Genomic DNA, 57,671 nt, shown 5'->3' with positions numbered 1-57,671 from the left:
AATCCGATCACCAGACGTGGCCCCCCTTCTCCCGAAGTTACGGGGGCATTTTGCCGAGTTCCTTAACCATAGTTCACCCGAACGCCTCGGTATTCTCTACCTGACCACCTGAGTCGGTTTAGGGTACGGGCCGCCATGAAACTCGCTAGAGGCTTTTCTCGACAGCATAGGATCATCCACTTCACCACAATCGGCTCGGCATCAGGTCTCAGGCTATGTGCTGTCCGGATTTACCTGGACAACGCCCTACACCCTTACCCCGGGACTACCACCGCCCGGGCTGGACTACCTTCCTGCGTCACCCCATCGCTTACCTACTACCACCTTGGGTCAGCGGCTCCACCACTTTCCTTTCCCCGAAGGGTCCGGAACGGCTTCACGGCCTTAGCATTAATGGGCTCGATATTGGGCGTTTCAAAGCGGGTACCGGAATATCAACCGGTTGTCCATCGACTACGCCTGTCGGCCTCGCCTTAGGTCCCGACTTACCCTGGGCAGATCAGCTTGACCCAGGAACCCTTAGTCAATCGGCGCACACGTTTCTCACGTGTGTATCGCTACTCATGCCTGCATTCTCACTCGTGAACCGTCCACAACTCGCTTCCGCGGCTGCTTCACCCGGCACACGACGCTCCCCTACCCATCACAGCACCCGTTGGGGCTTATTGCTGCAATGACACGACTTCGGCGGTACGCTTGAGCCCCGCTACATTGTCGGCGCGGAATCACTTGACCAGTGAGCTATTACGCACTCTTTCAAGGGTGGCTGCTTCTAAGCCAACCTCCTGGTTGTCTCTGCGACTCCACATCCTTTCCCACTTAGCGTACGCTTAGGGGCCTTAGTCGATGCTCTGGGCTGTTTCCCTCTCGACCATGGAGCTTATCCCCCACAGTCTCACTGCCGTGCTCTCACTTACCGGCATTCGGAGTTTGGCTAAGGTCAGTAACCCGGTAGGGCCCATCGCCTATCCAGTGCTCTACCTCCGGCAAGAAACACACGACGCTGCACCTAAATGCATTTCGGGGAGAACCAGCTATCACGGAGTTTGATTGGCCTTTCACCCCTAACCACAGGTCATCCCCCAGGTTTTCAACCCTGGTGGGTTCGGTCCTCCACGAAGTCTTACCTCCGCTTCAACCTGCCCATGGCTAGATCACTCCGCTTCGGGTCTTGAGCGCGCTACTGAATCGCCCTATTCGGACTCGCTTTCGCTACGGCTTCCCCACACGGGTTAACCTCGCAACGCACCGCAAACTCGCAGGCTCATTCTTCAAAAGGCACGCAGTCACGAGATACAGCAAGCTGTATCCGACGCTCCCACGGCTTGTAGGCACACGGTTTCAGGTACTATTTCACTCCGCTCCCGCGGTACTTTTCACCATTCCCTCACGGTACTATCCGCTATCGGTCACCAGGGAATATTTAGGCTTAGCGGGTGGTCCCGCCAGATTCACACGGGATTTCTCGGGCCCCGTGCTACTTGGGTGTCTCTCAAACGAGCCGTCAATGTTTCAGCTACGGGGGTCTTACCCTCTACGCCGGACCTTTCGCATGTCCTTCGCCTACATCAACGGTTTCTGACTCGTCTCACAGCCGGCAGACTGTGAAAGAGAGATCCCACAACCCCGCATGCGCAACCCCTGCCGGGTATCACACGCATACGGTTTGGCCTCATCCGGTTTCGCTCGCCACTACTCCCGGAATCACGGTTGTTTTCTCTTCCTGAGGGTACTGAGATGTTTCACTTCCCCTCGTTCCCTCCACATGCCCTATGTGTTCAGGCATGGGTGACAGCCCATGACGACTGCCGGGTTTCCCCATTCGGAAACCCCCGGATCAAAGCCTGGTTGACGGCTCCCCGGGGACTATCGTGGCCTCCCACGTCCTTCATCGGTTCCTGGTGCCAAGGCATCCACCGTGCGCCCTTAAAAACTTGGCCACAGATGCTCGCGTCCACTGTGTAGTTCTCAAGCAACGACCAGCCACCCATCACCCCACCCGACAAGCAGGTGAGTTCACTGGGGCCGGCATCGCGAAGATACAAACCTTACGGCCGTACCCTCAGACACCCAACAACGTGCCAAGCGTGAGCCACCGTCCGTGTTCTTCTTTCCACGCCGAAGCAGTACTCGAAGAACCATCAGGTTCACTCACGCCAACTAATCAACGTTCCACCCATGAGCTGACCGTGCAGAACGTTTGTCTGCAATCGGTACTGTGCTCCTTAGAAAGGAGGTGATCCAGCCGCACCTTCCGGTACGGCTACCTTGTTACGACTTCGTCCCAATCGCCAGTCCCACCTTCGACAGCTCCCTCCCACAAGGGGTTGGGCCACCGGCTTCGGGTGTTACCGACTTTCGTGACGTGACGGGCGGTGTGTACAAGGCCCGGGAACGTATTCACCGCAGCAATGCTGATCTGCGATTACTAGCAACTCCGACTTCATGGGGTCGAGTTGCAGACCCCAATCCGAACTGAGACCGGCTTTTTGAGATTCGCTCCGCCTCACGGCATCGCAGCTCTTTGTACCGGCCATTGTAGCACGTGTGCAGCCCAAGACATAAGGGGCATGATGACTTGACGTCGTCCCCACCTTCCTCCGAGTTGACCCCGGCGGTCTCCTGTGAGTCCCCATCACCCCGAAGGGCATGCTGGCAACACAGGACAAGGGTTGCGCTCGTTGCGGGACTTAACCCAACATCTCACGACACGAGCTGACGACAGCCATGCACCACCTGTATACCGACCACAAGGGGGGCACTATCTCTAATGCTTTCCGGTATATGTCAAGCCTTGGTAAGGTTCTTCGCGTTGCGTCGAATTAAGCCACATGCTCCGCTGCTTGTGCGGGCCCCCGTCAATTCCTTTGAGTTTTAGCCTTGCGGCCGTACTCCCCAGGCGGGGAACTTAATGCGTTAGCTGCGGCACCGACGACGTGGAATGTCGCCAACACCTAGTTCCCAACGTTTACGGCGTGGACTACCAGGGTATCTAATCCTGTTCGCTCCCCACGCTTTCGCTCCTCAGCGTCAGTAATGGCCCAGAGATCCGCCTTCGCCACCGGTGTTCCTCCTGATATCTGCGCATTTCACCGCTACACCAGGAATTCCGATCTCCCCTACCACACTCTAGCCTGCCCGTATCGGATGCAGACCCGGGGTTAAGCCCCGGGCTTTCACACCCGACGTGACAAGCCGCCTACGAGCTCTTTACGCCCAATAATTCCGGACAACGCTTGCGCCCTACGTATTACCGCGGCTGCTGGCACGTAGTTAGCCGGCGCTTCTTCTGCAGGTACCGTCACTTTCGCTTCTTCCCTGCTGAAAGAGGTTTACAACCCGAAGGCCGTCATCCCTCACGCGGCGTCGCTGCATCAGGCTTTCGCCCATTGTGCAATATTCCCCACTGCTGCCTCCCGTAGGAGTCTGGGCCGTGTCTCAGTCCCAGTGTGGCCGGTCGCCCTCTCAGGCCGGCTACCCGTCGTCGCCTTGGTAGGCCATTACCCCACCAACAAGCTGATAGGCCGCGGGCTCATCCTTCACCGCCGGAGCTTTCAACCAGCTCCCATGCGGAAGCCGGTGTTATCCGGTATTAGACCCCGTTTCCAGGGCTTGTCCCAGAGTGAAGGGCAGATTGCCCACGTGTTACTCACCCGTTCGCCACTAATCCACCCCGAAGGGCTTCATCGTTCGACTTGCATGTGTTAAGCACGCCGCCAGCGTTCGTCCTGAGCCAGGATCAAACTCTCCGTGAATGTTTACCGGATATCCGGTTGCACACTCGCGTTGAGCGGGACAGTCAGGCCGGAATAAGGCCGACTGTCCACAGCGTCCTCGCTGTGTATGTTGCCTACCCGCCACAAGGGCCGGCAGGACTTTCAAAGGAACCTCGCCATCCGAAGATGGACGGGGTATCAACTAATCTGGCGTTGATTTTTGGCACGCTGTTGAGTTCTCAAGGAACGGACGCTTCCTTTGTACTCACCCTCTCGGGCTTTCCTCCGGGCTTCCCTTCGGTATTTCGTGTTTCCAGCCTAGCAGATCCGATTTTCCGTTTCTGCCACCCGCTGGAGCGGGTTTGCGGGGCAGGAATTCACTTTCGTGTTTCCGTTCCCGGCGGGGTCAAACATTACCAGGCTTTCTCGGTCCCCCTGACCACGTCCCTGCGAGCATGCAGAGGTGTAGACCACTGGGGTTAGGATCTGGCTTGATAGGTGCTGCCGACCCGCGACTCAAGGCCGCGTTGGGGTCAGGCAGGAGTACGACAGTACATCCCACCGTCAGTAGAGGCAAATCGTTTCCGGTAGTCCCTAGCTCCGCCCAACTGGTACGTCTCGTGCGGAACTGGGACTTCTTATGACTTACGCTTCAGAACAGTACGCCGTCCAGGACAGGTAGTGACGGCGCCACACAATCTCCGCCCCTGGGAGGCTTCCCATGACAACCGTGACGTCGCCGCTTGCCGGACGCGCCATCGGTCTCGCCGCAGTTCCCGACCCGGTCTTCTCCGGTGCGATGGTCGGGCCCGGCACCGCCATCGATCCCGTACGTGAGCCCTCGGAGGCCGTCTCCCCCATCGATGGGGTCATCGTCTCCATGCACCCGCACGCTTTCGTCGTCGTCGACGGCGAGGGCCACGGTGTGCTGACCCACCTCGGCATCGACACCGTTCAGCTCAACGGCGAGGGCTTCGAGCTCCTCGTGAACAAGGGCGACACCGTCGCGCGCGGCCAGGCCGTCGTGCGCTGGGACCCCGCCGCAGTCGAGGCCGCCGGCAAGTCCCCCATCTGTCCCATCGTGGCCCTCGAGGCCACTGCGGACTCGCTCTCCCACGTCGTCGAGGACGGCGACGTGAAGGCCGGCGACCAGCTCTTCGGCTGGAGCTGAGCCGGATCGTCCCCGTGACGACCGCGAGTTCGACATTCAACGCGGCGGCAGGTGCCGCCGCTCTATCGGAGACGGGTGAGATGGAGACAACGCTGCGAGGCGTCGGCGTCAGCCACGGTGTGGCGATCGGCGAGGTCCGGCACATGGGCACGGCGGTTCTCGAGCCGCCGGCCAAGCAGATTCCGGCGGACGAGGCGGAGCGCGAACAGGGGCGCGCCCGTCAGGCCGTCGAGGCTGTCGCCGCCGACCTCAATGCACGCGGCAACCTGGCCGGCGGCGAGGCTCAGCACGTGCTCGAGGCCCAGGCGATGATCGCCCAGGACCCGGAGCTCATCGCCGATGTGGACCGCCGAATCGCCGTGGGCAGCACGGCCGAGCGCGGTATCTACGACGCCTTCTCGCACTATCGCGAACTGCTCGCCGGTGCCGGCGAGTACATGGCCGGGCGGGTCGCCGACCTGGACGACGTGCGGAACCGGATCGTGGCGCGCCTGCTCGGTGTGCCGATGCCGGGTGTGCCGGACAGTGACGAGCCGTATGTGCTGATCGCGCGGGACCTGGCGCCCGCCGACACGGCGCTGCTCGACCCCGCGCTGGTGCTCGGCTTCGTGACCGAGGAGGGCGGGCCGACCAGCCACAGCGCGATTCTCGCGCGGGCGCTGGGTGTGCCGGCCATCGTCGCGCTGCCGGGCGCCGGTGAGCTCGCCGAAGGAACGATGATCGCGGTCGACGGTTCGACCGGTGAGATCTTCGTGGACCCGAGCGAGGAGAAGAAGGCGGAGCTGACCAAGGCCGCCGCCGCGCGCAAGGCCGCGCTGGCGACGTCCAGCGGTCCGGGCGCCACCTCGGACGGGCACAAGGTGCCGCTGCTCGCCAACGTCGGTGGTCCGGCGGATGTGCCGGCGGCGGTGGAGGCCGGTGCCGAGGGTGTCGGTCTGTTCCGTACGGAGTTCCTCTTCCTGGACGACAGCGAGAAGGCTCCGTCCGAGGAGAAGCAGATCGAGGCCTATCGCAAGGTGCTCGAGGCGTTCCCCGAGGGCCGTGTGGTCGTGCGGGTGCTCGACGCCGGTGCGGACAAGCCGCTGGACTTCCTGACGCCGGCGGACGAGCCGAACCCGGCGCTCGGTGTCCGGGGTCTGCGGTCGCTCCTGGAGCACCCGGAGGTCCTGCGGACCCAGCTGACCGCGCTGGCGAAGGCGGTCGAGGGGCTGCCGGTGTACCTCGAGGTCATGGCGCCGATGGTGGCCGACCGTACGGACGCGAAGGCCTTCGCCGACGCGTGCCGTGAGGCGGGGCTGCGGGCGAAGTTCGGTGCGATGGTCGAGATTCCCTCGGCCGCGCTGCGGGCGCGCTCGATCCTCCAGGAGGTCGAGTTCCTCTCGCTCGGCACCAACGACCTGGCGCAGTACACCTTCGCGGCCGACCGTCAGGTCGGTGCGGTGTCGCGGCTCCAGGACCCGTGGCAGCCGGCGCTGCTCGACCTGGTGGCGCTGTCCGCCGAGGCGGCGAAGGCCGAGGGCAAGAGCTGTGGTGTCTGTGGCGAGGCCGCGGCCGACCCGTTGCTCGCCTGTGTGCTGACGGGTCTGGGTGTCACCTCCCTTTCCATGGGTGCTGCCTCGATTCCGTATGTGCGGGCGACGCTGGCCAAGTACACGCTGGCGCAGTGCGAGCGTGCCGCCGCCGCGGCGCGTGCGGCGGACACCGCGCACGAGGCGCGCGTGGCCGCGCAGGCGGTGCTGTCCGGGGAGTGATTCCCGGGGGTGCTTGACGAAGGGGCTTTCCGTCACCGAGGTGGCGGAGAGCCCCTTCGGCGTGGGTGGGCTCAGTGGTGGGTGGTCCAGTCGTCGTCGGGGTCGGGGGCGAGGGGGAAGCCGGCGCGGTGGTCCACCCCCGGTTCCGGGGAGAGGGGTTCTCCGGTGCGGGCGTCGGTGCAGTAGGCGGCGAAGACCTCGGCCTCGGTGAGGGGAACGAGGGTGCCGCCGGTGAGGCGCCAGCCGTGGAGCCGGTCGCGGCCGCCGGGGGTGGTGGTGCGCAGGACGAGTCCGCCGGGTGCCCCGAGGACGATGCCCGCCGCGAGGACCGCGGTGAACTCGGCGGCCGCGACGTCCTCGACGTCTGTGGGTGGTGTGGTGCCGTCGGCGTGGAGGACGGCGAGGAGTTGGTCGTCGGCGGCCGGGACGCTGCAGACGAGGTGGTGGATGCCGGGGCCGGCGGCTTCCAGGAGGCGGGCGAGGAGCCGGGCGGCGCGCTCGAAGGCGGCCCTGCCGATGTCCTTGCCGCAGGTGGCGCAGTCGCCCGCGGCGGCGAGGACGGTGGTGGCGTACTCCCAGGTGGCGTGGCGGACGGCGGTGTCGACCAGCTCGGGGAGGAGGGTGCTGAGGGGCTGCCCGGTGTAGGTGACCTGGGCGCCGGTGGCGGCGAGGTGGGCGGTGAAGCGGCTGCGGCTGGTGGGGTGGTCGGGGTCGAGGGCGGTTTCGGCGCAGTAGGCCGCGTACTCCTCGGGGTCGAAGAGCGTGACGGTGGTGTGGCCGCCCTGGGTGGCGAGGGTCCTGAGGAGGGCCTCGACCTGGCGGAGGTAGGTGGTGTGGTCGTCGAAGGCGAAGGTGCGGTACTGGCGCATGGCCGTGAAGTCGTGCTCGTCGGCGAGGAGGCCGACGGTGCTGGGGACTTCGCGGCGCAGGGCGCGGCGGAGGTTCGCTGGGGTGGTGCCGGTCCGTGTCATGTCTCCCCCTGGGTTGCGGTCCGATCAGTGCTCACTCAACGTAACCTTCGCCACTGACAGTGACGGTGTGGGGAGACGTCGGCGGACCAGGCGGCTCTGCGCGGCGGTCGTGGCGACGAGGGCGGCGCCGAGGAAGGGCCAGGCCAGGGGGCCGGCGGAGACGAGTCCGGTCATGAGGACGGGACCGAAGAAGCGCTGGGCGGACTGGGCAAGACCGTGGACGCCGAGGTAGGCGCCCTGCGCGTCGTCGGGGGCGAGGGCCACGGAGATCTCCCAGGACGCGATGGTGTGGATCATCTCGGCGAAGGTGAGGGCGACGGCCGCGGTGATCAGGGCGGCGATCGAGAGGGCCCGGCCGCCGAGGGCGGAGACGGCCAGGGCGAGCGTTCCGACGGCGAAGAGGACCGCGAGGGGCGCGAGCAGACGGCGGGCGGCTTCGGTGGAGGAGCCGAAGCGCGAGAGCGGGACCTGGAAGATCACCACGAGGGCGCTGTTGGCGACCATCAGGAGCGGGGCGAGGCCGACGGGGGCGTCGGTGGCGTGGACGATCCAGAGCGGCAGGGCGACCTGGAGGATCGAGTCGTGGAGGAAGAAGACCGAGTCCGCGGCGGTGAAGCCGAGGAAGCCCCGGTCGCGCCAGGGGTTGGAGGGCTTGGCCGTGGGGGTGGCGTCGGTGGAGGCGGCTGCCGTCCGGGAGGGGGCCGGGGGTTCGGCGCAGCGGAGGGTGAGCGCCGCCATCACGAGGTACGAGAGGGCGTCTCCGATGAGGAGGAGGTGGAAGGCGGTGGTGCTGCCGACGGCGAGGGCGGCCGCGGCGCCGAGGCCGCCGAGGGTCCAGCCGATGTTGGAGGTGGTGCGGTTGATGGCCTGGTAGCGGACACGGTCGGGGCCGGCGACCCGGGCGGCATAGAGCTTGGTGAGGACGTTGGTGGCGCGGTCGGGGAGGGCGCCCGCGGCGGAGAAGAGGACGAGCAGCAGGTAGTCGTCGGTGGTGAGGAGGGCGAGGAGGGCGGCGGCGCGGAGCAGTTGGGTGCAGATGATGACGCGGACGAGGGGGAAGCGGTCGGCGAGTCGGCCGCCGAGGGGGGCGCCCGCGATGCCGGCGGCGCCGGAGACGGCGATGAGGAGGCCGACCTGGCCGAGGTCGAGGCCGGTGACGAAGGTGAAGTACAGGGCCATGGCCGTGGACCAGAGTCCGGTGCCGCACTTGTCGATGAAGCCGATGACGAGCATGCGGCGGCCGTCCCGGCCGCCGGGGATGCGGTCCTTGAGGGCTGTTGGGGTGGAGTGGGTGGAGCGGCTCAATGGGTCCCCCTTGCGAACTGCTTTGTATTGATACATAATTGATTACGTGGCAGCACAATATTCGATCGAAGGCACGACGGCCAAGGGGATTGCCGCGTCCGTGGAGTGGGGTGTCACCGAGGGCGGGCTCTCCCCCGGCGACGCCCTGCCGCCCGTGCGGCGGCTCGCCGACGAGCTGGGGGTCAGTCCGGGGACGGTCGCGACGGCCTACAAGGAGCTGCGGCAGCGCGGTCTGATCGTCACGCGGGGCCGGGGCGGGACGGTCGTGGCGGAGGTGCCGTCAGTGGACTCCCGGCGTCCACCGCGGGTGCCCCAGGGCCTGGTGGATCTGGCCGGAGGCCATCCCGACCCGGCCTTCCTCCCGGTACTGCGTCCTCCCTCGCCGGTCATTCCGGTGTACGGGTCCCACCGCGCCGCGCCCCGGCTCGCGGCGCTCGAGGAGGCGACCCGGCAGTGGTTCGCGCGCGACGGGGTGCCGACGCGGCACGTGACGTTCGCGCACGGGGCGCTCGACTGCATCGCACGGCTCCTCTCGACGGAGCTGCGGCCCGGTGACCCTGTGGCCGTCGAGGATCCGGGCTTCCACCATCTGCTCGATCTGGTGCCCGCGTTGGGGCTGCGGATGGTTCCGGTGGCCGTGGACGGTGAGGGGCTCGCACCGGAGTCGCTGCGGACGGCGCTCCGGGGCGGAGTGCGCGCGGTGGTCTGCAGTCCGCGGGGACAGTGTCCGACCGGGGCGTTCTTCACCCGGTCGCGACGGGACGAACTGGCGGCGGTGCTGCGGGACTTCCCCGAGGTGCTCGTCGTGGAGGACGACCACAACGCGGAGATCGGCGGGGCCGCGGCGCACACGCTGGCGGCGGCGGGGCTCGAACGGTGGGCGCAGGTGCGGACCGTGTCGAAGCACCTCGGGATCGACCTGCGCTGGGCCGGGGTGGCGTGTGACGCGATCACGCTCGCGCGGCACGACGGGCGGATGCTGATGACCTCGGGCTGGGTCAGTCACGTCCTTCAGGAGACGGTGGTCGGCCTCCTCGGCGACAGCGCGGTACGGGCGCTCGTGGCGGACGGCGAGGCGGCGTACACGGAGCGGCGTGCGGCCCTGATCGGTGCGCTCGGGGCGCACCGTATCCGGGCGGTCGGGGCGAGCGGGCTGAACGTATGGGTGCCGGTGCGGGACGAGTCGGCGGTCGTCAACGGGCTGCGGACGCAGGGTTGGTGGGTCGCCGCGGGGGCGCGGTTCCGGATCGCCGCCCCGCCGGCCGTACGGATCACCACGTCGACGCTCGCGCCCGAGGACGCCCCGCGTCTGGCGGCGGACTTCGCGGAGGTGCTGGGGGACGCGCAGGCGTTGTACGGCGGTTGACGCGGTAGCGGGTTCGCCCCGGTGGGGCCGGTGGCGCAGGGCATGCGTGAGCGCCCCGGGGAGGGTGGTCACCTTCCCGGAGCGCTCGGACGCGTCTCGTCAGGTCATCGTGTCCGGTAGGCGTTCGTCAGGGTCTGGGTGAGGGCGTTGCCCTGGGTGTCGGTGAGTTCGGCGCGCAGCGAGACGGACCCACCGGGGCCGGGGGTACGGAAGCCCGCCTGACCGTTGACGACGGGGACGCGGGTCCAGGTGGTGCCGTTGTCCGTCGACAGCGACACGGTGAGGGCACGGACTCCGGTCTCGGCGGCCGCGCCCTGGACGGTGACCGGTACGCGCACCATGGTCCCCGCAGGGGCGGTGCCGTCGAGGTCGAGGGCGGGGGCGAAGCGGACGGTGCTGAGGGGCAGGGCCGCGGGGCGGGACGCGGCGGCCGAGGTGAAGGTCCAGGCGGCGGTGACGCGTCCCCTCGTGGCCGCGCTCTCGCCGCGGGTCGCCGTGGCGGTGAGGCGGTACGAGGCCCGTCCGGGGGTGGTGGTGAACGTGGCGCGGCCGGGGTCGCCCTGCTGGGTGCCGATCAGGGTCCCGTCGCGGTGGAGCGTGGTGGTGGCGTCGTGGAAGCGCGGGGCGCTCGGGACGTGACCCTCGCCGTCGGCGAGCAGCGGGATGTCGAGGGCGAGTCGGTCGCCGTCGCGGACGCCTGCGGGGCGCGCGCCGGGTGCCGTGTCGAGTGCCGGGCCGAAGACGGCGTTGTCGAAGGTGCGCGTTGCGGTGCCACCCGCGCGTACCGCGATTCCGTTGGCGGCGTAGCGGTTGGGCGGGGTCTCGGGGGCCGCGGGTCCGGCGTACCCGACGTCCCAGAGACCGCGTTCCGGGGTGACGAGGAAGGTCGCGGTGCCGGGCAGCGGGAGGGGCTGGACGAGGCCGACGGTGGGGCCGGCGCTGGGCTGGATGTCGACGAACGCGGTGCCGGTCGCGCCCTGTGGGGCGGCTCCGCGGACCTTGACGGTGGCCAGGGAGGTGGCCGCGGGGTGGCGGACGAGGCCGGTCAGGGCGCGCGCGGAGGTGAAGGTGTAGCCGAGGGCGTAGTCCGCGCGGGCGCCGGACCAGTAGGTGTCGATCCACTCCTTGACGGAGCCGGACTCGGCGGCGGGGCCGAGGTGGGCCACGCGCAGGGCGTCGCTCGCCATGATGATGTTCGCGGAACGGGTCGTGCCCGCGTGGGTGGCCTCGACGAACGCCATGCTGTGCAGGTAGCGGGCGCCGGACTCCGGCGGACGGACGTCCACGGGCTCGGTCGTGCGGGCGTCGACGGTGACCGTCGTGTCGTGGTCGAGGTCCAGGCGGGGCTGGACGATCCAGTCGGTTCCGGTGGCCTCGTCGGCGCCGGTCAGGGTGGAGTCGAGCAGGTAGCGGCCCTTGGGCAGGCGGACGGTGACCGTGCCGGACTCGTCGTGGGGCGAGGCGGAGGCGTCGGCGCCGGGGCCCGAGATGCCGGTGACGTTCGTCCGGTAGTCGCCGGTGGCGGCGCCCGTGCGGTCGAGGTGACGGATGGTCAGCGTGTACGTCTCCGGGGCCGCGGCCGAGGCGGTCGCCGTCGGGGGCGGCACGGAGAGGGTCGTGCTCGCGAGGACGGCGGCCACGGCCAGGGTGCGCAGGGCCGTGCGGCGGGTCGCGCCCCGGGGCGTACCGCCGGGTGTCGAGGAATCGTTCATGTCCAGCACTGCGCGTCGCGGGCTCGGCGTTCCCGTGACCTGGGCCACATCGGCGCCTGCCCGGGGCAGGGCCGGTACGCGGTGTGGCGCGGGTCACGGGAACCCGGACGAACCACCGCCCAGTGCCTTGTGTGGAATCACCTATGAGAGATCGTTTCCGCGCCGGGGATCCCTCCGCGCTCGGCGAGGCGTACGACGAGCACGCACGCGTGCTGTACCACTACGCCTTCCGGGTGTGCGGGGACCGGGCGGCGGCCGAGGACGTCGTCTCCGCCGCGTTCCTGGAGGCCTGGCGCTGTCGCGGGAAGGTGCACGCCGAGGGCGGCAGTCTGCGCCCCTGGCTGCTCGGCATCGCGACCAACATCATGCGCGGGTCCGCCCGCGAGGCACGGCGGCGGGACGCGGCGCTGGCCCGGATGACCGAGCGGGGCGTCCTGCCGGACTTCGCCGACGACGTCCTCGCCCGGATGACCGACGGGGAGCAGGTACGGGCGGCCCGCGCCGCTCTCGGCAAGCTCCGGCGGCGCGAGCGGGAGGTCTTCACGCTGGTCGTGTGGGCCGGGCTCGACTACGCGGCCGCCGGGGAGGCCTTGGGGGTCCCGGTGGGGACGGTCCGGTCCCGGCTGTCGCGGGCGCGTGAACGGCTCCGGAAGCTCGCCGAGGCCGAGCTGCGCGCCACGCGGCGGGAGGAGCGGGCGGCGGCTGCCGCCGTTCGGTCGGCCGGTGGGTCCACGGGGCCCGCCGTGGCGACCGGCACCGGCGCTCCCTCCCGTACAGGACCGGCGAGGGCCCCGGAGCCTGTGCGCGGAACCGATGCCGCCCGGTCCCCCGACCCGACCCCCGTCCGTCCCGCACTCGTGCCCCGATCGATTCCGGAGAACCAGTCATGAACGCCTCTGCCTCTCGTACGCCGCACCACGACCGGGGCCGGGCGGACGCGGACGCGCTGCTGCGGGCCGAGCTCGCCGAGCTCCTTCCCCCGCCGCCGGTGCCCGAGCTCGCGCCGGAGCGGGACCGTGACCTGCGGCACTCCGTGCTGCGGACCGCCCTCGCGTCCGGGGACGGCGCCGGTGGCCGCGTGTCCCGCGAGCGGCGGGCGCGTCCCGGGGTCCGGCTCAGCTGGATCGTCGCGCCGGTGGCCGCCTGCGCGGTCGTCACCGGTGTCGCCGTGCTCGCGCCCCAGAACGGTCCCACCGGGTCTCCGGGCCGCTTCTCGGTCGGTCGGCCCGCGACGCCGGAGGCCGTACGCGTCCTGTCCGGTGCCGCGCTCGCCGCTGCCGCCGCTCCCGCGCCGGACGCCCGGCCCGGCGGGTACGTCTACGTCAGGAGCCTCGTCGCCCACGCGGGGCGCGACGCGGCCGGCGGTCCGGCCGCGCTGCCGCCCGCGCACCAGCGCGAGGTGTGGCTCTCCGTCGACGGCAGCCGGCCGGGGCTGTTGCGCGAGCCCGGTACCGCCGACACCGAACTCGGCGCCGAGTTGCCCGTGTACGAGCTGGACGGTCCCGGGGCCACGCCCCGGAAGACCACCCTCGCGGCGGCCGCTCCCTCCGTCACGAATCCGACCCACACGTACGTGGCGACCCTCCCCACGGATCCGGACGCGCTGCTGCGCCTGATCCGGGACCAGACGCGCACGGGCGAGGGCGACGCCGATCAGCGGGCGTTCACCGCGATCGGGACCCTGCTCGCCGAGACCTGGGCCCCGCCGAAGGTCACCGCCGCGCTGTACGGGGCGGCGGCGCGGATCCCCGGGGTGACCCTCTTGCCGTCCGCGAAGGACGCGGCCGGTCGCGAGGGCGTCGCGGTGGCCCGTACCGCCCATGGCGAGCAGACCCAGTGGATCTTCGACCGGACCACGTCGGCGTTCCTCGGTGAGCGCACCGTCCTGACCGAGACCACCTCGGCGGGCCGGGCCGGGACGGTCCTCGGGGTGTCGGCGGTGCTCGCCAAGGCGTCCGCCCCGGCGCCCGGCGAGCTGCCGAAGGGCTGAACCGAGGCGGGTGGGCCGAGCTGAGCCGAAGGGCGTGAGCCGGTGGGTCGAAGGGCGCGGGCCGAGCTGAGCCGAAGGGCTGACCGGAAACGGCAGGGCCCGCCGATCCGAACGGGTCGGCGGGCCCTGCCGTGCGCTCAGCGGCGGCGGTCGGCCGCCAGGGTCTCGTAGAAGTGCAGGAGGCCGAGGTCGTCGACCGAGCCGGCGTTGACGGCCTTGGCCAGGGGGGTGCCCTGGAGGAGGCGCTTGACCGGGACCTCGATGCGCTTGCCCGTGAGGGTGTGCGGGACGCCCGGGACCTCGATGATCTCGTCGGGGACGTGGCGGGGGGAGAGTTCGGTACGGATCGTCCGCTTGATGCGGGCGATCAGCTCCTCGTCGAGGGTGGCGCCCTCGACGAGGTGGACGAAGAGCGGCATCCAGTAGCCGCCGTCCGGCTCCTCCAGGCCGATCACGAGGGATTCGCGGATCTCCGGGAGGCGTTCGACGGCCTCATAGATATCGGCGCTCCCCATCCGGACGCCCTGGCGGTTCAGGGTGGAGTCGGAGCGGCCGTGGATGACGACCGAGCCGTGGTCGGTGATCGTGATCCAGTCTCCGTGGCGCCAGACGCCCGGGAACATCTCGAAGTAGCTGTCGCGGTAGCGGCTGCCGTCCGGGTCGTTCCAGAAGTGGATCGGCATGGACGGCATGGGGTTGGTGACGACGAGCTCGCCGACCTCTCCGATCACGGGCTTGCCGGAGGGGTCCCAGGCCTGGAGGTCGGTGCCGAGGCCGGCCGCCTGGAGTTCGCCGATGTGGACCGGGAGGGTGGGGACGGCGCCCGCGAAGCAGGAGCACACGTCGGTTCCACCGCTGACGGAGGCGATCCAGAGGTTCTCGCGGACCTCGTCGTGGAGCCAGCGGAAGCCGTCGGGGGGCAGCGGGGAGCCGGTGGTGGCGACGCACTTCACCGCCGAGAGGTCGAAGTCACGGCCGGGGTGCACGTCCGCCTTCGCGCAGGCCATCACGTACGCGGCGGAGGTGCCGTACAGGGTGGCGCGGGTGCGTTCGGCGACGCGCCACTGGGTGGCGGTGTCGGGGTAGCCGGGGCTGCCGTCGTACAGGACGACGGTCGTGCCGGTGAGCAGGCCGGAGACGAGGAAGTTCCACATCATCCAGCCGGTGGAGGTGTACCAGAAGAACACGTCCTCGGGGCCCAGGTCGCAGTGCAGGCCCAGCTGCTTGACGTGCTCGACGAGGATGCCGCCCTGGGACTGGACGATCGCCTTCGGGAGGCCGGTGGTGCCGGAGGAGTACAGGACCCACAGCGGGTGCGAGAACGGGACCTGCTCGTAGACCGGCTCGACGTCCGCGGCGACGAGGTCGGCCCAGGCGAGGGTGCCCTCGGGTGCCGGGGTGCCGAGCAGCGGGACGTGGACGACGGCGCGGAGGGTCGGAAGCTCGGCGCGCAGTTCGGCGACGGTCTCGCGGCGGTCGTGCTCCTTGCCGCCGTAGCGGTAGCCGTCGACGGTGAAGAGGACGACCGGCTCGACCTGCTGGAAGCGGTCGAGGACGCTGCGGGCACCGAAGTCGGGGGCGCAGGAGGTCCACACACCGCCGACCGCGGCGGTGGCGAGGAGGGCCACGACGGACTGCGGGACGTTGGGCAGGTAGCCGCTGATCCGGTCGCCCGGCCGGACGCCGAGGGCACGGAGTTCGGCGGCGAGGGAGCCGACCTGGCGGCGGAGCTCGGCCCAGGTGATCGGCGTGGGCTCATGTGTTTCGTCCACATGGAGCAGGGCCGTGTCATGGGGGCGCTCGTCTGCGGCGCGCAGGGCGTGCTCGGCGTAGTTGAGGGTGGCCCCGGGGAACCAGTCGGCGCCGGGCATCGAGCGGTCGCCGAGGACGCGCTCGTACGGGGTGGAGAAGCGGATGTCGAACCACTCGACGACGGCCTGCCAGAAGGCTTCGAGCTCGTCGACGGACCAGCGGTGGAGCGCCTGGTATCCGCCCTCGGCCGGGGCGCCGTGGTGTTCGGCGGCCCAGGTCTGGAAGCGGGTCACGGCGGCCGTGGCGACGCGTTCCTCGTCCGGCTGCCAGAGCGGCTCGGTCTGCGCTGATGTCATTGGGGCGGCTCCCTGGCTGTACGCGGGGTCGGCGTGTGTCCCGCGCACGTGCTGGGGTGTGCGCGTGACGCGGCTGACAGGACGATGCCATGTGATCGTCATTCGCACCAGGTCTGCCCGCCCATGGTCGGGCAGTTGAATATGTGCTCCCACCACGGGTGAACGCCAGTTGAACGGAGCCTGTTCCGCCCCGGGTGGGTGGCAGGCTGAGCTGCATGGACGGTCGTGAACTGGTGCGTTCGATGAAGGTGTTCGGCTCGGTGTGGGGGTTGCGGACGGTGCGGGCGGCGTGGCGGCAGCGTCGTACGGACGCGTGGGGTCTGCCGCCGAGGGGTGCGGAGCGGGCCCGGGTACCGGGGCCGGCGGCGGACGCGGAGGCCGCGCCGGGTGGGGGGACCATCCGGTTCGCGCGGTCCTCGTTGCGGATCTGTGTGTCGTCGGGCGGCACCGTGTTCTGGGGGTGGGACGGGGCCGAGCCGCTTCCCTCGTACGCCCTGGCGGGCGACGCGCCGGATCCGGATCTGCGGGCCACCCTGGAGCCGGACACGGACGGCGGCTGGCGGATCGTGTCGGAGCGGGTGACGGTGGCGGTGTCCCGGCACGGGGCGGTGGAGATCCGTACGCCGGGCGGGGTGATGCTGCGCCGGGACCTGCCGCCGCGCTGGTGGGAGCCGGTGGCCGGTGGGGCTTCGTCCGGTGGGGCGGCGCGCTGGGTGCAGCGCAGTGAGGTGCCGGCGGACGCCCGGTTCTTCGGGCTGGGCGGGCGGTCGGCGGGACCGCGGCTGCGGGACGGCTCGTACCGCCTCTGGAACACCGATCCCAAGGGGAGCTTCGGCCCCGGGGACGATCCGCTCTACCTCACCATGCCCGTGCAGTTCGTCGTCTCGGACGCGGGGACGCACCTGGCCTTCCACGACAACTCCTGGGAGGGCCGGGTCACCCTGGCCGAGGGTGAGGAGGGCGCGGGGTCCGGGCACGACCGGCCGGGAACCAGCGAGGTCCGGATGGGTGGCGGTCCGCTGCGCTGCTGGGTGGTGGTCGGCACTCCCGCGCGCGTACTCCACGGCTGGGCGGCCCTCACCGGCGCTCCGGCGCTGCCGCCGGACTGGGCGCTCGGACCGCAGCACGCGCGCTGGGGGTTCGGCAGCGAACGCGAGGTGCGGCGGGTCGTGGCCGGATACCGGGAGCGGGGGCTGCCGCTGTCCGCCGTACACCTGGACATCGACCACTACGACGGGCATCGGGTGTTCACGGTCGACCGGGAGCGTTTCCCCGATCTGCCGGGGCTCGCGAAGGAGCTGCGGGGGGAGGGCGTGCGGCTCGTGTCGATCGTGGACCCGGCGGTGAAGGTCGAACCGGGGAACGCGGTGTACGACAGCGGACGGGCGGCCGGGGCCTTCGTCCGGGACGCGCGGGGCAACGAGGTCCACGGGGTGGTGTGGCCGGGCGAGTGCGCCTACCCGGACTTCACGGATCCGGCGGTACGGGAGTGGTGGGGCGAGCTGTACGAGGAGCGGCTCGGGCAGGGCTTCGCCGGGGTGTGGCACGACATGAACGAGCCGGTGTCCTTCGCGCCCTTCGGTGACATGACGCTGCCGCGCTCGGCACGGCACGACCTGGACGGCCGGGGCGGCGACCACCGCGAGGCGCACAACGTGTACGGCCTGACGATGGCGCGGGCCGGGTACGAGGGGCTGCGCCGGCTGCGGCCGGACGAGCGGCCCTTCCTCTTCTCGCGTTCCGGCTGGGCGGGGATGCAGCGGTACGGGGGCACGTGGTCGGGCGATGTGTCGACCGGGTGGCCGGGGCTGCGGGCCTCGCTCGCCCTGGTCCTGGGTCTCGGGCTGTGCGGGGTGCCGTACTCGGGTCCCGACGTGGGGGGTTTCGACGGCAGTCCGACGCCGGAGCTGTTCCTGCGCTGGTACCAGCTGGGGGCGTGGCTGCCGCTGTTCCGCACCCACGCGGCGATCGACGCGGGGCGGCGCGAACCGTGGGAGTTCGGTCCGGAGGTCCTGGAGCACGCGCGCGAGGCGCTGGCCGAACGGGAGCGGCTTCGGCCGTACTTCACGACCCTGGCCCGGCTCGCCCGGATGACGGGTGCGCCGTACGTACGCCCGCTGTGGTGGGGGGCGCCCGAGGACCGGGTGCTGCGCGACTGCGAGGACGCGTTCCTGCTCGGCGACGCGCTGCTGGTGGCGCCGGTCCTGACCCGGGGCGCCGACCGGCGGGCCGTGCGGCTGCCGCGCGGACGCTGGTACGACACGGCTACGGGGCAGGCGTACGAGGGTCCCGGGCAGGTGCTGCTCGACGCGCCGCTCTCCCGGGTGCCGGTCCTCGCGCGGGCGGGGGCGGTGCTCCCGGTGCGGGGCGAGGACGGAGATCTTGCCCTGGAGGTGTGGGCGCCCGCCGCCGGGCGGACGGGCGGCGGGCTCGTCGTACGCGATACGGGGGACGGCTGGGAGACGGCCGAGATCGAGCGCTACCAGTCACGGCTCGTGGACGGGCGGGTGGTCGTGGAACGGGTGACGGACGACGGGGTGGAGGAGGCGGGGCTGCCGGTGCGGGTGCGGGGGGTGTGAACCGTGCGGGCCGATCGGGTCCGCACGGGTGGGATCAGCCCTCCAGCAGGCGAGCGCGCCGGGGTTCGTACTCCCGTCGGCACGACAGGGATCCTCACAACTCGGCTGCGGGACACCTCAGTCGCTTTCACCCGTAGGCGCCCGCGAACCACTTCCGTACCGCCTCCGTGTGGAGCGGGAAGGCCAGTTCCCCGGGTGCCCGGAGCACGTGGTGGCCGCTCGTCTCGTCCGTCGGGGCCGAGGGCGGAAGCGCGGCCGCCGGGCGGGGCGGGAGGAGGCCGAAGAGGAGGAGGTGGCCGGCCGGGGAGCTCAGCGCGTCCGCGAGGCGGACTTCCTCGGCGGAGGCCAGGATCCCGGTCTCCTCACGCAGTTCGCGGACCACGGCGGCGCGCCAGTCCTCGCCGTGGTCGATGAAGCCGCCGGGCAGGGCGACCTCCCCGCATGCGGGTTCGATGGTGCGGGTGATGACGACGAGGCCCGTGGCCGTTCCGTTCGTTCCGTCCGGTCGGTCCGGTCCGTCCGTGACGGGGAGCAGGGCGACGGCGACGGGCAGTGGATTGCGGTATGCGGTGTGGCCGCAGGCCCGGCAGATGCGGGGCCAGCCGGCGTCGGCCGGGTGGGCGGCGCCGCAGAACGTGCAGTGGGAGTCCTTCACGGGCCGACCGTATGCGATCACCCTTTCCCGGCGCTGCCGGAACTGATAGACGGTGCGCATGACAGCACTTGCTTCCGCTTTCCGTACTCTCGCCGTCGCGGCCGCGGCCGGACTGCTCGCCGTCACGGGCGCCGTCGCCGCCCCCGCTCCCCCGGCGTCCGCCGCGCCGGAGCCGAAGGCGCCACGGGAGTTCGTGGCCCTCGACTCGGTGGACCGGACGATCATTCAGGAGATGCGCTACACGACGGAGCACAACTTCGTGGGCGAGCCGGTGGACGGCTACCGGCAGCCGCTGTGCATCCTGACCCGGCCGGCCGCCGAGGCGCTGCACCGCGCGCAGGTGCGTCTCCTCGCCCGTGGCTACACCCTCAAGGTGTACGACTGCTACCGGCCGCAGCGGGCTGTCGACCACTTCGTGCGCTGGGCGAAGGACCTGGCGGACGAGCGGATGAAGGGGGAGTTCTATCCGCTCGTCGACAAGTCGAGACTGTTCGCGGACGGTTACATCGCGGAGAAGTCCGGGCACAGCCGGGGCTCGACGGTGGATCTGACGATCGTCCGGCTGCCGGCGGTGCCCACGCGCGCGTACGTGCCGGGCGAGAGGTTGACGGAGTGCTACGCGCCACAAGGGGAGCGGTTCCCGGACAACTCCGTGGACATGGGCACCGGGTACGACTGCTTCGACACGCTCTCGCACACCGACGACGCCCGGATCCAGGGCGTGCAGCGGGCCCATCGGCAGCTGCTCAAGAGCACGCTCGTCGAGCAGGGCTTCGTGAACCTGCCCGAGGAGTGGTGGCACTTCACCTTCAAGCCGGAGCCGTACCCGAGCACGTTCTTCGACTTCCCGGTGGCGAGGAGGTCGGTGGCCGGTCACTGAACCTTTCGTCCGCGGGGCTCCCGTGCCACACTTCTGACGGTTCGTCAGATCACGGTGGTCGATGGTAGGCACGGGAGGCCTGGATGGCACGGACACGCACACCGGTGGTGACCGGGTGGTTCACCGACGACACCGTGCCGACTGCGGAGTTCCGGCTGCTCGGGACCCGTTGCACGGCCTGTGCGTCGGTCTTCTTCCCGCGCGCGGACGACGTGTGCCGCAATCCGGTCTGCCCCGGTGGCGGGGAGCTCGCCGAGTTCCCGCTCTCTCCGCGCGGCCGGGTCTGGTCGTACACCGACGGGCGCTACCGTCCGCCCGCCCCGTACGTCTCCGATCCGGAGGCGCCCTGGGAGCCGTACACCCTCGTCGCGGTCGAGCTGGCGGCCGAGGCGATGGTGGTCCTCGGGCAGGCCGCGCCGGGGGTGACGACGGCCGATCTGGCGGTCGGGACGGAGGTCGAGGTGGTGCCCGGGGTCCTCAACGAGGATGACGAACACATCTGGACCACCTGGAACTGGCGGCCCGTCGCACGGGAGGAGCGGTCGTGAACGACATCGCGGTCCTCGGGGCGGGAATGCATCCGTGGGGCAAGTGGGGGCGGAGTTTCGTCAGTTACGGGACGGTCGCCGCCCGCGCCGCGCTCGCCGACGCCGGCCTGGACTGGACGGACGTGGGTTCCGTCGTCGGCGCGAACACGATGCGCTGCGGGTACCCGGGTTACGTGGCCGGGGCGACGTTCGCCCAGGCCCTCGGGTGGCAGGGGGCGCGCGTCACCAGCGTGTACGCGGCCTGCGCCTCCGGTGCCCAGGCGATCGGGACCGCACGGGCCCAGATCCTCGCCGGACTCGCGGACGTGGTCCTGGTCGTCGGCGCGGACGCGACGCCCAAGGGCTTCCTGGCCCCGGCCGGCGGCGAGCGTCCCGACGACCCGGACTGGCTGCGGTTCCGGGTGCTCGGGGCCACCAACCCCGCGTACTTCGCGCTCTACGCGCGCCGCAGGATGGCCCTGTACGGGGACACGCCCGAGGACTTCGCCCAGGTGAAGGTGAAGAACGCGGCGGCCGGCGCGCTCAATCCGCTCGCCCGCTATCGCGCGCGCGTGAGCGCCGAGCAGGTGGCGGCCTCGGCCGTCGTCGCCGATCCGCTGCGGCTCCTCGACATCTGCGCCACCTCGGACGGAGGCGCCGCGCTCGTGCTGTCCAGCATGGACTTCGCGCGCGGCCATGGGCACCCCGACCCGGTGCGGGTCCGGGCCGTGTCGACGGTCTCCCCCACGTACCCCAAGGCGGTGCTCGACCTCCCGGACATCGCGACCGACTCGGCGGTGGCCGTCGCGCCCGCCGCGCATTCCTTCCGCGCCTCCATCGCGCGTGCCGCCTACGAGGAGGCGGGGATCGGGCCCGAGGACCTGTCCCTCGCCGAGGTCTACGACCTGTCCACCGCTCTGGAGCTGGAGTGGTACGAGGACATCGGGCTGTGCGCGGCCGGCGAGGGCGCCAAGCTGCTGCGGGACGGGACGACCGCGCTCGGTGGACGCCTGCCCGTCAACACCAGCGGCGGGCTGGCCTCGTTCGGGGAGGCCGTTCCCGCCCAGGCGATCGCCCAGGTATGCGAGCTGACCTGGCAGCTGCGGGGTACGGCGGGTGACCGGCAGGTGCCGGGGGCACGGGTCGGCATCACCGCGAACCAGGGGCTGTTCGGGCACGGGTCGGCCGTGGTGGCGGTGCGCTGAGGTTCCGGGGGTGTGACGGCGGCCTCGGCGGTGGGCCGGGGTCGCTGGGTCGGCGGGCCGCGACGGTGGGCCGAGGCCGCTGGGCCGGCGGGCTTCATCGGTGGGCCCCATGCGGTGGGTCGAGGTTACTCGGCCCACCGGGGTCAGGGGGTCAGGGGGTCAGGGGGTCAGGGGGTCAGGGGGTCAGGGGGTCAGGGGGTCAGGGGGTCAGGGGGCGACCGTCGCGTGGCTCCGGTCCGCGAGGACGAGCGCGTGCTCGACCACGGCGACGAGGACGTTCTTCACGGACTCACGGTCCCGGGCGTCGCACATCAGGAGCTCGACCTCCGGGTCCAGGTCCAGCGCCCCGCGCACACTCTCCGCGGGGAACCGCCGGGCGCCCTCGAAACAGTTGACGGCCACCGTGAACGGGATGCCGCGCCGCTCGAAGTAGTCGATGGCCGCGAAGCTGTCCTCCAGTCGGCGGGTGTCCGCCAGGACGACCGCGCCGAGCGCGCCCTGTGCCAGCTCGTCCCAGAGGAACCAGAAGCGGTCCTGGCCCGGGGTGCCGAACAAGTACAGGACGAGGTCCTCGCGCAGGGTGATCCGGCCGAAGTCCATGGCGACCGTGGTGGTCGTCTTGGTCTCGACGCCGTGCAGGTCGTCGACGGGCCGCCCCGCCTCGCTGAGGATCTCCTCGGTCCGCAGGGGCCGGATCTCGCTGACCGCGCCCACCAGCGTCGTCTTGCCGACCCCGAACCCGCCCGCGACGAGGATCTTCAGGGTCACCGGCTCGACGTACGGCTTCTTGCGGCTAGAGCGCCCGAAGGCCATTGATCACCTCGCGGAGAATGCTCACGTCCGGCAGCTCGGCCGGCGGAACGGGGCGGGTCACATGGACGAGTTCGTCCTCGACGAGGTCACCGACGAGCACCCGGACCACCCCGACGGGGAGGTCGAGTCCTGCGGCGAGCTCGGCGATCGACTGGGGCTGCTCGGAGCAGCGTTCGACGATCTCCACGTGCTCGGGGGAAAGGGTCTGGTCCCGGCCGGGGTCGTCGGCGGCGGGTTCGGGCACGACCACCGCGATCAGATCCAGCCGGTGGCGGGTGGCGGCGCTCGTCCGGCCACGGGTCATCGCGTACGGACGGACCACCGGCCCGGCCTCGTCGTCGAACCAGTGGTGGTGGGCCGGGGCGGTGCTCTGGTCCGGCTCCGTGTGCCGGTTCGCCTGGTTCAGCTGGTTCCGCTCGGCTGCGTCACTCATGCCGTCCCCACTCACCCTCCCGCGGGCAGACCGGTCCGGGGGGCCGTCGCGAGGTGGGCCCCGACCCGCTTCACCATCAGCGTCATCTCGTAGGCGACCTGGCCGACGTCGGAGTCCGCGTCGGCGAGCACGGCCAGACAGCTGCCGTCGCCGGCGGCCGTGACGAAGAGGAAGGCGTCCTCCAGCTCGACGACCGTCTGGCGGACCTTGCCCGCCTCGAAGTGACGGCCGACGCCCTTGGCAAGGCTGTGGAAGCCGGAGGCCACGGCGGCCAGGTGCTCACCGTCCTCCCGGGTCAGGTCCTGGGACGCGCCGGTGGGGAGGCCGTCGCCGGAGAGCACCAGGGCCTTCCGGATGGACGCGACGCGCTGCACGAGCTCGTCGAGGAGCCAGTTCAGCTCGCCGTTGCCGTTTCCGTGGCCGGAGGTGGTGCTGGGTGCTGCGGCGTTCGGTGCGGTCATCGACCGTCCCCCTCGGGTGTCGTTCCAGGTGCTGTCGGGTCGTCAGGGTCGGCGTTGTGCTGTCGTCCGCGCTGCCAGCCGCGCTGCATGGCGGCCATGCGCGCGCGTACCTCCTCCGCGTCGCGTTCGAAGGAGTCGGGGTCCGCGGGCGAGGCGCCGCCGCTCGTACGGGCGTCGGCGCGTCCGCCCGTACCGCGCTCGGCCGGGCCGTCGGTCGCGCGCAACTGGGGCGCGAGGCTGGCCTGACGGACGCGGCGGGGCAGTCCGCCGAACGGCTCGGGGCTCGCCGACGGCGGCACGGGACCCTCCGGTCGTACGAGGCCCTCCGGTCGTACGGGGCCCTCCGGTGGTACGGGCACGAGGGTGGGGCCGTTTCCTCGCGGGGCGCCGGGCAGTCCGTGCGGCCGGCCGGTGCCACGCGGGGGTACGGGCTGGTCGCCGGGACGGCCGGTTCCGCTCGGCGGCACCGGCCGTCCGTCCTGCCGCACCGGCCGGTCGTCCTGCCCGCTGCCGTAGGGGTGGTGGCCCGCGACGCCGGGGCCGTCCGTCACCCGGCCGAAGCCTTCGGTCACCCGGCCGTGGGCGGGGTGCGCCCGGCCGATGGGCGGGTGGTCCAGATCGGGGAGCGCGTGGGCCCGGTCGGCCCCGTCGCCACCTCGGCTCCGGTCGGCCCTGTCGACACCCCGGCCCCGGTCCGGTCCGTCGATGCCATGGCCCCGGTCCGGTCCGTCGACGGCCCGGACCCGATCCTGTCCGTCGACGGCCCTGCCACGGTCCTGTCCCGGGAGGGACCGTCCGCGGTCCGGCTCGTCCACGCCACGGCCGCGGTTCGGCTCGTCGAGGCGGCGGCCGTGGTCCACGACCAGGGTCGGGGTGCGGCGGCGCGGCAGCGGCACGGGGCCGAGGACGCCCGCGTCGGCGGGCTTGTCCTCCTCCTCGCCGGGGCCGTTCGCCCGGTCCGTCGCCTGCTGGTGCTGTTCGCCCGCCGGTGCCAGTCCGGTGCGCCGCCGGCCACGGGGGCGGAAGAGGCCGCCGCGTTCGCTCTCGGTGTCGAGGAGGTCCGCCGCGCCGTCGAGGAGCACGTCGAACTCCTCGCTGCCGAGCGGCCCCTCCAGCTCGACGGGTCCGTCGAGCGGGCCGGGTGTCCCGGTCACGTCCGGAACCCGGGCGAGCGCCGGGCGACGGCTGGGCAGGACGCCGTCGTCGGCGGTCTCGCCGTCGGCCGGGCCGGTGCGCCCCAGGGTCTTACGGTCCAGGCGGAATCCGGCGCCCTGGGTCTCGGGCGCGTCGGTGAGCAGTGCGGCCGGGATGAAGACGACCGCGGTGGTCCCGCCGTACGGCGAGGTCTGGAGCGAGACACGGACGTTCTGGCGCTGGGCGAGCCGGCTGACCACGAAGAGGCCGAGCCGGTCGGTGTCCGAGAGCTCGAACTCGGGGGTCTCGGCGAGCCGGAGGTTGGCGTCGAGCAGGGCGTCGGGGTTCATGCCGAGGCCGCGGTCGTGGATCTCCAGGGTGAAGCCGTTGGCGACCCGCTCGCCGAGCACCTGGACGGCTGTGTGCGGGGGCGAGAACACCGTGGCGTTCTCGAGGAGTTCGGCGATGAGGTGGGTGAGGTCGGCGACGGCGGGGCCGCCCACGCCGAGGCGCGGCAGCCGGCGGACCTCGATGCGCTCGTAGTCCTCGACCTCGGCGACGGCGGCGCGGACCACGTCCATGAGCTGGACGGGCTTGCGCCACTGACGGGAGGGCGCGGCGCCGGAGAGGATGACGAGGCCCTCGGCGTGCCGTCGCATGCGGGTGGTGAGGTGGTCGAGCCGGAACAGGTCGGCGAGCTCGTCGGTGTCCTCGGTGCGGCGCTCCATGGTGTCGAGGAGGGTGAGCTGGCGGTGGAGGAGGACCTGGTTGCGGCGGGCGAGGTTGACGAACACCTCGGAGACGCCGCGTCGCAGCTCGGACTGTTTCACCGCGGCCTCGACGGCGGCGCGCTGGAGGGTGTTGAGGGCCTGGCCGACCTGGCCGACCTCGTCCTGTCCGTATCCCAGATGGGGGACTTCGGTGCCGACGTCGACCTGTTCGCCCGCGGCGAGTCGCCGCATCACGCTGGGCAGGCGTACGCCGGAGACCTCCTGGGCCTCCTTCTGGAGGCGGCGCAGGTCGCGGATGAGGTCGCGGCCGATGCGGACGGAGATGACGATCGAGGCGAGCAGGGCGAGGAAGCCGAGGACTCCGGCGACACCGGCCTTGAGGAGGACGCTGTACGCGGCGGGCTGGACGCGGTCCTGGTAGCGGTCGCCGGCCGCGGTGTTCTCCCTGGCCAGGTCGTCGAGGACGGGGCTGGCGTTGTCCTGCCAGTAGGCGGGGGTGACGGCGCGCGGGCTGTCGGTGGGGCCCTGTTCGATGATCGCGTTCTCGGCGTTGCGCAGCGGCTGGCTGTCGGGGCTGCGCCAGTACTTCTCGAAGCGGTTGCGGTCCGCGGTGGGCAGGAGTTCGAGGTTGACCTCGTAGAACTGCTCGCGGATGGCGACGAGGTCGGATATCTCGCGGATCTCCTGGGCGGTGACGCGGTCCGCGACGAGCGCGGAGAGGACGAGCGCGTCCTCGCGGGAGAGCAGCTCACGCGCGCGGGTGATGCCGACGAGGGCGCGGCCCTGCTTGTCCATCTCCACGTTCTCCAGGGCGTGGAGGGTGATCAGGAAGCTGTAGCAGGGGTCGACGAGCCGGTTGTAGAACTCGAGGGCCTGCATCCGGCCGATGTCACGTTTCTCCACCGAGCGGCGCAGGGAGGCGATGCCTTCGAGCGCTTCGAGGAGGGAGGTGAGCCGCTGGGCGGTGACGGGCCGCATCTCCTCGCGTACGCCGGGGTCGGCGGCGTTGGCGCGGATGCGGGCGATCTGGCGGTCGGTCGCCCGGCGGGTCTCCTTGAGGGAGCCGAGGGTGTCGGAGCCCCGGGGGTCGGCGAGGTAGATCAGTGACTGGCGCCGTTCGAGCTGGATGACCCGGGCGGTGTCCTCAAGGGGGTAGCCGACCTTGTCGACGATGTAGCCGACGTCGAGGAGCTGGTCGGCCTCGCGTCCGGTGAGGACCGTGGAGAAACCCCACAGGCAGGTCAGGGAGACGAGCGGTACGAGCAGCAACGCCACGATCTTCCGGCGGATGGACTTCCCGCGAAAGCGCATGGCCTCCCCCAGCTCGACCTCCGTGGCCCCGGAGGTCCTTCACGTTCGTGACGTCCGGCGTCAACACGCGGCGTCAACCTTGAGATTCAACAAACGGCGGCGTGAGCCTACTACTGCATCACGGCCATCCCGAAGGCATGTCCGGGCTATTTTCAGCCTGTCGAGTGAGTCTTGATCATGAGATGTCCTGGTATTCGGGGAGTTGGGATTGGTCACTGTGGCGTAGGACACCGAACGATGCGCCATTTCTCCGTCCTGCGGAGATGGCTGGAATTGCTCGCTCCGGTCCCATCCGGCTCACGTTCATCCCAGGTCGGGCGAAACCTTTTCCCTCACTCGTGCGTCAATAAGTACGGGGCGGGTTCTGTCCGTGTATAGGCGCTCAAGCCGGGCAACCGTTCCTGAAGTCGGTCAGTGTGGGGAGTGACGGAACAATGGAACACGAGGCGCGGTCGGCACGGCAGTTGTGGGTGGAGGACGACCGGGCGCGACGGCGGATGCCGGACCCGGTGCGCACCGCCGCCGTGCGGGCCGTGATGATCACATCGGTGACGCTCGTCCAGGGGGTCGTCGCGTTCTTCAGCACCGTGACGGGGTCATGGCTGGCGTTCCCGGTGACCGTCAGCGCGGTGGTCTCCACCGTCGTGGCCACCTGGAGCGTGCTCGACATCTGGATCACCCGTCAAGTGTGGCGCCAGCGCAACGGTGTGGTGTCGGAGCCGAGTAGCACGGCGCGTCCGCCGCTCCGCGCGAAGCGCGGGGAGGGCCGGGCGGAGACGGCGTCGCTGCCCGAGGCGGCCTGACCCGGGCGGAACGAAAGTGAGCGGCCCGGCCCCCTGTCGAGGGGGCCGGGCCGCTCACGTGTGCGCTAGAGGGCCGCCGGCCGGCTCGGGTCGTCCGCCGTGTGCCGGCGGAACATCCTCGTCGCCGTGATCTCGCCGTGGATCGTCTCTCCCTCCGCCGCGGTCTGCGGCAGACCCGGGCGCAGGTGCTCCTCCACGCTGATGTACTTGAGGCCGGCCCGCAGGTCGGCGTCGTTGCGCAGCCGGATCACCAGGGGGAACTCGGCGAGCGCGGTCGTGTCGAACAGGCCCGTCGTGTACAGGAGCTGCACGCCCAGCGCGTCCGACACGGCCCGCTGGAGCTCCAGGAGGTACGTGGCGTTGGCGCGGCCGATCGGGTTGTCGAGGAACAGGGTGCCCGCGTGCCGGTGCTTGTCGCGGCCCCGGTCGTTGGAGCGGAGCGCCGCCATCGTGCAGTACAGGGCGATGGCCGCGGTGAGCAGCTGACCGCCGGAGAAGACGTCGCCCATCTGCCCGACGGGCACCCGCTCGGCGCGCAGCACCGCGTCCGGCTTGAGGATCTCGACGGAGACGCCCTTGGGTTCGAGCGCGGCCTGGACGCCGCGGAGCAGCAGGGACATGCCGTCGCGGCGCAGGTCGGAGTTCTTCTTGACGGCCGCGCGGGTCGCCTCGTCGACGACCTCGCCGAGCCGCTCCGCGAGGGTGGCCTGGTCGGGCTCCTCGAAGCGGATGCGCAGGAACTCCTGGCCCGACCACTCGCCGAGGCCTTCAGGGAGCCGGGAGAGCCGCTGCGCCGAGCGGAGCGTCGCGAGCGAGGACTCCACCAGGCCGCGCAGCCGGTCGACGATCGAGTCGCGGTTGCGCTCCAGCTGCTCCAGCTCGTCGGTGAGGACCCGCAGCCGGGGCGCGAAGGCCTCGGCCCACTTGGCGGCGTGCTCGGGCAGCGCCGACGCCGGCAGTTCGCGGATCTGCTGGCGCGCCGGGGTGCGGACCTGCTCGTAGCGGGTGGAGTTGGCGTGTCGTACGAGGATGTCGCTCGCCTCGCGCACGGCGGCGTCGGCCGACGACAGTTCGGCCGTGCAGCCTCGCAGCGAGCGGCGCGCCTCGGCGGCCGTCGTGCGGGCCTCCTCCAGGCCGCCGGGGTACGGCTCGGTCTCCTCCCGCTCCTCGTCCGTGTGGTCGCGGAGCAGGTCCCGCAGCAGGGCGGCGGTCTCGTCGAAGCCGCCCGCCGCGTCCTCGGCGGCCCGGTGGTCCCGGAGCAGTCCGGTGTGGGCGGCGCGCGCCGCCTCCAGGGCGTCGGTGCGGGAGGCGAGTTCGGCGGTGGCGGTACGGAGCAGGACCTGGGCCCGCTCGGCGTCGGCGGGGACGAGGTCCTCGGGCAGCTCGGTGTGCTCCTCGCCGTCCTCGGGGGCGAGGCGCTCGGCCTCGCCGCGCAGCCGCCCGAGCTTCTCGCTGGCCTCCGACGCGCGGGTCTCCAGCATCTGGACGAGGGACTCGGCGCGGGCGGCGGCGGCCTGCCGGGACGGGCCGTCGGCGCCGTCCGTGGACTCCAGGAGCTGCTCGGCGCGGGTGCGGACCTTGTTGGTGAGGCGGTCGAGTTCGGCGAGGGCGGCGGACTCGTCGCCCTCGGCGCGGGCCTGCTCGGCGCGCAGGTCGGCGCCGACGCCGACCTTCTCGTACAGCTGGGACGCGGCCCGGTAGGCCTCGCGCAGGGTGGGCAGCGCGGCGCGGGGCGCGGGCGCTTCGCCCTCGGGGAGGGTGTCGGGGGCGCCGGCGATCTCGGCGCGCTCGGCCCGGAGGGCGCGGGCGGTGCGGTGGGCGTCGTCGGCGGAGCGCTGGGTCGCGCGGCGGTCCTCGTCGGCGGCACGCGCGCGTTCCAGACAGGTCTGGGCTCGGGCCTCGGCCTCGGCGGCGTCGTCGGCGAGTTCGCGCAGCTTGGCCTGCCAGGCGGACCGCTCCCGCAGCCGGAAGGCGAGGCCCGCGAGGGCGTCGGCGACCCGGCGGGCGCGCTGGGCCGCCTCCTGGCGCTCGTCCCGGACCTGGGCGGCTTCGGCGGCGGCCTCGTCGGCCTCCACGCGCGCGGTGCGGGCCTCGTCGAGGGTGGCGGTCGCGGCCTCCGCGGTCTCCCGCGCGGTCGTGGCGACGGCCGCGAGCTCGGCGAGCATGCCGGGCGGGCAGTCGGCGCGCCAGGAGCCGATCCGGGCCGCGAGGGAGCGGTCGCCGGCGAGGCGGGCGGCGAGGGTGCGGATCTCCTCGTCTCGGGCGGCGGCGCGGGCGCGCAGGGCGTGGCGCTCCTCGTCGGCCGCGTGCTCGTCGTGCATGGCCGGGTTCGGCGGTACGAGGAAGACGCCGTGGACACCGCTGTCGTCCGTGGCGTCCTGCGCCGGTACGGGGGCGAGCAGGGCGGCGGCCGTACCGACGGCCACGGCGGAGCGGGGCAGCAGGGCCGCCGTGCCGAGGACCTCGCGGGCGCGGCCGTACGAGACGGGGTCGGTGATCACGACGCCGTCGACCAGCTCGGGGCGGGCGGCGAGTACGCGCGCGTGGTCGGCGGGGTCGACGGCCTGGGCGAGATAGCGCCAGCCGGGAAGGGCGGGGATGCCGTGCTCGCCGAGGTACTCGACGGTGGCGAGGACGTCGGGTCCCGGCGGCAGCAGGCCGCCGTCGCCGAGGGCGCCGAGGATGCGGGAGTCGTCGGCCGCGGCGGTGCGCAGCTCGAAGAGCTGGCGCTCGGCGGAGGTGACGGCCTGGTCGAGCATGCCGCGCAGTTCGTCGGCGTACCGGTCGAACTCGGTGACGGTGAGCGGGCCCTGGGGCTCGCTGACGGTCTCCGTCCCGGCGGCTTGCTCGGGGTCGGCGCCGGGGGTGGCGGCGCGCTGACCGGGCAGGGGCGAGCCGGCGGTCGGCAGGTGGGAGCCGGTGGCCGGGAGGCTCAGGAGTTCGGCGAGGCGCTGCTCGCCCGCGAGGAACTCGGCGGCGCGGCGCTCCGCGTCGTAGGCGTTCCCGGCGGCCTCGGCGGCGTCCGCCGCGCGGGCCGCGGCGAGTTCGGCGCGGGCCTCGGCCCCTGCGGCCTCACGCGCGCGGTCCGCTGCCGTACGGGCGGCCTCGCGCGCGGTGTCCCAGGCGGCGACCGTCGTCTTCTCGGCGTCGCTCGCGGCGAGCGCGGCGCGGGCGGGGTCGGCGTCGGGCGCGGTGTCGTCGAGCCAGCCGGCCCGTACGGCCTCGGCGGTCTCCTGCTCGACCTCGGCGAGACGCTGGCGCAGGTGTCCGGCCTCGCTGCGGGCCCGCTGGGCCTCGGTCGCGGCGGCCGTGGCGTCGCGGTGCGCGGTCTCGCCTGCTTCCTGGAGGGCGGTGGAGCGTTCCTCCTCCTCGGCCGCGTGGCGCTCGCCCTCCTCCGCGGCGGCGGAGAGGGCCCGTACGAGGTCGGCGGCGGCCTCGGCGCGGGCCGCGAGGGCCGGGGCGGCGTCCCGCTCGGCGTCGCGGATGGCGGCGGCCACGCGCGCGGAGCGGTCGCCGGCGGCGCGGTGGCGGAGGACGACCTCGGCCGCCTGCCAGGCGGAGTGCACGGTACGGGCGTCGGTGAGTTCGCGGCGCTGGGACGCGGCGCCCTTCTCGGCGGCGGTGAGCGCCAGGGAGGCGTGCCGGTAGGCGAGTTCGGCGGCGATGAGGGCGGCGCGGCCGCGCGCGCTCTCGGCCTCGGCGACGGCGTGTCCGGCGGAGGTGACCTGCTGGGCGAGTTCGGCTCCACGCGCGCGTTCCACGGCGGCGCGGGCGGAGAGCCGGCGGGCCAGGGTACGGGTGCGGCGCTCGGCCGCCGTGTGGATGTCGCGCGCGGTGGAGCGGGTCCCGGCGGCTTCGACGATCCGGTTGAGGAGGTCCACGGAACCGGCCGTGAACTCGCGCTCGGCGGTGAGTTCGGCGCGGCGGCCGAGCTTGTTGCCGAAGCCTCCGACGAGGTCGGCGAGACCGTCGGTGTCCCTGGTGTCGGTGACGGCCCGCAGCAGCAGGTCGGTGAAGTCGGAGTCCTTCTTGACCGCGAAGAGACCGGCCGCCTCGCCCTCGTCGGCGTTCATCTCGCGCTGGTAGCGGAAGAGTTCGGGGTCGAGTCCGAGCTCGCCGAGGTGCTCGTTCCAGCGGTCGTGGATCTCCTCCCAGTAGACCTCCAGATGCGGGTACGCCTTGCCCGCCTCGGTGATCGCGTCGCGGAAGCCCTTCATGGTGCGGCGGCGGCCGGTCGCACCGGAGGCGCCCTCGACGGGCGCGCGGACGGACGTCGCCTCGGCGACGGGAAGGTTGTCCAGGCTGAGTCCGGGGCCGGGACGGAACGAGTACCAGGCCTCGGCGAACTTCCGCGGGTCGGAGGAGACCTGCCTGCCGCGCCACTCGCTGGCCTTGCCGACGACGACGAGCTCGCCGGTGAGGGTGTGCTGCCACTCCAGGGCGACGTGCCCGCAGTCGTCGGCGAGGAGGAACTTGCGCAGCACGCCGGAGCTGGCGCCGCCCAGGGTGTTGCGATGGCCCGGGAGCATGACCGAGAAGATCAGCTTGAGGAGGACGGACTTGCCGCCGCCGTTCTCCAGGAAGAGCACGCCCGCGGGGGCGGGGCGGCGCGGCGGGCCGACCGGCTCCTCCTCGAAGAACTCCGCCTGGGTGGGGGCGGGGTGGGGCACGGGCGCGCCGACCCCGCGCAGGTCCAGGACGGTGTCGGCGTAGCGCGCACCGGCGGGACCGATGGAGTACAGGCGGACCCGGGACAGCTCGTACATGGCGAGGGACTCTCGTGCTCTCGTGCTCGGGAAGAACGGTTACGCGGGGCGGTGCGGCGCGGTCACGCGTGCGGTGGGGCGTGGAAGGGCAGGCCCGCGTCGGCCGCGATCTCCAGGTCGTCGCCCGCGGGCGGCGGCAGGAGGGTCGCGGAGCCGTCGCTGACGGGGACGACGCCGAGTTCGAGGAGCTCGGCCATGGCGGCGGAGCCGGCCATGTCGCGGACCTGGAGCTGATAGCGGGCGGTGGTGCGGTAGGAGCCGCCGCCCTCGTCCCCGGTGCGCTGGAGGAAACCGGAGTCGGTGAGGAAGGCGGCCGCCTTGCCGACGATGCCGGTGGTGGATCCGGCGAGGCGACGGGCGTCCTTGGTGGCACCGGTGGCGCTGCGGCGGGCGTAGATCCGCCAGGCGGCCTCCAGGCCGGGGGCGTCGGACGCGGGGTCGGTGTTCTCCCCCTGCTCCTCGGCGCGCTGCTCCAGACGCAGACAGGCCTGCCGTACGAACGCGTCGACGCCGTTGACGGTGAGTCGGCCGATGTACGCGTCGTCCGCGAGGTCCTCGGGGCGGGGGAAGGCCATGGCGGCGACCGCGAGATGGGCCAGGCCGTGCAGGAAGCGGTCGGCCGAGTCGGTGGAGGCTCGGCGCGCGTAGTCGCCCATGCGGACGGCGAAGACGGAGTCCTCGCCCGCGGTGACGGCCATCCCCGCGCGCGGGGAGACCTCCAGGACGATGAGGCCGAGCCCGGTCGCGACGGCGTCGGCGAGGCGCGCGAAGGCGGGGTCCTCTCGGTAGCGGCGGAGCAGCTCCGCGTACTCGGCGTCGCGGGCGGGGAGCAGCTTGGGCTGCAGCCCGAAGGAGACGAGGCGGGCCGCGTCGGAGGCGTCGGCCGGGGTGACGGCGGGCGTGGCGCCGCCGCCCGTGGAGGCGGCCGGGGGCTGCGGGGGCTCCTGCTCGCCCCACGCGTCGGCGTACTCGGCGTGGGTTTCGCTCACGGCTGGGGCTCCTCGGTACGGCTCTCGGTCGACGGGGGTGCGGCGGGGGTGGCGGGTGCGGCAGGCAGGCCGGGTTCGGCGGGCGTGGCAGGTTCGGCGGGCGTGGCCGGGCGGGGTACGGGCAGCGGGACCGGGGTGACCGCCGCCGGGCGCTCGGTGGCACCGGGGAGGCCGTCGGTTGCGGCCGCGGTGTCCACGAGGCGTACCGGACGCACGGACGGGGTGCTGCTCCGCCGGTCGGACGTCGTGCGGGACGGCTGGGGCACCGGCACGACCCCGATCCGGGGCGGTGTGCCGGGAAGCGGGGACAGGCCGTCCGCCTCGCCTCGTGGCCCGGCCGGAGGGTCGATACGGACGTGGCGGAGCCGGGGGCCGGGGGTGGGGGTGGCGCCGAGCGACGCGGGGGCGGGCTCCGGCGCGGAGCTGGACACCGGCTCCGACTCCGACTCCGACGCAAAGCTGGACACCGGCTCCGGCTCCGGCTCCGGAGGCACGGGAAGGACAAGCTCGGCGTCGGCCACGCCGGTCACTGGCGGGTCCACGACAGGGCTGTCCACGGCGGCGTTGTCGTGAGCCACGGTCACGGCCGCGGGGACGGGCGGGACGAGGGTCACGAGGCCTCCGTGCGGCCGGCGGCCATGCCCGCGGCGTCGAGCAGGGCCGTACCGACGATGAGGTCGGCGCCGCCGAACTCCGGGTCGTCGAGCGGGGTGCCGTCGTCGACGGCGAAGAGGAGGCGCTCCTCACCCTGCCGGTAGGCCGTCCCGACCGGGGGGCTCGCCGCGTGGACGGCGAGGAGGGCGACGAGGTAGGGCAGATCGCCGTCGAGCTCGCGGGCCTCGGCCAGCAGACCGGAGAGGCGCCGCGGGGCGTCGTGCTCCAGGTCGAGCAGCCGCATGGCGCCGGCGAGCTGCTCCTCGCTGAAGCGGGAGTCGTCCGGGGTGGCGATGAGATCGGGTTCGGGCATCTCGGCGCCGAGGTGCTCGCGCTCCACGGGCGGGGTCAACAGCAGGTCGACCAGGTCGCCGAGCCGGACGGACGCCGGGGTGCGCAGACCGGTGCCGCGCGCGAAGAACGCGTCGGTGACCTTGGCGGCCTGCTCGACGGGGAGCGGCAGGGTCGGCGCCACGAGCTGCCCGTACAGGTCGAGGCCGGTGTACGACGTGGGCGCGGCGAAGGCCTGCCGGTCCTGCTCGGCGCGGAAGAGGGGCCCGGCGTCCAGGAGGCGGGACTGGAGCTGGGTGTGGCGCCGGATGCAGTCCTTCACTATGTCGACGAGCTCGGCGGCGCGCCGCTTGTGCTCGGCCGTCTTCGCGTCGGACGCCGCCTCGGCCTCGTCGCGGGCCTTGCGGATGTTGGTGAGGATCGCGTTCTCGTGGCGGTAGCGGTCGGCGACGTGGTCGAGCGCTTCGGCGATCATGTCCGGCACCGTGTTGAGCCAGTCCACCGCGCGCACGTTGCGCCGGGTGGCCTCCAGGGTCTTGCGGAGGGTCTCGGCGTACTGCACGGTCCGGTACCGCGCCTGCTCGGCGGCGAGCTGGGCGTCGGCGAGGCGGCCCCTGTTGATGAGGACCTCCAGCTTCACCTCGGCGGCGATCTGGGCGCTGGTGACGTCGGTGTCGAGGGCGCCGACCAGGACGTTGACCGCTTCGTCGGTGGTCCGGAGGTAGACACCGCCGCCGTACCCCGGGACCTCCTCGATGAGCTTGAAGTCGTAGTCCCTGCGGACGTACACGCCGTCGGTGCCGAAGGTGCCGTAGACGGCGCGGAAACCGCGGTCGACGCTGCCGACGTTGATCAGGTTCTCCAGGACCCAGCGGGCCACGCGCTCGTGCTCGGCGGCGGGGCGGTCGGGCGCCTGGGCGGCGACGCGGGGCAGCAGCCGGGAGACGATCTGCTCGTGGTCGGCGCCGGTGTCGAAGTCCATGTTCAGCGTGATGAGGTCGATGGCGGAGAGGGCCACCTCGGCCATCGCGTAGACCGTGTACTCACCTGCCAGGTTCGCCTTGCGCGCGTCCAGGTCGTGCAGCGGGGCGGTGCACGCGAGCGCGCGGAGGCGCCGCGCGAGCCCTTCGTCGGCGGCCGGGCCCTGCGCGGGCCGCGGCCCCGCGCTGAGCTGGGGCGGAGCGAGGTCCGTCGAGGCAGGCGAAGTCACGGTGGACAGATTAGGTCCTCGAACTGACAACGGTCGAAACGGCGCAGATGCGGCCGGACTCGATCGGGACCCTGGGGCGGTCAGTCCGCCGGGCCCGCCGGGGTGTCGACGGCCCTCGCGTACGCGGCGGCGACGCGGGTGCGGGAGTCGTCGAGGTAGCGGACGAGGAGCCTTTCCGCCGTGGTCCGCTCACCGGCCCGCAGGGCGTCCAGGATCTCGCGGTTCCGCGCCAGGTACGGCTCGTGCAGGACGCGCGGGTCGTCGACGACGTGGAACGCGAGACGGAGTTCGGCGAGGACGCTCCGCATCAGCTCGTCGGTACGGGCGCTGCCCGCGAGGGCGACGAGTTCGCGGTGGAAGTGGATGTTGGCCGTGGCGACGCCCTGCCAGTCGCCCGCGCGGGCCGCGGCCTCGCCCTCCACCACGGCCACGGCGAGCGCGTCGAGGGCGTACGGGGGCTGCCCGAGGCCGCGTACGACGGCGCACTCGACGAGCCGGCGGGTCCGGTAGATGTCGTCCACGTCGTCGACCGCCAGGACCCGGACGAAGACCCCGCGGTTGAGCTCGTGGACGAGCTGCCGCTCGTGGGTGAGGAGCCGGAAGGCCTCCCGCAAGGTGTTGCGGGACACACCGAGCGCGCCGCCGATGCCCTCCTCGGAGAGCCGGGTGCCGGGCGGGAAGTAGCCCTCGGCGACCCGGGTACGCAGGATGTCCGCGACGCGCTCCGCCGTGCTCGTGCGCCCGAGCAGGACGCGGTCGGCGGTCAGGTCCCCGGCTTCACTCGCTGTCACGACGCTCTCTTTCGTCTTGTCGGATTGTTCAACAATCCTCTACGTTGACGGCATCGTACGGTCCCCCGTGCCGCCCCGGCACGCTCCCCCTTCTGCGAGGTGCAGATGCGCACGCCCCCGGACCAGAGCCCGGCCGAGGCCCTGATCGACCTCAACGCCGATCTCGGTGAGGGTTTCGGACGCTGGACGCTCACCGACGACGAACAGCTTCTGTCCGTCGTGACCAGCGCCAACGTGGCGTGCGGCTTCCACGCCGGGGACGCGGCCACCATGCGGCGGGTCTGCGAGCTCGCCGCCGCGCGCGGGGTACGGATCGGGGCCCAGGTCTCGTACCGGGACCTGGCCGGTTTCGGGCGGCGCTCGATGGACGTGCCGGCCGCGGAGCTGGCGGCCGAGGTGGCGTACCAGATCGGCGCTCTCGAGGTCTTCGCACGGGCCGCCGGCGCGCGCGTGGCGTATGTGAAGCCGCACGGCGCGCTCTACAACCGGGTGGTCCGGGACGAGGAGCAGGCGGCGGCGGTCGTCGAGGGCGTCCTGCTCGCGGACCGCTCGCTGCCGGTCCTGGGGCTGCCGGGGTCACGGTTGCACGAGGCCGCGAAGGAGGCCGGTCTGCCGGTGGTCCCCGAGGCCTTCGGCGACCGGGCCTACCGGGCGGACGGCACGCTGGTGCCGCGCGGGCAGGTGGGGGCGGTCGTCAGCGACCCGGACGCCGTGGTGGAACGGTCGGTGGCCATGGCCAGGTTCGGGGTGGTCACGGCGCACTGCGGCAGTTCCGTGGCGGTGCGGCCGCGGTCGCTGTGCCTGCACGGCGACACCCCGGGCGCGGTGGACCTCGCCCGGCGGGTACGAGAGCGCCTCCAGGGTTCCGGTGTACGGGTGGAGGCCTTCGCGTGAGGTCCACCGCCCCGCGCGCGTTGCGCGTGGGCGAGCGGGCGCTCCTGGTGGAGCTGGCCGGGGGCGAGGAGACGGAGGCGTTCCACGCCGAGCTGCTGCGCCGACGGGCGGCCGGCACGCTGCCCGCCGTACGGGAGATCGTGCCGGCGGCGCGGACGGTGCTGCTCGACGGGGTGACGGACCCGGACCGGCTGGCGGCCGAGTTGAGCGGCTGGGAGGTGGGGCCGCTCCCCGCGCGCGTGGGCGGGGCGATCGAGATCCCGGTCCGCTACGACGGGCCCGACCTCGCGGAGGTCGCCGCGCTCTGGGGCGTGTCGGTCGAGGCGGCGGTACGGATCCACACGGCGACCGAGTTCCGGGTCGCGTTCTGCGGGTTCGCTCCGGGCTTCGGCTATCTGACGGGGCTCGACGAGCGGTACGGGGTGCCGCGGCGCGCCACGCCACGTACGACCGTCCCGGCAGGCTCGGTCGCCCTGGCAGGCCCGTACACGGGCGTGTACCCGCGCTCCTCTCCCGGTGGCTGGCAGCTGATCGGCACGACGGACACGGTGCTCTGGGACACCGGTCGGGAGCCGGCCGCGCTGCTGACTCCGGGCACACGGGTCCGCTTCACGGCGGACGGCGCCGCGACGGGGGGCGGACGATGACCGACCGGGCCGTCATCGTGGTCCGGGCCGGGGCGCTGACGACCGTGCAGGACCTGGGGCGCACCGGGTACGCGCATCTCGGGGTGCCCCGCTCGGGCGCTCTCGACCCGTCGGCCGTACGCCTCGTGAACCGGCTCGTCGGCAACCCGGAGGCCGCGGCCGTCCTGGAGACCACCGTCAACGGCTGCGCCGTGCGACCCCGTCGCGCGGTCACCGTGGCGGTGGGGGGCGCGCCCTGCCCGGTACGGGTGGACGGGCGCCCGGCCGCCTGGGGAACCGCGGTCCGCGTGCCTGCCGGGTCGGTTCTGGAGATCGGCGCGGCCACCCGCGGGCTGCGCGCGTATGTGGCGTTCGGCGGCGGAGTCGGCGTCGAGCCGGTGCTGGGGAGCCGCTCCACCGACCTGCTGTCCGGACTGGGGCCGGCGCCGCTGGCCGAGGGAACGGTCCTGCCCCTGGGGCCGGACACGGGCACGGGCACGGCGGTACGGGGTTCGGTCGACGCTCCCCCGTGGCCGGGCCCGCCCGACGAACTGGTCCTGCGGGTCCGGCTCGGGCCGCGCGAGGACTGGTTCACGGCCGCGGCGCTCCGGACCCTCGCCACGCGCGCGTACCGGGTGTCCCCGGCGAGCAACCGCATCGGCCTGCGCCTTGAGGGTCCGGTCCTCGAACGGGCCCTGCACGGCGAGCCGGCCAGCGAGGGCATGGTCCTGGGCGCGGTCCAGGTGCCACCCGACGGGCGGCCCGTGGTGTTTCTCGCCGACCATCCGACGACCGGGGGCTATCCGGTGGTCGGCGTGGTCCGGGAGGCGGATCTGGGTGCTGCGGCGCAGGCGGTGCCGGGCACGCCGGTGCGGTTCACACCAGTGCGCTGAGCGCCCCGCGCCCGGCCGTCACTTCTCCTCGGGCGGCGGGCCGTAGCCACCGCCGCCGGGGGTGCGGAGGACCAGCACGTCGTCGGGGCCCACCTCCGTGGTGGCCGCGCCGCCGAGGTGATCGACGGTGCCGTCCGCGCGTTCCACGAGGTTCTCGCCGAGGGCGCCCGGTTCGCCGCCCGCCATGCCGTACGGGGGGACCCTGCGGTGTCCGGTGAGGAGGGCCACCGTCATCGGCTCCAGGAACCGGATGCGGCGCTCCACCCCGTGTCCGCCCCGCCAGCGGCCGCGACCGCCGCCGTCCTCCCGTACCGCGAAGGCGTCGACCCTGACCGGGTGGCGCCACTCCAGGATCTCGGGGTCGGTGAGCCGGGAGTTGGTCATGTGGGTCTGGACGGCGTCGGCGCCGTCGAAGCCGTCGCCCGCTCCGGAGCCGCTGGCGACCGTCTCGTAGTACTGCACGCGCGCGTTGCCGAAGGTGACGTTGTTCATGGTGCCGGAACCCTCTGCCTGGACGCCGAGGGCCGCGTAGAGCGCGCCCGTGACGGCCTGGGAGGTCTCGACGTTCCCCGCGACGGTGGCGGCCGGCGGTTCCGGGGCGAGCATGGAGCCGGGCGGGACGCGGACCTCAAGGGGTTCCAGGCAGCCGCTGTTGAGCGGGATGTCCTCGTCGACGAGGGTGCGGAAGACGTACAGGACGGCGGCCATGACGACGGCCGTGGGCGCGTTGGCGTTCCCGGGCAGCTGCGGGGAGGTCCCGGTGAAGTCGAGGACGGCGGAGCGCCGTTCACGGTCGACGCGGACGGCCACCTGGATGACCGCGCCGCCGTCGGTCTCGTAGCGGTACGCGCCGTCGTCCAGGCGGGCGACGATGCGGCGCACGGACTCCTCGGCGTTGGCGCGGACGTGCCGCATGTAGGCCTGGACGACGTCGAGTCCGAACTCGTCGACCGCTCGCCGCAGTTCCTCGATGCCCTTCTCGTTGGCGGCGATCTGCGCGCGGAGGTCGGCGAGGTTGGTGTCCGGGTCGCGGGAGGGGTGGAGGGCGCCGGTGAGCAGGGCCCGCGTCTCGGCCTCGCGCAGGCGACCGTCGCGTACGAGCAGCCAGTTGTCGAAGAGGACGCCCTCCTCGTCGACCGTCCGGCTGAAGGCGGGCATGGAGCCGGGAGTGATGCCGCCGATCTCGGCGTGATGGCCGCGTGAGGCGACGAGAAATCGGAGTTCGGCGCCGGTTTCGTCGAAGACCGGCGTCACGACCGTGACATCGGGCAGATGGGTGCCGCCGTGGTACGGGTCGTTGATCGCGTACACATCACCGGGGCGCAGGTCGTCGCCGCGTCGCCGCAGGACCTCCTTGATGGACTCGCCCATGGAACCCAGGTGGACCGGGATGTGGGGCGCGTTGGCGATGAGGTTGCCCTCGGCGTCGAAGAGTGCGCAGGAGAAGTCGAGGCGTTCCTTGATGTTGACGGATTGGGAGGTGTTCTCCAGGCGGACGCCCATCTGCTCGGCGATGGCCATGAAGAGGCTGTTGAAGACCTCCAGGAGGACGGGATCCACGTCCGTCCCCGCGGCCACGCGCGCGGGGCGGGGGACGACACGGCGCAGGAGGAGATGTCCGGTGTCGGTCGCGGTGGCCCGCCAGCCGCTGTCGACGACGGTCGTGGCGTCGGCCTCGGCGAGGATCGCCGGCCCGTCCACGGCGCTGCCCGGCCGCAGGGCCGCGCGCCGGTGGAGGGGGGCGTCGTGGGGTGTGCCGGCGCTGAACATCCGGACGGTGGCGAGCGGCGGTGCGGGAGTGCGGCCGTCGGGGCCGTCGGCATCGGCGGCCGGGTCGGGATCGGCATCGGCGGCCGGATCGGCATCGGGATCGGCATCGGCATCGGCATCGGGATCGGCGTGGACGGGTCCGTGCGGCCCCGCCCGTCCGACGGCCTCCACGGAGACCGCCTCCAAGACGAGCGGCCGGTCCATGGTGAAGGCGTACCGCGCGCGGTGCACCGCCGTGAACGCGGCCTTCAGGTCGTCCGGGGGCGCGAGGTCGACCTGGAGGCTCGCGTCGGTGCCCTCGTACCGCAGGAGTACGCGTGCGTGGGTCGTGATCGCCTCGTCCGGCAGGCCGTCGGCGCGAAGCTCCGCGCGCGTACGGTCGGCGAGTTCGTCACAGAGGGCCGCAACGCGCGCGGGGATGCCGGGGGCGTCGAGCTCCGCCTCGACGGACCGCTCCCGCATGGCGGTGGCGTCGGCGAGTCCGATGCCGTACGCGGAGAGCACTCCGGCGAGCGGGGGGACGAGCACGGTGTCGACGCCCAGGGCGTCGGCGACGGCGCAGGCGTGCTGACCGCCCGCGCCGCCGAAGCTGGTGAGGGCGTAGCGCGTGATGTCGTGGCCGCGCTGGACGGAGATCTTCTTGACGGCGTTGGCCATGTTGAGGACGGCGATCTCCAGGAAGCCCGCGGCGACCTCCTCGGGGGTGCGGCCGCCGCCGACCTCCTCGGCGAGGGCCGTGAACCGCTCCCGTACCACGTCGGCGTCCAGGGGCAGGTCGCCGCTCTCGCCGAACACGGCGGGAAAATGGGCGGGTTGGACACGGCCGAGCATCACGTTGGCGTCGGTGACCGTGAGCGGACCGCCCCGTCGGTAGCAGGCGGGGCCGGGAACGGCGCCCGCCGAGTCGGGGCCCACGCGGTAGCGGCGTCCGTCGAAGTGCAGCACGGAGCCGCCGCCCGCCGCGACGGTGTGGATGCTCATCATCGGCGCCCGCATCCGCACCCCGGCGACCTGTGTACCGAGTTCACGCTCGAACGCGCCGGCGTAGTGCGACACGTCGGTGGAGGTGCCGCCCATGTCGAAGCCGATGACCCGGTCGTGGCCCGCCTGTGCCGAGGTGCGGGCCATGCCGACGACGCCGCCGGCGGGCCCGGACAGGACGGCGTCTTTGCCCCGGAAGTGGGCCGCCTCGCGCAGTCCGCCGTTGGACTGCATGAACATGAGGCGGATCCCGGCGAGTTCGTGGGCGACCTCGTCTACGTACCGGCGGAGGATCGGCGAGAGGTAGGCGTCGACGACGGTGGTGTCCCCGCGCGGGACGAGCTTGATGAGCGGGCTGACCTCGTGCGAGGAGCTGACCTGGGTGAAGCCCGTGTCGCGTGCGATCGCCGCGATCCGGGCCTCGTGCGCCGGATGGCGGTAGCCGTGCAGGAGGACGACGGCGGCGGACCGGAGTCCGTCGCGGTGTGCGGCGGCGAGCGCCTCGGTGACGGCGGGCTCGTCCAGGGGCCGGACGACGTGGCCGTGGGCGTCGACCCGCTCGGGGACCTCGATCACGCGCGCGTAGACCGCTTCGGGAAGCACGATGTGGCGGTCGAAGAGCCGGGGCCGGTTCTGGTAGGCGATGCGGAGCGCGTCCCGGAAGCCCTCGGTGACGAGGAGGACGGTCGGCTCGCCGCGCCGCTCCAGGAGGGCGTTGGTGGCGACGGTGGTGCCCATCTTGACGACGGCGATCCGGTCGGCCGGGACGGGTTCACCGGGCCCGAGGCCGAGGAGGAGGCGGATTCCGGCGACGGCGGCGTCATGCCGCCGGGTGGGGTCGTGGGAGAGCACCTTGCGCGTGACGAGCCGGCCGTCGGGCCGTCTGCCCACGATGTCGGTGAAGGTGCCGCCCCGGTCGATCCAGAACTCCCAGCGCCCGTTCATCTCCCCATTGTGGCCACGAGGGCGGCGGCGAGGGCGGCGTCCGCGCGCGCGTCGAGGGGGGCGGGGCCCGTGCCGTCGGCCCAATGGCGCAGTTCCGCACCGGCGAGCAGCAGCAGCTGCGGAAGCAGGTCGTGGCTGCGCCGGAGGAGCCAGCCGGTGCCGGCGGTGGCGAGCCAGAACGCGGCCTCCGCGCGGCTGGGCGGCGGCTGGGCGGGCTCCCGCGCGGGTGGCGTGCCATGGGCGAGTCCCCGGTCGGCGAGGAGCCGGTGGAAGCCCTCCGCGACGGCCCGGTGGCCCCGCTCGCCGGGGTGCAGCCGGTCGGCGCTCCACAGCGTGTGGTCCTCCGTCCAGGTGTCGTCGGCGAGGTGCAGATGGACGGCCCCGTACCGGGCGGAGAGGGCGTGCACGACGGCGTTGACCGACCGCTGGCGGCGGGCGAGCGGGCGCGCCAGCGGGGGTGGCAGGCCGAGCATCCGGCCGGGGTCGGGCAGACAGGCGGTCAGGAGTACGGCTCCGGCGGCGTCCAGGTCGGCACAGACGCGGCCCAGGTGGCGGGCGAGCACCCCGATGTCGAAGGTGCGGCGCAGGGTGTCGTTGACCCCGACGACGACGGAGGCCAGGTGCGGCCGGAAGGCGAGGGCGCGGGGGCCCTGCCGGTCCGCGACGTCGCCGCTGAGGGCCCCGCTGACCGCGAGGTTCAGGAACGCCGTGTCCTGTCCCTCGGCCGCGAGCCCGTCGGCGAGCAACGGCGCCCACCCCCGCCAGACGCCGTCCACCCGGTCGCCGACGCCCTCGCTGAGCGAGTCCCCGAGCACGACGAACCTGACGGTGTCGGTGGGAGCCGTACGGGAGCGGGGCGGGGGTACGCGCGCGGGGGCGGGCGGTACGGCCGGGACGACGCCCGGGACAGCACCAAGCGCGGGGCCAGGCGCAATACCCGGCACGATGTCAGGCACAGCGCCCGGCACGACGCCAAGGGCAGCGCCCGGGACGATGCCGGAGGCGGCGCAGCCCTGGACGGACGCCGTTTGCCGGACGGGCCCCGGCGCCCGGGCAGGCAGGACCGACGCGGAGACACGGGCCGGCGTCTTCGCCTCCATCCGGACCTCGACCGGGGCCGTCGCCCTGGCCTCCGCCCGGACCTCGACCGGGACGGACGTCTGGTCCGGTGTCATCGCCGCACCTCCTCGGGGAGGCGCGGCTCCGCGGCGGGCAGGGCGTCGTGGGCCTGGAGGAAGGCGGCGACGGAGCGCTCCCAGGTGAAGGCCTCCGCACGTACGCGTGCGGCGCGGCGGCGGGTGGCCTCCGGCGCCGCGAGGAGCCCCCGTACGGCGGAGGCGAAGGCCTTCGGGGTGTCCACGGCGGCGGCCCCCGCCGCGCCGACGACCTCCGGGAGCGCGGAGGAGGCGCTGACGACGACCGGCGTCCCTCAGGCGAGGGCCTCGAGTGCCGAGAGGCCGAACGTTTCCGCCGGTCCCGGAGCCAGGCATACGTCGGCCGCCGCCTGGAGGTCCGCCAGGGCCTCCCGGTCGGCGACGTGTCCGAGGAACCGCACCGGAAGCCGCCGCTCGCGCGCCCGCCGCTCCAGGGCGCCCTTCAGCGGCCCGTCGCCCGCGACCACCAGCGCCGCCTCGATGCCCGCGTCCCGCAGCTCGGCGAGGGCGTCCAGGGCGGTGCCGGGCCGCTTCTCGACGGAGAGGCGCGAGCAGAGCAGGAGCAGCACCCGCTCCCCGTCCGCGTGCCGGGCGCGGAGCACGGTGCTGCGGCGGCCGGGCCGGCAGCGCTCCAGGTCCACGCCGAGCGGGGCCCGTACGACGTTCCGCGCCCCGATCCGTACGAACTCCCGCTCCGCCCACTCGGTCGTGCAGACGATCCGCGCGAACGCCCAGGCCGTGCGGCGGTTCAGCCGGTCCGCCGCGCGGGCCGCGACGGCGGGCGGCACGCCCCAGGTGCGGAGCACGCCGTCCGCGGTCTCGTGGGAGACCATCACCGAGGGCACGCGGGCGCGCCGCGCCCACTCCCCCGTCCAGCGCAGGGTCGTACGGTCCGAGACCTCGATCCGGTCCGGCGCGAGGTCCTCGAGGAGGCGCCGCACCCGGCGCCGGTCGGCGAGGACCCGGTAGCCGCCGGTGCCGGGCAGCACGGGGCCGGGGAGGGTGATGACCCGGCCCCGCTCGGTGGGGACATCGCTCGCGACGTCCCCGGGGACGATGAGGACGGGTTCGTGTCCGGCCTCGCGGTAGCCGCGGCCGAGATGGTCGAGAGCGGTACGGAGGCCGCCCGAGGTGGGGGTCACGAAGTTGGCGAGCCGCACGATGCGGAGCCCGCCGCCGTCACGGCCGCGAACCGGTCCGGCACCCTCGTCGCCGTGAAGCCGATCAGCACCCGCCTTGCTGTGAACTCGGTCAACACCGGTCACGCGGTCGCCGCTCATGCCGCCACCGCCGTCCGCTCCCGCAGGACCTCCAGGTAGTGCCCGATCAGTTCGTCCCCGAGCGCCTCCCAAGTGCGGCCCTCGACGGTGGCACGGCCGGCCCGGCCGTACGCGGCGCGCAGCCCGGGTGACGCGGCGAGCTCGGCGACGGCCCCGCGCAGCGCCTCCGGGTCTCCCGGGGGTACGAGGAGTCCGGTGCGCCCGGGGTCGACCAGGTCCAGAGGGCCACCGGCGGCCGGGGCGATGACCGGGACACCGCTCGCCATCGCCTCCTGGACCGTCTGGCAGAAGGTCTCGAACGGGCCGGTGTGGGCGAACACGTCGAGCGAGGCGAAGATCCGGGCGAGATCGTCGCCGGTGCGGCGGCCGAGGAACCGGGCGTCCGGCAGGGCGCCACGCAGCGCGGGCCCGCTCGGGCCGTCGCCGACGACCACGAGCCGTATGCCGGGGATCCGCCCTGCTGCGGCGAGGAGATCCACGCGCTTCTCGGGGGCGAGGCGGCCCACGTACCCGACGAGGAGCTCGCCGTTCGGGGCGAGTTCCCCGCGCAGGGCGTCGTCGCGCAGCTCGGGCCGGAAGCGGACGGTGTCGACCCCGCGCCCCCAGAGCCGGATGCGGCCGATGCCATGGGCCTCCAGGCCGCGGACGGCGGCGGAGGACGGGGCGAGGGTGCGGTCGGCGGCCCCGTGGACGGCGCGGAGGCGGCGCCAGGCGGCGCCCTCGCCGGTTCCCACGTAGGTACGGGCGTAGCCGGCGAGATCGGTCTGGTAGACGGCGACGGCGGGAATGCCGAGCCGGGTGGCGGCCGTCATCCCGCGCATCCCGAGGACGAACGGCCCCGCGAGGTGGACGAGGTCGGCGCGGTGGGCGGCGATGGCCGCGGCGACGCGCCGGCTGGGCAGGGCGACGCGTACCTGCGGATAGCCGGGCAGGGGCAGGGAGGGCACCCGGACGACGACGCAGGGGGCGTCGGCGTCCGTGGCCGGATCGGCGACGGCGGGGGCGATGACGAGCGGGGTGTGGCCCCGCCGGACGAGGTGGCGCGCGGTCTGCAGGGCGCAGTGCGCCACACCGTTGACGTCGGGAGGGAAGGATTCGGTGACGATGACGACACGCATACGGGTGTTGTCGTCGCGTTCGGCGTGTCCCCGTCAACGTCGATCTGGACGGGGAGGGAACGTCCCATGAGCGTTTCGCGCGGGGCGCGCGGGTGGCCGAAAACGATCAAGCGCCGGGCCTGTCGACCGGGCTCGCCCGGGGGCGGAACGTTCCCGCTCCCGGTCCTGTCGGCGGACGGCACGTCCGCGCACTTGGGCCCGGCCCCGGTCCAGCGGTCCCGGGCCGGCGGCCCCCGTACCCCTGGACCGGTCCTCCGGGGCGGGGCCTCGCGCGGCGGGTTCTCCGCCGGGGGCCGCGCCGCCCCGGAGCCGGGTGGCGGGGGACGACCGGGTCCGACCGGTGGGGCCGGCCCTCGACCGGGCCGCGTCAGACCTGGAGGTCCGGCCCTATGCGGTTGCGTACCGCGGTCTGGACCTCGACCTCCTCGGCCGGGTCCGCCGCGAGGCGGCGCAACCGCTCGGCGACGCGCACATCACCGGTCTCGGCATGTTGGGCCGCGACCTCGCGGGTCGTCTCCTCGCAGTCCCAGAGGCATTCGACGGCGAAGCCGGTCGCGAAGGTGGGGTCGGTGGCGGCGAGGGCGCGGGCCACGCGCCCGCGGAGCTGGGACGAGGCCGTCTCGCGGTAGACGTGGCGCAGTACGGGGGCCGCACAGGCGATGCCGAGGCGGCCCGCGCCGTCCACGAGCCCGCCGAGCGCGGGCGCGTCGGGGCCTTCGGAGCGGATGGTGTCGCGCAGCGCGCCGAGGACGGAGGGGGAGTCCTGGGCGGTGCCACGGCAGGCGAGGACGTCGGCGGCGGCGGCGCCGAGGGCGTCGGTCCGGCGGACCCACGCGCGGGCGCGGGCGACGGCGTCCTCCCCGCACATACGGCGGTAGGCGGCGATCGCGGCTTCGGCGACCTCGCGGGAGTCACCGTCGGCGGCCGCCTCGACGAGGTCGAGGACGGCGGGGTCCCGTGACTCGGCGAGGTGGTGGAGGGCCGCGCCGCGGGCTCCCACCGAGCCGTGCCGGGCCGCGGCGAGGAGTTCGGGCCGGTCCTCGGGTCCCGCGACGGCGGTGAGGCAGCGGGCGGCGGGGCCGTGGAGCACGGCTCCGCGCTCGTATCCCTCCTGTGCCCAGTCGAGGACGGCGCGCACGCTCCAGCCGGGGCGGGGCCCGGCGGGGCGCATCTGGCGCTGCCAGCGGTCGAAGGAGCCCTGTTCCTGGGCGGCCCTGACCCGGGCGCCGACGGCGTCGCGCTGGTCCTCGGCCCACAGCCGCCACGGGCGGGGCTCGAAGGCGTCCCGTACGACGCCGGCCAGCTCGGCGTCGCCCTCGGCGTCGGCCGGGAAGCGGGCCAGCACGGGCACGGCGAGCGCGCGGAGGCCGGCGTCGTCGTCGCGGAGCGCCAGCTCGTCGAGGGCCCAGGCCCAGTTCGTGCCGGTCGCCGCGTACCGCCGGAGCAGCAGGAGGGCGTCCTGGCGTCCGTAGGAGGCGAGGTGCCCGAGGACGGCGAGCGCGAGCCCGGTCCTGGACTCCTCGGTGTCGAGGATGTCCTCGGCGCCGAAGAGATGCGCCTCGATCTCGTCGAGACCTCCGTGGAGATCCAGGTAGAGACGGGCGTAGTAGAGGGAGCGGTTCTCGACCTGCCAGTCGTGGCGGGGGTCGTCGAGAACGCAGTGGTTGAGGGCCGCGAGGGCCTCGGCGCGTGGCGCGGCGAGTGCGTGCAGGGTGCCGTCGCCGCGGCCCCGCTGCAGCAGGCCGAGCAGGGTGCCGCTCGGCGCTATGACTGGATCGAACATGGGGAGACGCCTCACATCAAGCTGTCGACACGACCGGGGGATACCGGGAGGACCCGGTTCGGGCGGTACATCGCCCGTACGCCTAGGCCGTGCGGCGACATGTCGGGCCGCTCGTCGTCCATCGCCTGCCAGTGACCATCTTCCTCAGCCTCTCGTCGGTGGCCCGTTTTGCCGGGCCCGACGTCATGATGACCCACCCATTTCGCCACCGCGACCACATTTACGACGCCGCTCTCACCTGGGGTTCAGCGCCCGTTCACCGGGATCCGAAGAGCTCGAGGAGTTCGGCCTTGCCGAACATCCGCGCGGTGTCGACGGCGGACGGAGTCCCGGCTTCCGGATTTGCGCCGCCGGCGAGCAGGGCGCGGATCACGGCGTCCTCGCCCTTGAAGACGGCTCCGGCGAGCGGGGTCTGGCCGCGGTCGTTGGCGCGGTCGGCGTCGGCACCGCGCGCGAGGAGGGCGGAGACCGCGGCGGCGTGGCCGTGGTAGGCGGCGAGCATGACGAGGGAGTCGCCCTTGTCGTTGGTGAGGTTCGCGGGGACCCCCGCGTCGACGTAGGCGGCCAGCGCGTCGGCGTCCCCGGTGCGCGCGAGGTCGAAGACCTTGGACGCCAGCTCGATGACCTCGGGGTCCGGAGTCTCGCTCATCGGTGGGCCCGCCTCTCTCTCCTGCGTTGTCGACCTGTGCACGGCAAGCGCGGCCGTACGAGTGAATCGACAGGGTACTGCCCGCTCGGTGACATGACCGCGCCCGGCCGAGGCAAAGATCACGGCAGTCCGCCGTCGGCCGCTCTTCTAGCGCACGCCGGGCATTTCGCCACTCGACAGCTCGTTCGACGTCCGCCGGTCAAGTGAAATCACACGTTTTTCACCCTATTGCACCTTTAGTCACATAGATACTTGCTGTGAACTTGGAAGGACTCATGGTGACTGTCCCCTCAACCAGGAGAAGAACCAATGATCCTGTCCATCTCAGGCGTGGTCCTGCTCGGCATCATCTGCTTCCTGTTCTTCAAGAAGGACGGGATGAAGGCCTCGCACGCCCTCGTCAGCGCGCTGTTCGGCTTCTACCTCGCGGGTACGGCCATCGCCCCGAGCATCACGGCGGGCGGGCAGAGCCTCGCCGGCCTCCTGGGCGGGATCAAGTTCTGACGCCCTTCCGTCCCTTCCACCACCTCAGGAGTACTTCGTGGCCCGGCGACCACTCCCCCGCATTCTGAGCAGCGGCAGCGCACAGATCGCTCGTAGTCGAGAAATCGCGCGCACGGCCGCCGACAGCGCCACCGACGTGCTCCATCCACTGATCACGGTCTCCCGTGGTCTGCGGAAACTGGCCGCGTCCGCGCGTGCCAAGTGGGCCGCGACCCCCAAGGAAAAGCGTGGTCCGACGCTGCTCCTGGTCGCGGCCTGCGTCCTGGTCGTCGCCCTCATGCCGTACGGGCCGCTCCTCGCGCTCGTCACGCTCATGGCCGCGGCCGCGTGGAAGGGACGCGAGCGCCCGGTCGTCAAGACCGGGCCCGACGACGCCGAGGTCGCCCGGCTCACGGGCCTGTACGAGGCCCTCGTCCCGTACTTCTCCGTCCCCGACGACCCCGCCCCGCTCTTCGCCCACGGCGGCGACTGGAGCGGCGCCTTCACGGAGTACGCCTTCGACGAGGACGGGCGTCCCACCCGGCTGCGGATCGCGTACCCGCCGTACTTCACCGACGGCGAGCCCGCCGCACGCGCGCGTATCGAGCAGCTGCTGCACGCCAAGTCCGGGCGCGGCCGTGAGTACCGCTTCGACTGGGACGAGGAGGGCAACCGGCTCGTCATGACCGTGCTGCCCGCTCTGCCCACCACCATCGCCGCCCAGCGCTTCGTCACCGTGCCGGGCGAGACCGTCCTGGGCTTCACCGACGCGGACGCCGTGCAGCGGACCGTGCCCGTGGTCGCCTCGGACGGTACGGAGGACGCGCCGGCCGTCGTCTGGCGCACCGGCCCCCGCTCCACCGAGCCGCACCTGCTGGTCGTCGGCCAGCCGGGCAGCGGCACCACCTCCCTGCTGCGCTCGATCGCGCTCCAGGCCCTCCCCCACGGCGACGTGCTGATCGTCGAGGGCGGCGGCACCGGCGAGTACGCGTGCCTCACCGGCCGCGACGGGGTCCTGGCCGTCGAGTGCGGGCTCTCCGGCGCGCTCGCCACCCTCGAGTGGGCGGCGCACGAGACGGAACGACGGCTGATCGCCGCCAACCGGGCCCGGCAGGCGGGCCACCCGGCCCCCGAGGACACCCGGCGGCCGCTCTGGATCCTGCTCGACCGGCCGGGCGTCCTCGGCGACCTGGCGGCCGCCGACGGCCGCCCCGACCCGCAGGAGCTGCTCCAGGTGCCGCTGCGGCACGGCCGCGCGGCCCAGGTCACGGTGGTGGTCGCCGAGCAGTTCGACAGCGCGGACACCCTGAGCGAGGCGGTACGGAGCCACACCAGGGCCCGGATCGTGCTCGGCCCGGCCACCGCCGACCAGATCGGCGCCGTCCTCGGCACCGAGCCCCACACCACGCCGACGCCGCAGTTCCCCGCGGGCCGTGGTTACGCGCGCCTGGGCACCGGCCCGGTGCTGCGCCTCCAGGTGCCGGCGACGCCCGACCCGTACGACGACGCGACGAGCGAGGCGCACCGGCAGGCGGTGCTCGAACTCCTCCCGGAGCGCCGCACGGCGACGACCATGGCGATCGAGACGGTCACCGTGAAGAGCCCCGACCCGGCCCCGGCACCCCGCCCCGACCCGGCCCCGGCGCCCCGCGCCGAGCCGGACCCGGGCCCCGCCCCGCTGCACGCCCCCGTTCCCGCGGAGGGCTGAGCGCCACGCGCGCGTGAAGAGGCCGGTACGGACCCCAGGTCCGTACCGGCCTCTTCGTGTGACGCGCGAGCGCGCCGGTGGCTACGCCACGAACGAGCGCGGCGGTTCGGTGCCGCCGCCCGCACCCGACTCGACCAGCCGGGCCGCGGCGGCCAGCCGGGCGGCGGCCTCGTCGGCGACCGGTCCGCCGACCGTGAAGGGCAGCCGGACGAAGCCCTCGAAGGCCCCGTCCACGCCGAACCGGGGGCCCGAGGGGACCCGGACGCCGACCCGCTCCCCCGCCTCGGCGAGCCGCGAGCCGGAGAGGCCGCCGGTACGGACCCAGAGGGTGAGGCCGCCGCGCGGCACCGAGAACTCCCACTCCGGGAGTTCCCTGCGGACCGCGGCGACGAGCGCGTCCCGGTTCTCCCGCGCCTGGTCGCGGCGGAGCTTCACGGCCTCCTCCCAGCCACCGGTCCGCATGAGCCAGTTCACGCCGAGCTGTTCGAGGACGGGGGTGCCGAGGTCGGCGTACGCGCGCGCGGCCACCAGGGAGCGGATGACGTCGGGAGCCGCCCGGACCCAGCCGATGCGCATGCCCGCCCAGAAGGCCTTGCTCGCCGAGCCCACCGTGAGGACGGTGGAGCCGGCCGGGTCGAAGGCGCAGACCGGCCGGGGCATCTCCAGGTCGTCGTCCAGATGGAGCTCGGCCATGGTCTCGTCGACGACGAGGACGGTTCCGGCCGAGCGGGCCGCGTCCACGAGCTGCCGGCGCTGGTCCTCGTCGGCCAGGGCCCCGGTCGGATTGTGGAAGTCGGCCACCACGTACGCGAGGCGGGGTGCCGCGTCGCGCAGCACCTGCCGCCAGCGGCCCAGGTCCCAGCTGCCGAGCCCCTCGGACATGGCGACGGGCACGAGCCGGGCCCCGGCCTCCCTCATCAGCTGGAGGATGTTGGCGTACGACGGGGACTCGACGGCGATCCGCTCACCGCGCCCCGCGAAGAGGTGGCAGATGGCGTCGATGGCCCCCATGGCTCCGGTCGTGACCATGATCTGCTCGGGCATCGTGGGGATGCCGCGCGCGGTGTACCGGTCGGCGAGCATCTGCCGCAGCGCGGGCAGCCCCGCCGGGTAGTCGCCGTGCGTGTGGGCGTAGGGGGGCAGCTCCTCCAGGGCGCCCTGGACGCCGCGGGTGAGCCAGGGCTCGGGGGCGGGCAGCGCCGCGCAGCCGAGGTCGATCATCGAACCGAGGGCCTCCGGGGGCAGCGGTTCGAGTCCTCGCGCGGGCAGCGGGTTCCCGGCCGGTACGGCGGTCCAGCTGCCGGCCCCTCGTCGCGACTCCAGGAAGCCCTCGGCGCGGAGCGCCTCGTAGGCCGCGGCCACCGTCGTGCGGCTGACGGTCAGGGCGAGGGCTAGTTCCCGCTCGGCGGGCAGCCGGGCGGCGACCGGGACCCGGCCCTCCAGGACGAGCAGGCGGATCCCGTCGGCCAGGGCGCGATAGGCGGGCGGCTTCCGGGTCCCGGGGCCGGCGGGCCGCGGCTGCTGCGCCTGGAGCTGCCGCGCGAGCTGAGCCGGTCCTACCGCCGAAGTCCACTGGGCCATCGAAATCAGTCCACCTTCCTCGAATTGGCCATGGTTGGCACCCGTTCCCCCGCCACAGAGTGTCATGAGCCAGTCCACTACCACCACCCTGGGGGGAAGTCCCTTGTCCATCGCCTCCGGCCTCCACGGCCGGCACCTCACCCGTCGGCTCGTCCAGCTCTACGTGGGACTGACGCTGTACGGGGTCAGCTCGGCGCTGCTGGTGCGCAGCGGACTCGGCCTGGAGCCCTGGGGCGTGCTCCACCAGGGTCTCGCCGAGAAGACGGGCCTGACCATCGGCGTGGTGTCGATCGTCGTCGGGGCCGTGGTGCTGCTGCTGTGGATCCCGATCCGGCAGCGGCCGGGGCTCGGCACGGTCTCCAACGTGTTCGTGATCGGTCTGGCGATGGACGGCACGCTGGCGCTCGTTCCGGAGGTCCACGGTCTGGCGGAGCGGATCCCGCTGCTCGCGGTCGGCATCGTCCTCAACGGGGTGGCGACCGGCCTGTACATCGCGGCGCGGTTCGGCCCCGGCCCGCGCGACGGCCTGATGACCGGTCTGCACCGGCTCACCGGCCGCTCGATCCGGCTGGTGCGGACGGCGATCGAGGTGGCGGTGGTCGCCACCGGCTTCCTGCTCGGCGGCTCGGTCGGCGTCGGCACGGTGGTGTACGCGCTGGCCATCGGGCCCCTCGCCCAGTTCTTCCTTCGCTGGTTCGCCGTTCCGGAGCCGGACTCCGGAAGCACCGCGGTCGCCCCCGCGACACCGGAAGGCGCCATACTGCGGCGGTGACTCGCGTACGCCACCCCTACCTCGACCATCCCACGCCCCTCCCGTTCGCCCACCGCGGCGGCACGGCGAACGGCCTGGAGAACACCGCGGCCGCCTTCCGTCGGGCCGCCGCCGCGGGCTACCGCTACTTCGAGACCGATGTGCACACGACGTCGGACGGGGCCCTCGTCGCCTTCCACGACGCGACCCTGGACCGGGTCACGGACGCCTCGGGCCGGATCGGCGACCTGCCGTGGGCGGCGGTGCGGGAGGCCCGGGTGGCGGGCAAGGAGCCGCTGCCGCTCTTCGCCGACCTCCTGGACGAGTTCCCGGAGGCCCGCTGGAACGTGGACCTCAAGGCCGAGTCGGCGCTGTCTCCGCTGGTGAACCTGATCCGCAAGAAGCGCGCCTGGGACCGGGTCTGCGTGGGCTCGTTCACCGAGGCCCGGGTCGCACGGGCCCAGCAGATGGCCGGCGCCAGGCTGGCCACCTCGTTCGGGGTGCGCGGGGTGATCGGGCTGCGGCTGCGCTCGCTCGGCATCCCGGCCGCGATACGGGCCGGGGCGATCGCCGCACAGGTCCCCGAGCGGCAGGGCGGCGTCCCGGTGGTGGACCGCCGCTTCGTCCGGGAGGCGCACGCGCGCGGGCTCCAGGTCCATGTGTGGACGGTGAACGATCCGGCCCGGATGAATGCTCTCCTCGACCTCGGGGTCGATGGCATCATGACCGATCAACTGGAGACGCTGCGCTCGGTGCTGACCGAGCGGGGTGTGTGGGTCTGAGCGCGCGTCCCGGTACCTCCGGGCCCGGATCACCGGGCCCGGTCACGGGGACGAACGAGGGGGCGCGGCCTTGACCGCTGGAACCACCGAACCGGAGGAGTACGCCTCCGATCCCGCCGCCCGCAAGCGGGAACAGCGGGGCTGGTACTTCTACGACTTCGCCTGCTCGGTGTACTCGACGAGCGTGCTCACCGTGTTCCTCGGCCCGTACCTGACCTCGGTGGCACGGGCGGCGGCCGACGCGGAGGGCTATGTGCACCCGCTCGGGATACCCGTGCGGGCCGGCTCGCTCTTCGCGTACGCCGTGTCCGCCTCGATCGTGGTCGCGGTCCTGCTGATGCCGCTGGTCGGCGCGATCGCGGACCGTACGGGCCGGAAGAAGCCGCTGCTCGCGGCCGCGGCCTACGTGGGCGCGACGGCCACGGCGGGGATGTTCTTCCTGGCGGGCGACCGGTATCTGCTGGGCACGTTCCTGCTGATCGTGGCGAACGCCTCGATCTCGGTCTCGATGGTGCTCTACAACGCCTACCTGCCGCAGATCGCGGAGCCGGACGAGCGGGACGCGGTCTCCTCGCGCGGCTGGGCCTTCGGCTACACGTCGGGCGCGCTCGTCCTCGTACTGAATCTGATCCTCTACTCGGGCCACGACTCCTTCGGCCTCACCGAGGGCGAGGCGGTCCGGATCTGTCTGGCCTCGGCCGGTGTCTGGTGGGGCGCCTTCACCGTCATTCCGCTGCGGCGGCTGCGGGACCGGCAGATCGGCCCGGAGGCGCGGCACGGGACCGGCGGGGGCACGGTCGGCAGCGGCTGGCGGCAGCTGCGGGCGACTCTCAAGGACATGCGCCGGCACCCGCTGACGCTCTCGTTCCTGCTCGCCTACCTGGTCTACAACGACGGCGTGCAGACGGTGATCTCCCAGGCCTCGGTGTTCGGCTCGGAGGAACTGGGCCTCGACCAGACCACGCTCATCACGGCGGTCCTGCTGGTCCAGGTGCTCGCGGTGGCGGGCGCGCTCGGCATGGGGCGACTCGCCCGGTCGTACGGCGCCAAGCGGACGATTCTGGGCTCGCTCGCGGTCTGGACGCTGATCCTGGTGGCGGGCTACCTCCTGCCGGCCGACGCACCCGTGTTCTTCTTCTGTCTGGCGGCCGCGATCGGCCTGGTACTGGGCGGGAGCCAGGCTCTGTCGCGCTCGCTGTTCTCGCATCTGGTGCCGCGCGGCAAGGAGGCGGAGTACTTCTCGGCGTACGAGATGAGCGATCGGGGGCTCAGCTGGCTGGGTCCGCTCGTGTTCGGTCTCGCGTATCAGCTGACCGGGAGCTACCGGGATGCCATCATCTCCCTGGTGATCTTCTTCGTGGTCGGCTTCGCCCTGCTCGCCCGGGTCCCGGTGCGGCGCGCGGTGGAGGCCGCCGGGAACCCGATACCCGACCGTATTTAGACGTGGCAGTGAAAGGGCGGTAGTGTACGCGTTTGGCCTGCCAGGCGGACCGTTACTGCGTGCTGCTTTAGTAAAGACACTGGGTCACATCTGCCGTCAGATGTGACAAAACGGGCACTGGTGGGTACAACAAGGGGCGGCACGACGGGCGACGCATGACCCGGCACGGGAATCTTTACCGCCGACCGGACGTTGACCGGATAACGACGACAGCGACACCTGTCCTGTGGGCGACAAGCCCGGGAGGCACGATTCATGAGTGAGCGAGCTCTTCGCGGCACGCGCCTCGTGGTGACGAGCTACGAGACCGACCGCGGCATCGATCTGGCCCCGCGCCAGGCCGTGGAGTACGCATGCGAGAAGGGCCATCGTTTTGAGATGCCCTTCTCGGTGGAAGCGGAAATTCCGCCGGAGTGGGAGTGCAAGGTCTGCGGAATCCAGGCACTCCTGGTGGATGGGGACGGACCTGAGGAGAAGAAGGGCAAGCCTGCGCGTACGCACTGGGACATGCTCATGGAGCGACGCACCCGCGAGGAGCTGGAGGAGGTCCTCGCCGAAAGGCTGGCCGTCCTGCGTTCCGGCGCCATGAACATCGCCGTGCATCCGCGAGACAGCCGCAAGTCCGCCTAGCGGACCGACCGGCGGAACAACGCCGCGGGGCCCGGTACACGAACTGTGTACCGGGCCCCGCGGCGTCTCCGTCCGATGTCGCAGCTGTGCCCCGTTCTCCCACCGTGGCGGGAGAACGGGGCACAGCTGCGACATCAAGGCGTCAGGGGCGGGCGGGGCTCGTCGGCCCGACGCGGGCCCTGAGCGGCGTCCTCGCGGATGACCTCACCCTGGACGACCTTGCCGTCCGGGCGGTGGATACGAGCCTGCTGAAAGGCGTCCTGGAGGCTGCCGGGAGGCGCGGCGGCCATCCGGCGCTCGGCGGCCCTGTCCGCGTACCGCCCGAGGAGCGAGCGGACCGGTGGGATCATCAGGAGCAGGCCGAGGACGTCGGAGACCAGGCCGGGGATCATCAGGAGCAGACCGCCCAGCATCAGGAAGCCGTTGCGGTCCTCCGCGCCGGTCCGCTCGGGCGCCGCGGGCATGGTGCCCGACTGCGCGGCGGCCTGGGCCTGCTGGAAGGTCGAGGTGAGGTTGCGGAAGGCACGGCGGCCCGCCCGCTTGACGACGGCGGCACCGAGCACGATGCCGCCGACGAGCAGGGCGAAGACGGTCAGTCCGCCCGCCGCGTCCGCCACCACCGTGAGCAGCCAGATCTCGAGGACCAGCCAGGCGGCGACAGCGAGAGGAAGGAAGGTACGCGCGCGTGAGCGCTTGGGGGCGAGAGAAGGCGTTGCGCCGGTCGTCATGGTCCCCAGTGTGCCTGGCGCCCCGCCGGAACGTCGTAAAGGAAGGATCAGTGCGGGCCGCCCCGGCAGGGGATCAGGAGGCCTTGCGGCCGAGCATCCTGCCGACCTTCTCCGCCCGCGCCGACAGGCCCCAGCCGGTGACCCGCCAGAGCGCCTCGACGACGATGTTCCGGCTCATCTTCGAGTCGCCGATCTCGCGCTCCACGAAGGTGATCGGGACCTCGACGACATGGAAGCCGGCGGCGACCGCGCGACGGGCCAGGTCGACCTGGAAGCAGTAGCCGGCCGAGGCCACGTCCTCCAGGCCCAGGCCCTCCAGGGTCTCCTTGCGGAAGGCCCGGTAGCCGCCGGTGACGTCGCGGATCGGTACGTCCAGCATCACGCGCGAGTAGAGGCTGCCGCCGCGGGAGATGAACTCCCGGGACTTCGGCCAGTTCACGATGCGGCCGCCCGGCACCCAGCGGGAGCCGAGGACGAGGTCCGCGCCCTTGAGGGCGGTCAGCAGCCGCGGGAGCTCCTCCGGCTGGTGGGAGCCGTCGGCGTCCATCTCGACGAGGACGCCGTACCCGTGCTCGATGCCCCACCGGAAGCCGGCGAGGTAGGCGGCGCCGAGCCCCTCCTTGCCCTTGCGGTGCAGGACGTGCACATGGTCGTCCTCGGACGCGATCTCGTCCGCGAACTTGCCCGTGCCGTCAGGGCTGTTGTCGTCGGCGACGAGGACGTGCGCCTCGGGTACGGCTTCCCGCACCCGCGCGACGATCGGCTTGATGTTCTCCGCCTCGTTGTAGGTCGGAATGATCACCAAGGCCTTGCCGAGCGGGCCGTAACGCCTCTGGCCACCGTCGTTCACTACTGCCCCTTCGGATACATACACAGGCCCCCACCATAGCGAGGTCCCCGGAGTGCTCCGGCGCGGCGGGTCGACTGTGAGGGGCGGACGTGCGGTGCGGGGCCCGTCGTCCTTCGGTCCGACCTGGGATCCACTGGCGGCGGATCGACCGAAAGCCGTTGTCTACTGAACGTCCGGGCCCCACCCGGGTCGCACCTTCCGCCGGAGAAACCTTCCCTCGCGGCCGAGGCGCGGGAGGCGTTCGGCAAATTGCGTGGGGATGCTGTCCGGTCGGACGTCCTGTGGTGGACGCGGAGAACCT

General features: G+C 72.6%; 41 protein-coding genes, 2 rRNA genes and 1 pseudogene (1 of these 44 only partly in view). 19 read left to right on the top strand and 25 right to left on the bottom strand.

The window, feature by feature from the left end:
• Both N5875_RS32425 and N5875_RS32420 read right to left on the bottom strand, forming a co-directional pair.
• Positions 1-1,940, bottom strand: a 23S ribosomal RNA gene (locus N5875_RS32425) (it extends 1,180 nt beyond the left edge of the window).
• 289 nt (positions 1,941-2,229) lie between these two features.
• Positions 2,230-3,755: ribosomal RNA gene (locus N5875_RS32420) — 16S ribosomal RNA — on the bottom strand.
• Together the 16S and 23S rRNA genes form the textbook arrangement of a ribosomal RNA operon.
• 682 nt (positions 3,756-4,437) lie before the next feature.
• Between N5875_RS32420 and N5875_RS32415 the strand changes: the two genes are divergently transcribed.
• A complete protein-coding gene (locus N5875_RS32415; RefSeq protein ID WP_318206691.1) occupies positions 4,438-4,887 on the top strand; it encodes a PTS glucose transporter subunit IIA in 450 nt (149 codons plus the stop codon).
• A gap of 80 nt (positions 4,888-4,967) precedes the next feature.
• Positions 4,968-6,638 carry a phosphoenolpyruvate--protein phosphotransferase gene (ptsP, locus tag N5875_RS32410; protein ID WP_318206692.1) on the top strand — a complete coding sequence of 557 codons (1,671 nt, stop codon included), beginning with the start codon at positions 4,968-4,970 and terminating at the stop codon, positions 6,636-6,638.
• A gap of 71 nt (positions 6,639-6,709) precedes the next feature.
• Here the strand turns inward: ptsP and N5875_RS32405 are convergent, their stop codons facing one another.
• Both N5875_RS32405 and N5875_RS32400 read right to left on the bottom strand, forming a co-directional pair.
• Positions 6,710-7,609, bottom strand: a complete 900-nt coding sequence (locus N5875_RS32405) for a hypothetical protein (protein ID WP_318206693.1) — start codon at positions 7,607-7,609, stop codon at positions 6,710-6,712.
• Between the two features lie 24 nt (positions 7,610-7,633).
• Entirely contained in the window at positions 7,634-8,914 is a 1,281-nt protein-coding gene (locus tag N5875_RS32400; protein WP_318206694.1) for an MFS transporter, read from the bottom strand.
• Between the two features lie 46 nt (positions 8,915-8,960).
• Here N5875_RS32400 and N5875_RS32395 point away from each other — a divergent pair, with 46 nt between their 5' ends.
• Positions 8,961-10,280, top strand: coding sequence for a GntR family transcriptional regulator (locus N5875_RS32395; protein WP_338497756.1), 1,320 nt, complete (start codon positions 8,961-8,963; stop codon positions 10,278-10,280).
• Between the two features lie 104 nt (positions 10,281-10,384).
• On the opposite strand, the gene N5875_RS32390 is transcribed toward N5875_RS32395, so the two are convergent.
• Positions 10,385-11,992: a serine protease gene (locus N5875_RS32390; RefSeq protein WP_338497754.1), complete on the bottom strand. Its 1,608-nt coding sequence runs from the start codon at positions 11,990-11,992 to the stop codon at positions 10,385-10,387.
• A gap of 143 nt (positions 11,993-12,135) precedes the next feature.
• Here N5875_RS32390 and N5875_RS32385 point away from each other — a divergent pair, with 143 nt between their 5' ends.
• Both N5875_RS32385 and N5875_RS32380 read left to right on the top strand, forming a co-directional pair.
• Entirely contained in the window at positions 12,136-12,882 is a 747-nt protein-coding gene (locus tag N5875_RS32385; protein ID WP_338497752.1) for an RNA polymerase sigma factor, read from the top strand.
• On the top strand, positions 12,879-13,982 hold the full coding sequence (locus N5875_RS32380; protein ID WP_338497750.1) for a CU044_5270 family protein: 1,104 nt from the start codon (positions 12,879-12,881) through the stop codon (positions 13,980-13,982). The genes N5875_RS32385 and N5875_RS32380 overlap by 4 nt, the downstream gene beginning before the upstream one ends.
• Positions 13,983-14,119: 137 nt before the next feature.
• Here N5875_RS32380 and N5875_RS32375 read toward each other — a convergent pair whose 3' ends face one another.
• A complete protein-coding gene (locus tag N5875_RS32375) occupies positions 14,120-16,090 on the bottom strand; it encodes an acetoacetate--CoA ligase (RefSeq protein ID WP_338497747.1) in 1,971 nt (656 codons plus the stop codon).
• Positions 16,091-16,305: 215 nt separating this feature from the next.
• On the opposite strand from N5875_RS32375, the gene N5875_RS32370 reads away from it, so the two are divergent.
• On the top strand, positions 16,306-18,669 hold the full coding sequence (locus N5875_RS32370) for a glycoside hydrolase family 31 protein (protein WP_338497745.1): 2,364 nt from the start codon (positions 16,306-16,308) through the stop codon (positions 18,667-18,669).
• 127 nt (positions 18,670-18,796) lie between these two features.
• On the opposite strand, the gene N5875_RS32365 is transcribed toward N5875_RS32370, so the two are convergent.
• Positions 18,797-19,384, bottom strand: coding sequence for an NUDIX domain-containing protein (locus N5875_RS32365; protein WP_318206701.1), 588 nt, complete (start codon positions 19,382-19,384; stop codon positions 18,797-18,799).
• On the opposite strand from N5875_RS32365, the gene N5875_RS32360 reads away from it, so the two are divergent.
• The 3 genes from N5875_RS32360 (at position 19,383) to N5875_RS32350 (ending at position 21,936) form a co-directional block, all read left to right on the top strand.
• Positions 19,383-20,204 carry a M15 family metallopeptidase gene (locus N5875_RS32360; protein ID WP_318206702.1) on the top strand — a complete coding sequence of 274 codons (822 nt, stop codon included), beginning with the start codon at positions 19,383-19,385 and terminating at the stop codon, positions 20,202-20,204. The two genes, N5875_RS32365 and N5875_RS32360, sit on opposite strands and share 2 nt — an antisense overlap.
• An 83-nt stretch (positions 20,205-20,287) precedes the next feature.
• Positions 20,288-20,752 (top strand): zinc ribbon domain-containing protein, encoded by a 465-nt coding sequence (locus tag N5875_RS32355; protein WP_338497743.1) that lies wholly within the window; start codon positions 20,288-20,290, stop codon positions 20,750-20,752.
• Between the two features lie 26 nt (positions 20,753-20,778).
• A complete protein-coding gene (locus N5875_RS32350) occupies positions 20,779-21,936 on the top strand; it encodes a lipid-transfer protein (RefSeq protein WP_338499327.1) in 1,158 nt (385 codons plus the stop codon).
• Positions 21,937-22,143: 207 nt separating this feature from the next.
• Here the strand turns inward: N5875_RS32350 and N5875_RS32345 are convergent, their stop codons facing one another.
• Genes N5875_RS32345 through N5875_RS32330 form a run of 4 tightly spaced genes read right to left on the bottom strand, consistent with a single transcriptional unit; the run spans position 22,144 to position 26,819 of the window.
• Positions 22,144-22,749, bottom strand: coding sequence for an ATP/GTP-binding protein (locus tag N5875_RS32345; RefSeq protein WP_318206704.1), 606 nt, complete (start codon positions 22,747-22,749; stop codon positions 22,144-22,146).
• Positions 22,730-23,182, bottom strand: a complete 453-nt coding sequence (locus tag N5875_RS32340) for a DUF742 domain-containing protein (protein WP_318206705.1) — start codon at positions 23,180-23,182, stop codon at positions 22,730-22,732. Before N5875_RS32340 ends, N5875_RS32345 begins: the two co-directional genes overlap by 20 nt.
• An 11-nt stretch (positions 23,183-23,193) precedes the next feature.
• On the bottom strand, positions 23,194-23,643 hold the full coding sequence (locus N5875_RS32335; RefSeq protein WP_318206706.1) for a roadblock/LC7 domain-containing protein: 450 nt from the start codon (positions 23,641-23,643) through the stop codon (positions 23,194-23,196).
• Entirely contained in the window at positions 23,640-26,819 is a 3,180-nt protein-coding gene (locus tag N5875_RS32330; protein ID WP_338497742.1) for a nitrate- and nitrite sensing domain-containing protein, read from the bottom strand. Before N5875_RS32330 ends, N5875_RS32335 begins: the two co-directional genes overlap by 4 nt.
• Before the next feature lie 434 nt (positions 26,820-27,253).
• Between N5875_RS32330 and N5875_RS32325 the strand changes: the two genes are divergently transcribed.
• On the top strand, positions 27,254-27,622 hold the full coding sequence (locus N5875_RS32325; RefSeq protein ID WP_318206708.1) for a hypothetical protein: 369 nt from the start codon (positions 27,254-27,256) through the stop codon (positions 27,620-27,622).
• Between the two features lie 65 nt (positions 27,623-27,687).
• Here the strand turns inward: N5875_RS32325 and N5875_RS32320 are convergent, their stop codons facing one another.
• The 5 genes from N5875_RS32320 to N5875_RS32300 form a co-directional block, all read right to left on the bottom strand.
• Positions 27,688-32,388, bottom strand: a complete 4,701-nt coding sequence (locus N5875_RS32320; RefSeq protein WP_338497741.1) for a hypothetical protein — start codon at positions 32,386-32,388, stop codon at positions 27,688-27,690.
• Positions 32,389-32,450: 62 nt separating this feature from the next.
• Entirely contained in the window at positions 32,451-33,377 is a 927-nt protein-coding gene (locus N5875_RS32315) for a hypothetical protein (protein WP_318206709.1), read from the bottom strand.
• A complete protein-coding gene (locus N5875_RS32310; protein ID WP_338497740.1) occupies positions 33,374-33,991 on the bottom strand; it encodes a hypothetical protein in 618 nt (205 codons plus the stop codon). The genes N5875_RS32315 and N5875_RS32310 overlap by 4 nt, the downstream gene beginning before the upstream one ends.
• Positions 33,988-35,532, bottom strand: a complete 1,545-nt coding sequence (locus tag N5875_RS32305) for a hypothetical protein (protein WP_318206711.1) — start codon at positions 35,530-35,532, stop codon at positions 33,988-33,990. The genes N5875_RS32310 and N5875_RS32305 overlap by 4 nt, the downstream gene beginning before the upstream one ends.
• 80 nt (positions 35,533-35,612) lie before the next feature.
• On the bottom strand, positions 35,613-36,323 hold the full coding sequence (locus tag N5875_RS32300) for a GntR family transcriptional regulator (protein ID WP_338497738.1): 711 nt from the start codon (positions 36,321-36,323) through the stop codon (positions 35,613-35,615).
• 105 nt (positions 36,324-36,428) lie between these two features.
• On the opposite strand from N5875_RS32300, the gene N5875_RS32295 reads away from it, so the two are divergent.
• The 3 genes from N5875_RS32295 to N5875_RS32285 are packed head-to-tail and all read left to right on the top strand — an operon-like array spanning position 36,429 to position 38,736.
• Positions 36,429-37,217 carry a 5-oxoprolinase subunit PxpA gene (locus tag N5875_RS32295; RefSeq protein ID WP_318206713.1) on the top strand — a complete coding sequence of 263 codons (789 nt, stop codon included), beginning with the start codon at positions 36,429-36,431 and terminating at the stop codon, positions 37,215-37,217.
• Complete coding sequence (locus N5875_RS32290) at positions 37,214-37,864, top strand: allophanate hydrolase subunit 1 (RefSeq protein WP_338497737.1); 651 nt, start codon at positions 37,214-37,216, stop codon at positions 37,862-37,864. The genes N5875_RS32295 and N5875_RS32290 overlap by 4 nt, the downstream gene beginning before the upstream one ends.
• A complete protein-coding gene (locus N5875_RS32285) occupies positions 37,861-38,736 on the top strand; it encodes a biotin-dependent carboxyltransferase family protein (protein WP_338497736.1) in 876 nt (291 codons plus the stop codon). Before N5875_RS32290 ends, N5875_RS32285 begins: the two co-directional genes overlap by 4 nt.
• An 18-nt stretch (positions 38,737-38,754) precedes the next feature.
• Here N5875_RS32285 and N5875_RS32280 read toward each other — a convergent pair whose 3' ends face one another.
• The 6 genes and pseudogenes from N5875_RS32280 to N5875_RS32255 form a co-directional block, all read right to left on the bottom strand.
• The gene (locus tag N5875_RS32280) at positions 38,755-42,432 is read right to left on the bottom strand and encodes a hydantoinase B/oxoprolinase family protein (RefSeq protein WP_338497735.1); all 3,678 of its coding nucleotides are present in this window, start codon (positions 42,430-42,432) and stop codon (positions 38,755-38,757) included.
• The gene (locus N5875_RS32275; protein ID WP_338499326.1) at positions 42,429-43,247 is read right to left on the bottom strand and encodes an SGNH/GDSL hydrolase family protein; all 819 of its coding nucleotides are present in this window, start codon (positions 43,245-43,247) and stop codon (positions 42,429-42,431) included. The genes N5875_RS32280 and N5875_RS32275 overlap by 4 nt, the downstream gene beginning before the upstream one ends.
• A 356-nt stretch (positions 43,248-43,603) precedes the next feature.
• Positions 43,604-44,866 (bottom strand): annotated as a pseudogene (locus tag N5875_RS32270) (glycosyltransferase).
• Complete coding sequence (locus tag N5875_RS32265; RefSeq protein ID WP_338497733.1) at positions 44,863-45,984, bottom strand: glycosyltransferase family 1 protein; 1,122 nt, start codon at positions 45,982-45,984, stop codon at positions 44,863-44,865. Before N5875_RS32265 ends, N5875_RS32270 begins: the two are co-directional and overlap by 4 nt.
• A gap of 367 nt (positions 45,985-46,351) precedes the next feature.
• Positions 46,352-47,767, bottom strand: coding sequence for a HEAT repeat domain-containing protein (locus tag N5875_RS32260; protein WP_338497731.1), 1,416 nt, complete (start codon positions 47,765-47,767; stop codon positions 46,352-46,354).
• A gap of 256 nt (positions 47,768-48,023) precedes the next feature.
• A complete protein-coding gene (locus N5875_RS32255) occupies positions 48,024-48,416 on the bottom strand; it encodes an ankyrin repeat domain-containing protein (RefSeq protein ID WP_229315591.1) in 393 nt (130 codons plus the stop codon).
• Positions 48,417-48,725: 309 nt separating this feature from the next.
• Between N5875_RS32255 and N5875_RS32250 the strand changes: the two genes are divergently transcribed.
• Entirely contained in the window at positions 48,726-48,920 is a 195-nt protein-coding gene (locus N5875_RS32250; protein WP_015032212.1) for a hypothetical protein, read from the top strand.
• Between the two features lie 37 nt (positions 48,921-48,957).
• The gene (locus N5875_RS32245; RefSeq protein WP_318206720.1) at positions 48,958-50,607 is read left to right on the top strand and encodes an ATP-binding protein; all 1,650 of its coding nucleotides are present in this window, start codon (positions 48,958-48,960) and stop codon (positions 50,605-50,607) included.
• 81 nt (positions 50,608-50,688) lie between these two features.
• Here N5875_RS32245 and N5875_RS32240 read toward each other — a convergent pair whose 3' ends face one another.
• A complete protein-coding gene (locus N5875_RS32240; protein ID WP_338497728.1) occupies positions 50,689-52,188 on the bottom strand; it encodes a PLP-dependent aminotransferase family protein in 1,500 nt (499 codons plus the stop codon).
• Between the two features lie 64 nt (positions 52,189-52,252).
• Here N5875_RS32240 and N5875_RS32235 point away from each other — a divergent pair, with 64 nt between their 5' ends.
• The 4 genes from N5875_RS32235 (at position 52,253) to N5875_RS32220 (ending at position 55,792) form a co-directional block, all read left to right on the top strand.
• Positions 52,253-52,960, top strand: coding sequence for a hypothetical protein (locus N5875_RS32235; protein ID WP_338497726.1), 708 nt, complete (start codon positions 52,253-52,255; stop codon positions 52,958-52,960).
• Positions 52,957-53,721 carry a glycerophosphodiester phosphodiesterase family protein gene (locus tag N5875_RS32230; RefSeq protein WP_318206723.1) on the top strand — a complete coding sequence of 255 codons (765 nt, stop codon included), beginning with the start codon at positions 52,957-52,959 and terminating at the stop codon, positions 53,719-53,721. The genes N5875_RS32235 and N5875_RS32230 overlap by 4 nt, the downstream gene beginning before the upstream one ends.
• Before the next feature lie 70 nt (positions 53,722-53,791).
• A complete protein-coding gene (locus N5875_RS32225) occupies positions 53,792-55,162 on the top strand; it encodes an MFS transporter (RefSeq protein ID WP_318206724.1) in 1,371 nt (456 codons plus the stop codon).
• Between the two features lie 255 nt (positions 55,163-55,417).
• Positions 55,418-55,792 carry an RNA polymerase-binding protein RbpA gene (locus tag N5875_RS32220; protein ID WP_015032218.1) on the top strand — a complete coding sequence of 125 codons (375 nt, stop codon included), beginning with the start codon at positions 55,418-55,420 and terminating at the stop codon, positions 55,790-55,792.
• A gap of 134 nt (positions 55,793-55,926) precedes the next feature.
• Here the strand turns inward: N5875_RS32220 and fxsA are convergent, their stop codons facing one another.
• Positions 55,927-56,520: an FxsA family membrane protein gene (gene fxsA, locus N5875_RS32215; RefSeq protein WP_338497721.1), complete on the bottom strand. Its 594-nt coding sequence runs from the start codon at positions 56,518-56,520 to the stop codon at positions 55,927-55,929.
• Between the two features lie 73 nt (positions 56,521-56,593).
• Entirely contained in the window at positions 56,594-57,370 is a 777-nt protein-coding gene (locus N5875_RS32210) for a polyprenol monophosphomannose synthase (RefSeq protein ID WP_229315598.1), read from the bottom strand.
• Positions 57,371-57,671: the final 301 nt, after the last annotated feature.

Source organism: Streptomyces sp. SJL17-4, from assembly GCF_036826855.1.
Lineage (GTDB): Bacteria > Actinomycetota > Actinomycetes > Streptomycetales > Streptomycetaceae > Streptomyces.
The sequence above is the reverse complement of the archived record's forward strand: the minus strand, read 5'-3'. Positions and strand labels throughout refer to the sequence as shown.

Coding starts and splice junctions, on each gene's coding strand:
- N5875_RS32415 (WP_318206691.1), top strand. CDS start 4,438: ATGACAACCGTGACGTCGCCGCTTGCCGGACGCGCCATCGGTCTCGCC.
- ptsP (WP_318206692.1), top strand. CDS start 4,968: ATGGAGACAACGCTGCGAGGCGTCGGCGTCAGCCACGGTGTGGCGATC.
- N5875_RS32405 (WP_318206693.1), bottom strand. CDS start 7,609: ATGACACGGACCGGCACCACCCCAGCGAACCTCCGCCGCGCCCTGCGC.
- N5875_RS32390 (WP_338497754.1), bottom strand. CDS start 11,992: ATGAACGATTCCTCGACACCCGGCGGTACGCCCCGGGGCGCGACCCGC.
- N5875_RS32385 (WP_338497752.1), top strand. CDS start 12,136: ATGAGAGATCGTTTCCGCGCCGGGGATCCCTCCGCGCTCGGCGAGGCG.
- N5875_RS32380 (WP_338497750.1), top strand. CDS start 12,879: ATGAACGCCTCTGCCTCTCGTACGCCGCACCACGACCGGGGCCGGGCG.
- N5875_RS32375 (WP_338497747.1), bottom strand. CDS start 16,090: ATGACATCAGCGCAGACCGAGCCGCTCTGGCAGCCGGACGAGGAACGC.
- N5875_RS32370 (WP_338497745.1), top strand. CDS start 16,306: ATGGACGGTCGTGAACTGGTGCGTTCGATGAAGGTGTTCGGCTCGGTG.
- N5875_RS32360 (WP_318206702.1), top strand. CDS start 19,383: ATGACAGCACTTGCTTCCGCTTTCCGTACTCTCGCCGTCGCGGCCGCG.
- N5875_RS32365 (WP_318206701.1), bottom strand. CDS start 19,384: ATGCGCACCGTCTATCAGTTCCGGCAGCGCCGGGAAAGGGTGATCGCA.
- N5875_RS32355 (WP_338497743.1), top strand. CDS start 20,288: ATGGCACGGACACGCACACCGGTGGTGACCGGGTGGTTCACCGACGAC.
- N5875_RS32350 (WP_338499327.1), top strand. CDS start 20,779: ATGCATCCGTGGGGCAAGTGGGGGCGGAGTTTCGTCAGTTACGGGACG.
- N5875_RS32345 (WP_318206704.1), bottom strand. CDS start 22,749: ATGGCCTTCGGGCGCTCTAGCCGCAAGAAGCCGTACGTCGAGCCGGTG.
- N5875_RS32340 (WP_318206705.1), bottom strand. CDS start 23,182: ATGAGTGACGCAGCCGAGCGGAACCAGCTGAACCAGGCGAACCGGCAC.
- N5875_RS32335 (WP_318206706.1), bottom strand. CDS start 23,643: ATGACCGCACCGAACGCCGCAGCACCCAGCACCACCTCCGGCCACGGA.
- N5875_RS32330 (WP_338497742.1), bottom strand. CDS start 26,819: ATGCGCTTTCGCGGGAAGTCCATCCGCCGGAAGATCGTGGCGTTGCTG.
- N5875_RS32325 (WP_318206708.1), top strand. CDS start 27,254: ATGGAACACGAGGCGCGGTCGGCACGGCAGTTGTGGGTGGAGGACGAC.
- N5875_RS32320 (WP_338497741.1), bottom strand. CDS start 32,388: ATGTACGAGCTGTCCCGGGTCCGCCTGTACTCCATCGGTCCCGCCGGT.
- N5875_RS32295 (WP_318206713.1), top strand. CDS start 36,429: ATGCGCACGCCCCCGGACCAGAGCCCGGCCGAGGCCCTGATCGACCTC.
- N5875_RS32285 (WP_338497736.1), top strand. CDS start 37,861: ATGACCGACCGGGCCGTCATCGTGGTCCGGGCCGGGGCGCTGACGACC.
- N5875_RS32280 (WP_338497735.1), bottom strand. CDS start 42,432: ATGAACGGGCGCTGGGAGTTCTGGATCGACCGGGGCGGCACCTTCACC.
- N5875_RS32265 (WP_338497733.1), bottom strand. CDS start 45,984: ATGCGTGTCGTCATCGTCACCGAATCCTTCCCTCCCGACGTCAACGGT.
- N5875_RS32260 (WP_338497731.1), bottom strand. CDS start 47,767: ATGTTCGATCCAGTCATAGCGCCGAGCGGCACCCTGCTCGGCCTGCTG.
- N5875_RS32255 (WP_229315591.1), bottom strand. CDS start 48,416: ATGAGCGAGACTCCGGACCCCGAGGTCATCGAGCTGGCGTCCAAGGTC.
- N5875_RS32250 (WP_015032212.1), top strand. CDS start 48,726: ATGATCCTGTCCATCTCAGGCGTGGTCCTGCTCGGCATCATCTGCTTC.
- N5875_RS32240 (WP_338497728.1), bottom strand. CDS start 52,188: ATGGCCCAGTGGACTTCGGCGGTAGGACCGGCTCAGCTCGCGCGGCAG.
- N5875_RS32235 (WP_338497726.1), top strand. CDS start 52,253: ATGAGCCAGTCCACTACCACCACCCTGGGGGGAAGTCCCTTGTCCATC.
- N5875_RS32220 (WP_015032218.1), top strand. CDS start 55,418: ATGAGTGAGCGAGCTCTTCGCGGCACGCGCCTCGTGGTGACGAGCTAC.
- fxsA (WP_338497721.1), bottom strand. CDS start 56,520: ATGACGACCGGCGCAACGCCTTCTCTCGCCCCCAAGCGCTCACGCGCG.